This window comes from Microbacterium yannicii (assembly GCF_024055635.1).
Classification (GTDB): Bacteria; Actinomycetota; Actinomycetes; order Actinomycetales; family Microbacteriaceae; genus Microbacterium; species Microbacterium yannicii.
In genome coordinates, this window is the sequence record NZ_JAMXMB010000011.1 from 1 (window position 1) to 57,369 (window position 57,369).

The 57,369-nt window shown below is 68.7% G+C and carries 51 protein-coding genes and 3 tRNA genes (1 of these 54 only partly in view); 23 read left to right on the plus strand and 31 right to left on the minus strand.

Annotation, left to right across the window (positions count from 1 at the left end):
• The first annotated feature begins 186 nt into the window (after nt 1–186).
• From NCG93_RS05695 to NCG93_RS05730, 8 genes are all read left to right on the plus strand, one after another.
• The gene (locus tag NCG93_RS05695; protein ID WP_372495958.1) at nt 187–1,431 is read left to right on the plus strand and encodes a DUF4082 domain-containing protein; all 1,245 of its coding nucleotides are present in this window, start codon (nt 187–189) and stop codon (nt 1,429–1,431) included.
• A 70-nt stretch (nt 1,432–1,501) separates the two neighbouring features.
• Complete coding sequence (locus NCG93_RS05700; RefSeq protein WP_194414890.1) at nt 1,502–2,563, plus strand: Gfo/Idh/MocA family protein; 1,062 nt, start codon at nt 1,502–1,504, stop codon at nt 2,561–2,563.
• Nucleotides 2,560–3,555: an NAD-dependent epimerase/dehydratase family protein gene (locus tag NCG93_RS05705; protein WP_194414889.1), complete on the plus strand. Its 996-nt coding sequence runs from the start codon at nt 2,560–2,562 to the stop codon at nt 3,553–3,555. Before NCG93_RS05700 ends, NCG93_RS05705 begins: the two co-directional genes overlap by 4 nt.
• Nucleotides 3,556–3,572: 17 nt before the next feature.
• Complete coding sequence (locus NCG93_RS05710) at nt 3,573–4,694, plus strand: DegT/DnrJ/EryC1/StrS family aminotransferase (RefSeq protein ID WP_194415020.1); 1,122 nt, start codon at nt 3,573–3,575, stop codon at nt 4,692–4,694.
• On the plus strand, nt 4,694–5,329 hold the full coding sequence (locus tag NCG93_RS05715) for an acetyltransferase (RefSeq protein WP_194414888.1): 636 nt from the start codon (nt 4,694–4,696) through the stop codon (nt 5,327–5,329). The genes NCG93_RS05710 and NCG93_RS05715 overlap by 1 nt, the downstream gene beginning before the upstream one ends.
• The gene (locus tag NCG93_RS05720; RefSeq protein WP_194414887.1) at nt 5,326–6,285 is read left to right on the plus strand and encodes a glycosyltransferase family 2 protein; all 960 of its coding nucleotides are present in this window, start codon (nt 5,326–5,328) and stop codon (nt 6,283–6,285) included. The genes NCG93_RS05715 and NCG93_RS05720 overlap by 4 nt, the downstream gene beginning before the upstream one ends.
• A 6-nt stretch (nt 6,286–6,291) precedes the next feature.
• Nucleotides 6,292–7,401: a DegT/DnrJ/EryC1/StrS family aminotransferase gene (locus NCG93_RS05725; RefSeq protein WP_206687657.1), complete on the plus strand. Its 1,110-nt coding sequence runs from the start codon at nt 6,292–6,294 to the stop codon at nt 7,399–7,401.
• A gap of 16 nt (nt 7,402–7,417) precedes the next feature.
• Nucleotides 7,418–8,890 carry a lipopolysaccharide biosynthesis protein gene (locus NCG93_RS05730; RefSeq protein ID WP_194414886.1) on the plus strand — a complete coding sequence of 491 codons (1,473 nt, stop codon included), beginning with the start codon at nt 7,418–7,420 and terminating at the stop codon, nt 8,888–8,890.
• Nucleotides 8,891–8,892: 2 nt separating this feature from the next.
• On the opposite strand, the gene NCG93_RS05735 is transcribed toward NCG93_RS05730, so the two are convergent.
• The 5 genes from NCG93_RS05735 to NCG93_RS05755 all read right to left on the minus strand — a co-directional run bounded on the left by NCG93_RS05735 (nt 8,893) and on the right by NCG93_RS05755 (nt 14,755).
• Nucleotides 8,893–10,107, minus strand: coding sequence for a rhamnosyltransferase WsaF family glycosyltransferase (locus NCG93_RS05735; RefSeq protein WP_194414885.1), 1,215 nt, complete (start codon nt 10,105–10,107; stop codon nt 8,893–8,895).
• Entirely contained in the window at nt 10,104–10,628 is a 525-nt protein-coding gene (locus tag NCG93_RS05740) for an acyltransferase (protein ID WP_252787463.1), read from the minus strand. Before NCG93_RS05740 ends, NCG93_RS05735 begins: the two co-directional genes overlap by 4 nt.
• Before the next feature lie 94 nt (nt 10,629–10,722).
• Nucleotides 10,723–12,417 (minus strand): DUF4082 domain-containing protein, encoded by a 1,695-nt coding sequence (locus tag NCG93_RS05745; protein WP_194414883.1) that lies wholly within the window; start codon nt 12,415–12,417, stop codon nt 10,723–10,725.
• A 128-nt stretch (nt 12,418–12,545) separates the two neighbouring features.
• Nucleotides 12,546–13,400: a glycosyltransferase gene (locus NCG93_RS05750; RefSeq protein WP_194414882.1), complete on the minus strand. Its 855-nt coding sequence runs from the start codon at nt 13,398–13,400 to the stop codon at nt 12,546–12,548.
• Nucleotides 13,397–14,755, minus strand: coding sequence for a glycosyltransferase family 4 protein (locus tag NCG93_RS05755; protein ID WP_194414881.1), 1,359 nt, complete (start codon nt 14,753–14,755; stop codon nt 13,397–13,399). The genes NCG93_RS05750 and NCG93_RS05755 overlap by 4 nt, the downstream gene beginning before the upstream one ends.
• Before the next feature lie 101 nt (nt 14,756–14,856).
• Between NCG93_RS05755 and asnB the strand changes: the two genes are divergently transcribed.
• Entirely contained in the window at nt 14,857–16,683 is a 1,827-nt protein-coding gene (gene asnB, locus NCG93_RS05760) for an asparagine synthase (glutamine-hydrolyzing) (RefSeq protein WP_252787469.1), read from the plus strand.
• On the opposite strand, the gene NCG93_RS05765 is transcribed toward asnB, so the two are convergent.
• Entirely contained in the window at nt 16,684–17,520 is an 837-nt protein-coding gene (locus NCG93_RS05765; protein WP_194414879.1) for a glycosyltransferase, read from the minus strand.
• Nucleotides 17,517–18,413, minus strand: coding sequence for a glycosyltransferase family 2 protein (locus NCG93_RS05770; RefSeq protein WP_194414878.1), 897 nt, complete (start codon nt 18,411–18,413; stop codon nt 17,517–17,519). The genes NCG93_RS05765 and NCG93_RS05770 overlap by 4 nt, the downstream gene beginning before the upstream one ends.
• A gap of 164 nt (nt 18,414–18,577) precedes the next feature.
• Between NCG93_RS05770 and NCG93_RS05775 the strand changes: the two genes are divergently transcribed.
• From NCG93_RS05775 to NCG93_RS05790, 4 genes are all read left to right on the plus strand, one after another.
• Nucleotides 18,578–19,276 (plus strand): hypothetical protein, encoded by a 699-nt coding sequence (locus tag NCG93_RS05775; RefSeq protein WP_194414877.1) that lies wholly within the window; start codon nt 18,578–18,580, stop codon nt 19,274–19,276.
• Nucleotides 19,273–20,136 carry a YveK family protein gene (locus tag NCG93_RS05780; RefSeq protein WP_194414876.1) on the plus strand — a complete coding sequence of 288 codons (864 nt, stop codon included), beginning with the start codon at nt 19,273–19,275 and terminating at the stop codon, nt 20,134–20,136. The genes NCG93_RS05775 and NCG93_RS05780 overlap by 4 nt, the downstream gene beginning before the upstream one ends.
• A gap of 95 nt (nt 20,137–20,231) precedes the next feature.
• Nucleotides 20,232–21,536, plus strand: coding sequence for an O-antigen ligase family protein (locus NCG93_RS05785; protein ID WP_194414875.1), 1,305 nt, complete (start codon nt 20,232–20,234; stop codon nt 21,534–21,536).
• Nucleotides 21,533–22,018, plus strand: coding sequence for a VanZ family protein (locus tag NCG93_RS05790; RefSeq protein WP_194414874.1), 486 nt, complete (start codon nt 21,533–21,535; stop codon nt 22,016–22,018). Before NCG93_RS05785 ends, NCG93_RS05790 begins: the two co-directional genes overlap by 4 nt.
• Here NCG93_RS05790 and NCG93_RS05795 read toward each other — a convergent pair.
• From NCG93_RS05795 to NCG93_RS05815, 5 genes are all read right to left on the minus strand, one after another.
• Nucleotides 21,995–23,023: a PD40 domain-containing protein gene (locus tag NCG93_RS05795; protein ID WP_194414873.1), complete on the minus strand. Its 1,029-nt coding sequence runs from the start codon at nt 23,021–23,023 to the stop codon at nt 21,995–21,997. The two genes, NCG93_RS05790 and NCG93_RS05795, sit on opposite strands and share 24 nt — an antisense overlap.
• Nucleotides 23,020–24,387, minus strand: coding sequence for an MFS transporter (locus NCG93_RS05800; RefSeq protein WP_372495957.1), 1,368 nt, complete (start codon nt 24,385–24,387; stop codon nt 23,020–23,022). Before NCG93_RS05800 ends, NCG93_RS05795 begins: the two co-directional genes overlap by 4 nt.
• A gap of 6 nt (nt 24,388–24,393) precedes the next feature.
• Complete coding sequence (locus NCG93_RS05805) at nt 24,394–24,735, minus strand: hypothetical protein (RefSeq protein ID WP_194414872.1); 342 nt, start codon at nt 24,733–24,735, stop codon at nt 24,394–24,396.
• 558 nt (nt 24,736–25,293) lie between these two features.
• Entirely contained in the window at nt 25,294–26,835 is a 1,542-nt protein-coding gene (locus tag NCG93_RS05810; protein ID WP_194414871.1) for a sugar transferase, read from the minus strand.
• A 356-nt stretch (nt 26,836–27,191) separates the two neighbouring features.
• Nucleotides 27,192–28,358: a polysaccharide deacetylase family protein gene (locus NCG93_RS05815; RefSeq protein WP_194414870.1), complete on the minus strand. Its 1,167-nt coding sequence runs from the start codon at nt 28,356–28,358 to the stop codon at nt 27,192–27,194.
• Nucleotides 28,359–28,421: 63 nt separating this feature from the next.
• On the opposite strand from NCG93_RS05815, the gene NCG93_RS05820 reads away from it, so the two are divergent.
• Together NCG93_RS05820 and NCG93_RS05825 are read left to right on the plus strand one after the other, a co-directional pair.
• Nucleotides 28,422–28,880, plus strand: coding sequence for a hypothetical protein (locus tag NCG93_RS05820; RefSeq protein ID WP_241741920.1), 459 nt, complete (start codon nt 28,422–28,424; stop codon nt 28,878–28,880).
• A gap of 88 nt (nt 28,881–28,968) precedes the next feature.
• Nucleotides 28,969–29,481, plus strand: coding sequence for a glycine cleavage system transcriptional repressor (locus NCG93_RS05825; RefSeq protein WP_194414869.1), 513 nt, complete (start codon nt 28,969–28,971; stop codon nt 29,479–29,481).
• A 27-nt stretch (nt 29,482–29,508) separates the two neighbouring features.
• On the opposite strand, the gene NCG93_RS05830 is transcribed toward NCG93_RS05825, so the two are convergent.
• From NCG93_RS05830 to NCG93_RS05840, 3 genes are read right to left on the minus strand one after another with little or no spacing between them, the layout of a single operon-like run.
• A complete protein-coding gene (locus NCG93_RS05830) occupies nt 29,509–33,546 on the minus strand; it encodes an SCO7613 C-terminal domain-containing membrane protein (protein WP_194414868.1) in 4,038 nt (1,345 codons plus the stop codon).
• Nucleotides 33,543–33,788 (minus strand): helix-turn-helix domain-containing protein, encoded by a 246-nt coding sequence (locus NCG93_RS05835; protein ID WP_194414867.1) that lies wholly within the window; start codon nt 33,786–33,788, stop codon nt 33,543–33,545. Before NCG93_RS05835 ends, NCG93_RS05830 begins: the two co-directional genes overlap by 4 nt.
• On the minus strand, nt 33,788–34,267 hold the full coding sequence (locus tag NCG93_RS05840) for a DUF2975 domain-containing protein (protein ID WP_194414866.1): 480 nt from the start codon (nt 34,265–34,267) through the stop codon (nt 33,788–33,790). Before NCG93_RS05840 ends, NCG93_RS05835 begins: the two co-directional genes overlap by 1 nt.
• A 151-nt stretch (nt 34,268–34,418) precedes the next feature.
• Between NCG93_RS05840 and NCG93_RS05845 the strand changes: the two genes are divergently transcribed.
• The gene (locus NCG93_RS05845) at nt 34,419–34,988 is read left to right on the plus strand and encodes a dihydrofolate reductase family protein (protein WP_194414865.1); all 570 of its coding nucleotides are present in this window, start codon (nt 34,419–34,421) and stop codon (nt 34,986–34,988) included.
• A 45-nt stretch (nt 34,989–35,033) separates the two neighbouring features.
• On the opposite strand, the gene NCG93_RS05850 is transcribed toward NCG93_RS05845, so the two are convergent.
• The 7 genes from NCG93_RS05850 to NCG93_RS05880 all read right to left on the minus strand — a co-directional run bounded on the left by NCG93_RS05850 (nt 35,034) and on the right by NCG93_RS05880 (nt 42,772).
• Nucleotides 35,034–35,828 carry an NAD-dependent epimerase/dehydratase family protein gene (locus NCG93_RS05850; RefSeq protein WP_194414864.1) on the minus strand — a complete coding sequence of 265 codons (795 nt, stop codon included), beginning with the start codon at nt 35,826–35,828 and terminating at the stop codon, nt 35,034–35,036.
• A gap of 9 nt (nt 35,829–35,837) precedes the next feature.
• Complete coding sequence (locus tag NCG93_RS05855; protein WP_194414863.1) at nt 35,838–37,043, minus strand: hypothetical protein; 1,206 nt, start codon at nt 37,041–37,043, stop codon at nt 35,838–35,840.
• Between the two features lie 61 nt (nt 37,044–37,104).
• Nucleotides 37,105–38,334 carry an enolase C-terminal domain-like protein gene (locus NCG93_RS05860; RefSeq protein ID WP_194414862.1) on the minus strand — a complete coding sequence of 410 codons (1,230 nt, stop codon included), beginning with the start codon at nt 38,332–38,334 and terminating at the stop codon, nt 37,105–37,107.
• A gap of 226 nt (nt 38,335–38,560) precedes the next feature.
• Complete coding sequence (locus NCG93_RS05865) at nt 38,561–39,574, minus strand: LacI family DNA-binding transcriptional regulator (RefSeq protein WP_194414861.1); 1,014 nt, start codon at nt 39,572–39,574, stop codon at nt 38,561–38,563.
• Nucleotides 39,575–39,636: 62 nt separating this feature from the next.
• Nucleotides 39,637–40,800 carry an ABC transporter substrate-binding protein gene (locus NCG93_RS05870; RefSeq protein ID WP_194414860.1) on the minus strand — a complete coding sequence of 388 codons (1,164 nt, stop codon included), beginning with the start codon at nt 40,798–40,800 and terminating at the stop codon, nt 39,637–39,639.
• Between the two features lie 188 nt (nt 40,801–40,988).
• Entirely contained in the window at nt 40,989–41,813 is an 825-nt protein-coding gene (locus NCG93_RS05875) for a carbohydrate ABC transporter permease (protein ID WP_194414859.1), read from the minus strand.
• Nucleotides 41,813–42,772 carry a carbohydrate ABC transporter permease gene (locus tag NCG93_RS05880; protein ID WP_206687655.1) on the minus strand — a complete coding sequence of 320 codons (960 nt, stop codon included), beginning with the start codon at nt 42,770–42,772 and terminating at the stop codon, nt 41,813–41,815. Before NCG93_RS05880 ends, NCG93_RS05875 begins: the two co-directional genes overlap by 1 nt.
• A 152-nt stretch (nt 42,773–42,924) precedes the next feature.
• Between NCG93_RS05880 and NCG93_RS05885 the strand changes: the two genes are divergently transcribed.
• The 3 genes from NCG93_RS05885 (at nt 42,925) to NCG93_RS05895 (ending at nt 46,948) form a co-directional block, all read left to right on the plus strand.
• Nucleotides 42,925–43,824 carry a 5-dehydro-4-deoxyglucarate dehydratase gene (locus NCG93_RS05885; RefSeq protein ID WP_194414858.1) on the plus strand — a complete coding sequence of 300 codons (900 nt, stop codon included), beginning with the start codon at nt 42,925–42,927 and terminating at the stop codon, nt 43,822–43,824.
• A complete protein-coding gene (locus NCG93_RS05890; protein WP_194414857.1) occupies nt 43,821–45,248 on the plus strand; it encodes an aldehyde dehydrogenase (NADP(+)) in 1,428 nt (475 codons plus the stop codon). The genes NCG93_RS05885 and NCG93_RS05890 overlap by 4 nt, the downstream gene beginning before the upstream one ends.
• Nucleotides 45,249–45,559: 311 nt before the next feature.
• Nucleotides 45,560–46,948, plus strand: coding sequence for a sensor domain-containing protein (locus NCG93_RS05895; protein WP_194414856.1), 1,389 nt, complete (start codon nt 45,560–45,562; stop codon nt 46,946–46,948).
• Between the two features lie 40 nt (nt 46,949–46,988).
• Here the strand turns inward: NCG93_RS05895 and NCG93_RS05900 are convergent, their stop codons facing one another.
• From NCG93_RS05900 to NCG93_RS05935, 8 genes are all read right to left on the minus strand, one after another.
• Nucleotides 46,989–47,819, minus strand: a complete 831-nt coding sequence (locus tag NCG93_RS05900; RefSeq protein ID WP_194414855.1) for an alpha/beta hydrolase — start codon at nt 47,817–47,819, stop codon at nt 46,989–46,991.
• A gap of 71 nt (nt 47,820–47,890) precedes the next feature.
• Nucleotides 47,891–48,685, minus strand: coding sequence for an SDR family NAD(P)-dependent oxidoreductase (locus tag NCG93_RS05905; protein ID WP_194414854.1), 795 nt, complete (start codon nt 48,683–48,685; stop codon nt 47,891–47,893).
• A gap of 22 nt (nt 48,686–48,707) precedes the next feature.
• A complete protein-coding gene (locus tag NCG93_RS05910; protein ID WP_194414853.1) occupies nt 48,708–49,574 on the minus strand; it encodes a helix-turn-helix domain-containing protein in 867 nt (288 codons plus the stop codon).
• Between the two features lie 70 nt (nt 49,575–49,644).
• On the minus strand, nt 49,645–50,190 hold the full coding sequence (locus NCG93_RS05915) for an MmyB family transcriptional regulator (RefSeq protein WP_194414852.1): 546 nt from the start codon (nt 50,188–50,190) through the stop codon (nt 49,645–49,647).
• Nucleotides 50,191–50,275: 85 nt separating this feature from the next.
• Complete coding sequence (locus tag NCG93_RS05920) at nt 50,276–51,067, minus strand: helix-turn-helix domain-containing protein (RefSeq protein ID WP_194414851.1); 792 nt, start codon at nt 51,065–51,067, stop codon at nt 50,276–50,278.
• Nucleotides 51,068–51,190: 123 nt separating this feature from the next.
• Nucleotides 51,191–51,263: transfer RNA gene (locus NCG93_RS05925), tRNA-Phe, on the minus strand.
• A gap of 98 nt (nt 51,264–51,361) precedes the next feature.
• Nucleotides 51,362–51,435: transfer RNA gene (locus NCG93_RS05930), tRNA-Asp, on the minus strand.
• A 20-nt stretch (nt 51,436–51,455) separates the two neighbouring features.
• Nucleotides 51,456–51,528 (minus strand) — tRNA-Glu (locus NCG93_RS05935).
• A gap of 217 nt (nt 51,529–51,745) precedes the next feature.
• Between NCG93_RS05935 and NCG93_RS05940 the strand changes: the two genes are divergently transcribed.
• Entirely contained in the window at nt 51,746–53,146 is a 1,401-nt protein-coding gene (locus tag NCG93_RS05940; protein WP_194414850.1) for a peptidoglycan DD-metalloendopeptidase family protein, read from the plus strand.
• Nucleotides 53,147–53,268: 122 nt separating this feature from the next.
• Here the strand turns inward: NCG93_RS05940 and NCG93_RS05945 are convergent, their stop codons facing one another.
• On the minus strand, nt 53,269–53,802 hold the full coding sequence (locus tag NCG93_RS05945; protein ID WP_194414849.1) for an inorganic diphosphatase: 534 nt from the start codon (nt 53,800–53,802) through the stop codon (nt 53,269–53,271).
• A 184-nt stretch (nt 53,803–53,986) separates the two neighbouring features.
• On the opposite strand from NCG93_RS05945, the gene tilS reads away from it, so the two are divergent.
• The 3 genes from tilS to ftsH all read left to right on the plus strand — a co-directional run.
• Complete coding sequence (gene tilS, locus NCG93_RS05950; RefSeq protein WP_194415015.1) at nt 53,987–55,003, plus strand: tRNA lysidine(34) synthetase TilS; 1,017 nt, start codon at nt 53,987–53,989, stop codon at nt 55,001–55,003.
• Between the two features lie 52 nt (nt 55,004–55,055).
• Nucleotides 55,056–55,607 carry a hypoxanthine phosphoribosyltransferase gene (gene hpt / locus NCG93_RS05955; RefSeq protein WP_194414848.1) on the plus strand — a complete coding sequence of 184 codons (552 nt, stop codon included), beginning with the start codon at nt 55,056–55,058 and terminating at the stop codon, nt 55,605–55,607.
• Nucleotides 55,608–55,794: 187 nt separating this feature from the next.
• Nucleotides 55,795–57,369, plus strand: the 5' portion of a protein-coding gene (ftsH, locus tag NCG93_RS05960; protein ID WP_194414847.1) for an ATP-dependent zinc metalloprotease FtsH. It continues 432 nt past the right edge of the window; only the first 1,575 of its 2,007 coding nucleotides appear in the window; it begins with the start codon at nt 55,795–55,797; its stop codon lies off the right edge, out of view.

The following is a 57,369-nucleotide window of genomic DNA, read 5'->3' on the forward strand; positions in this document are numbered from 1 at the left end:
TCGACGGGCGTGGTGACGTTCAGTCCTACGTCGGCGCTGCAGCGTGCGAAGACGTATGCGGTGACCGCGACGGCGAACGGTGCCGCGGTCTCGGGTGGGGCGTGGTCGTTCACGACTCTTCCGAACCCGTCGGTGACGGCGAAGTCGCCGGCTGCGGACGCGACGAATGTGGATCCGGCGACGGCGGTGATCTCGGTGACGCTGGCCAACGCGTCGGCGGGTGCGATCACGGTGACCTCGGGTGGTGCCGCGGTGGCGGGTACGTCGAGCTTCAACGCGTCGACGGGCGTGGTGACGTTCAGTCCTACGTCGGCGCTGCAGCGTGCGAAGACGTATGCGGTGACCGCGACGGCGAACGGTGCCGCGGTCTCGGGCGGGGCGTGGTCGTTCACGACTCTTCCGAACCCGGCCATCATGGCGAGGACGCCAGCCTCGTCGGCGACCGGAGTGCTCGTAAACGCCCCGATCACCGCGACGATCTCGAACGCGTCGGGCGCCGCGATCACTGTGACCACGGGCGGTGCCGCAGTGGCGGGCACCTCCAGCTTCAACGCCTCGACCGGAGTCGTGACCTTCACGCCGACGGCGGCTCTCGGCTTCTCGCGTAGCTACTCGGTCACGGCGACCGCCAACGGCGCCGCGCTCACCGGCGGGACCTGGTCGTTCACCACTATCGCGCAGGCGACTCGGTCGTCGAGCGCCCCGGCGGCCAACGCGACCAACGTCAACCCGACCGGGCTGACCATCACCGCAACGCTCAGCAGCGGCGCACAGGCTGGCGCCATCACCCTGGCGCAGGGCACGACGAACGTCGCGGGAACGTCGACCTACAACGCCAGCACACGCGTGGTGAGCTTCGTGCCGACGGTCACGCTCGACTGGACGAAGAACTACACCGCGACCGTCACGGCCAACGGCGGGGCGGTGACGAGCGGCACGTGGTCCTTTACGACGATGGCCAAACCCGACCAGGTGAGCCTGTTCACGACCGGCACGCCGACGAACCCGAACACGACGACCGTGCAGAACATGAACGCCGGCACACGGTTCAAGACCAGCGCTGCGGGTGTGGTGACGGCCATCAAGTTCTACAAGGGGACGCTGAACATCGGCACCCACACGGGTTATCTCTGGAACTCGGCCGGCCAGCAGCTGGCCACGGTGACATTCACCGGTGAGTCGTCTTCCGGGTGGCAGACGGCCACGCTCTCGACACCGGTTCGGCTCACCGTTGGTGCGGAATACCGCGTGAGCGTGTACAGCACGGCCCGGGTGTACGCGGCGACGACGGGGGGACTCAGCTCGGTCGTCACCAACGGACCGATCTCGACCATCGCTACCGGTGGCGCTTACTCTTACAGCACGGGGTATCCGAGCACGACGACGACCACCAAGCTCTGGGTCGACGTCATCTTCGATCCCGACAACTAATCGACTGGGTTCGGTAGCAACGATCACTCCGGTTTGGGGACCGGAGCGAAGGAAATGGGGGTAATCCGACGTGTCTTCTCGACTGAACGTTGCCGTGATCGGTGCGGGGTACTGGGGGCCGAACCTGGCCCGCAACTTCCGCGCTTCGGCGGACTGGAATCTGGCGGCAATCTGCGATCTCGACCTGGCTCGCGCGCAGCGCGTCGCCGACAGCGTCGGGGGGGTGCCGATCACGCCGAGTCTCGACGACGTGCTCACCGACCCGGCGATCGATGCCGTCGCGATCGCGACTCCGGCACGCACGCATCATCCGATCGTGCTGGCCGCGCTCGACGCCGGAAAGCACGTCATCGTCGAAAAGCCGCTGGCCGACACCCGCGAACGCGGAGTCGAGATGGTCGATCGCGCGCGGCAGAACGGTCTCGTCCTGATGGCGGACCACACCTACTGCTACACGCCCGCGGTCCTGAAGATCCGCGAGCTTATCGAGGAGGGCGCGCTCGGCGACATCCTCTTCGTCGACAGCGTGCGCATCAACCTCGGGCTCATCCAGCCTGATGTCGACGTCTTCTGGGACCTCGCGCCCCACGACCTGTCGATCATGGACTTCATCCTGCCCGGCGGGCTCGACGTCACCTCGGTGTCGGCTCACGGCTCGGATCCCCTCAACACCGGAAAGGCGTGCATCGGCTATCTCGCCATGCCGCTGAACGCCGGCGGAATCGCTCACGTGCACGTCAACTGGCTGAGCCCGACGAAGATCCGTCAGATGGTCATCGGCGGCACCAAGCGCACACTCGTGTGGGACGACCTCAATCCGCAGCAGCGCGTCAGCGTCTACGACCGCGGGGTCGATCTCGCTCTGCAGTCAAAGGAGACCGCCGACACGCGCGCCGCCAACATCTCGTATCGGCTCGGCGACACCTGGGCCCCCGCTCTGCCCGAGCGCGAGGCGCTCGCGAACGTCGCGGGCGAGTTCGCCGCTGCCATCCGCGAAGCGCGTCCCGCGCGCACCAGCGGCGAATCCGGGCTGCGTGTGCTCTCGGTCCTCGAAGCAGCAACCACCAGCCTCGGTGCACTCGGTGCGCCTCACCCCGTCACGTCCTACGTCAAGGAAGTTCAGGAAGCATGACCACCCTCGAAGGCACCCGCGTTCTCGTCACCGGCGGAGCGGGCACGATCGGATCCACCCTCGTCGACCAGCTGCTAGACGCCGGGGTCGCCCACGTCGATGTGCTCGACAACCTGGTGCGCGGGCGCCGCGCCAACCTCGACGGAGCCTTGGCGTCCGGACGACTCGAACTTGTCGACGGCGACATCCGCGACGCGACGCTCGTCGACGACCTCACCGCCGACAAGGACTTTGTCTTCCACCAGGCGGCGATCCGCATCACCCAGTGCGCGGAGGAGCCGCGCCTCGCGCTGGAGGTGCTCGTCGACGGCACGTTCAACGTCGTGGAGTCGGCGGCCAGGCACGGCGTCAAGAAGCTGATCGCGGCGTCCAGCGCGTCGGTCTACGGCATGGCCGAGGAGTTCCCGACGACCGAGCGCCACCACCATGAGAACAACGACACGATCTACGGCGCGGCGAAGACCTTCAACGAGGGACTCGTCCGCAGCTTCCGGGCGATGCAGGGATTGGACTACGTCCTGTTGCGCTACTTCAACGTGTACGGCCCGCGCATGGACGTGCACGGCCTGTACACCGAGGTGCTCGTGCGCTGGATGGAGCGCATCGCCGACGGCAAGCCGCCGCTGATCTTCGGCGACGGGCAGCAGACCATGGACTTCGTGTGCGTGCCCGATATCGCCCGCGCCAACGTCCTCGCGGCGCAGAGCGACGTCGTCGAGGGAACCTACAACATCGCCAGCGGCACCGAGACGAGCCTGCTGGAGCTCGCCGAAGCCCTGCTGCGAGTGATGGGCTCCGATCTGGGCGTCGAGCACGGGCCCGAGCGGGCGGTGAACGGCGTGGCGCGCCGTCTCGCCGACACGTCCGCGGCGAAGCGGGACCTCGGTTTCGAGGCGACGATCGGCATCGACGAAGGACTGCGTCAGCTCGTCGAGTGGTGGCAGCCGCTGCGCGAGGAGATCGCGTCCGGCCGGTCGGTGACCGTCTCGTGAGCGACCGCATAAATGTGATGGTCCCCTGGCTCGGCCAGGAGGAGGCGGATGCCGTCGCCGAAGCCATCGCCAGCGGATGGGTCGCTCAGGGCCCGCGCGTCGCGCGCTTCGAGAATGAGTTCGCGAGTGCGATGCAGGCGCGGTACGCGGTCGCGACCAGCAGCTGCACGACCGCCCTGCACCTCGCTCTGATCGTGGCGGGTGTCGGACCGGGCGACGACGTCGTGGTGCCGTCGTTCTCGTTCATCGCGACCACGAACGCGGTCAAGTACGTCGGAGCGAACCCCGTGTTCGCCGAGGTCGACCCGGTCACCGGCAACGTCACCGGTCACACTGTCGCAGAAGCGCTGACCCCGCAGACGCGCGCCGTGATTGCCGTGGATCAGGGCGGCGTGCCCGTCGACATCGACGACATCCGTTCGTTCACCGATCAGCTCAACATTGTCGTCGTCGAAGATGCGGCGTGCGGCGCCGGCTCGACGTACCGGGGTCGTCCGGTCGGTGCAGGCGCCGAGATCGCCGCGTGGTCCTTCCACCCGCGCAAGCTCCTCACCACGGGCGAGGGCGGCATGATCACGACGTCCAACCCTGACTGGGCGGACCGCGCGCGACACCTGCGCGAGCACGCGATGAGCGTCTCGGCGGCCGACCGCCACACGTCGGTGCTTCCGCCCGCGGAGGAGTACACCGAGATCGGCTTCAACTTCCGCATGACCGACCTACAGGCGGCCGTCGGCCTCGTGCAGCTCGGGCGCCTGCCCGCGATCGTCGCACGACGCCGCGAGATCGCCGAACGGTATCAGCAGGCGATCGGCGACATTGCCGGCCTGCGCGCGGTGGCTGACCCCGACTACGGCACGGGCAACTTCCAGTCGTTCTGGGTCGAAGTAAAAGACGAGTACCCGACGGATCGCGAGGGACTGCTCGAGGCGCTCGCGAACGCCGACATCTCGGCCCGTCGCGGAATCATGGCGTCGCACCGTCAGCCCCCGTACCGCGACCTCACGCCGGAGAGCGGTCTGCCGGTCACCGAGCACCTCAACGACAACACGCTCATCCTTCCGGTCTTTCATCAGCTGACGCAGGACGACCAGGAGCGTGTGATCGCGGTCCTTCGCTCGACGAGCGGGTCGGCGTAGTGGCGCGGGGGCTCCTCATCGTCGGCGCGAGCGGTCTCGCGCGCGAGGTGCTCGCCGCGGGGATCACGGGCGTCGTCGGCATCCTCGACGACAATGTGGGGCTCCACGAGACCGAGATCGCCGGCATCCCCGTCCTCGGCGCTGTCGTCGATGCCGTCTCCCGGGCTGAATCGCTGCTTGTCTGCGTGGGGCCGAGCCAGAGCCGTCGCAACATCGTGAGGCGATTCCGCAAGTTCGGGGTCGCCGAGGAACGGTACGCGACGTTCGTGGCCCGATCGGCACGGATCGGCCGTTCGAGTGACATCGGGCACGGCAGCATCCTCCTCGACAACGTGGTCGTGACGGCGGATGCCGCGCTCGGCCGCCACGTCGTGGCGATGCCGAACTGCACTATCACGCACGACGACGTGCTGGAGGACTACGTGACCCTGGCGGCCGGGGTCGCGCTGGGCGGCAGCGTCCGAGTGGGCGAAGCGGCGTACGTCGGAATGAATGCATCCGTGCGTCAAGGGCTCACGATAGGCTCCGAGTCCACAGTGGGAATGGGGGCCGTCGTGCTGAAGGACGTCCCCGCTGAAGCGACGTGGGCCGGCGTGCCGGCGAAGGACATCCGGGCGGACGAGGGGCGTCGATGAAGCACATCGTCCTGCCGCGCCGGGTGCGACGCACCCCGACGGTCACGGTGGTCATGCCGTGCTACAAGTACGGCCGGTTCCTGCGTTCGGCGGTGCGCAGCGCGCTGGATCAGTCGAGGGTCGACGTTCGCGTGCTGATCGTCGACGACGCATCACCCGACGATTCGGCGGAGGTCGCACAGCGTCTCGCGGCCGAGGACCCGAGAGTCCGGGTGCTCGTGCACGAGGTGAATCGCGGTCACATCCAGACGTACAACGACGGATTCGCGCTGGTCGACACGGACTACGTCACACTCGTGTCGGCAGACGACATCGTCGCTCCCGGGTCGCTGGATCGCGCCATCTCGCTGATGGAGCGCTACCCCCGCGTCGGCCTCGTCTACGGCGCGATCGCCACCTTCGCCGACGACGCGGACCAGCGACCGAAGCGCTCGCGCTGGTATCACCTCTGGCGCGTCTGGGGGCAGGACGAATGGATCGATGCCGTCGCCCGTTCCGGCTACAACCCGATCGCATCGCCCGAGGCTGTGGTTCGAACGGCAGCGCTGCGAGAGGTTGGCGGCTACAACCCCGCGCTCCCGCACACCGGAGACCTCGAGTACTGGCTTCGGATCGCCGCGCACTGGCAGGTCGGCGAGGTGCACGGCCCGGTCCAGGCGTACTACCGCGTTCACGGCGCCAACATGCATCTGAAGGATTTCGGAACACGGGAGGTCGATCTGCGGGAGCGCTTCGCCGCGTTCTGCGTGCTCCGAGATGCGGCGGTGCAGTCGGGACTGCCTCGTGCAAGCCAGCATCTCGACACCGCCCGCCAGGCGATCCTCGCGCAGGTCGATGCCCTGATCGCCGAAGAGCGCGCCGCCGGCACTTCGACCGCGTCGCTCGAGGCGTTCCAGCGGGAACTCGCCGACGGCCGCGCCCCGCGCCCCACCAACCCCGTCTCATCGGAGTCTTGATCACCTATGCCCACGAACAACGTCCCCATGCTGGATCTCCAGTATCAGCACCGGCTCGTCGCGGCTGAGGTCGCGGAAGGATTCACTCGCGTGCTCGATGCGTCGAGTTACGTGCTCGGGCCCGAGGCCGCCGCGTTCGAGCGCGCCTATGCGGAGTACCTCGGTGTCGCACACGTCCTGGGCGTCGGCAACGGCACGGACGCACTAGTGCTGGCCTTGCGGGCCGCGGGGATCGGCGAGGGCGACGAGGTCATCCTGCCGGCGAACACGTTCGTGGCGACCGCCGAGGCGGTTGCGCTCGTCGGCGCGAAGCCCGTTCTCGTCGACTCCGGCGAAGACTTCCTGATCGAGGCGGATGCCGTCGCCGTTGCACTCACTCCGCTCACGCGCGCGGTGCTCCCGGTGCACCTCTACGGCCAGGTCGCCGATGTCCAGGCAATCCGAGGTGTGGTGGGATCGGACGTCGTCGTCATCGAGGACGCGGCGCAGAGCCAGGGCGCGGTCCGCGACGGACGTGCCGCCGGAAGCCTCGGCGACATCGCCGCCACGAGCTTCTACCCCGGCAAGAACCTCGGTGCGTACGGCGACGCCGGCGGCGTATCGACCGACTCCGATCGACTCGCCGATGCCGTCCGGGCACTGCGCAACCATGGTGGTGTCGAGCGCTACCAGCACGATGTGATCGGCACCAACTCGCGACTGGACGGCCTCCAGGCGGTCGTGCTGAGCGCGAAGCTTCGGCGGCTCGATGAGTGGAACGAGCAACGCCGCACGATCGCCGATCGGTATCGTCTGCTGCTCGGCGACGTTGCGGCAGTCGCCCTCCCGATCGTGGGCGAGCGCTCCGCGCACGTGTATCACCAGTTTGTGATCCAGGTCGACGATCGGGATCGCGTCTTCGACGAGATGGCTGCGGCCGGCATCGGAGTAGGCATCCACTATCCCAAGCCCATCCACCTGCTCGGAGCCTTCGCAGATCGCGGACTGGGCGCCGCGGGAGCGTTCCCCCGGGCGGAGCGCCAGGCCGGCCGCATCCTGTCGCTGCCGATCTACCCCGGTCTCACGGAGCAGATGCAGGACCGCGTCGTCGAGGAGCTGATTCGATCCGTCGCATAGGCGGTGAGAGTGCAGGATGAGCGACCAGGGTCAGGAGCAGCTCGGCTCACGTGCCGCAGGCAGCGTGGCTTGGCTGACCGCGCAGACGTGGATCGTCAAGGCGGGCGGATTCGTTACCGTCATCATTCTGGCGCGCCTCCTCACGCCCCAGGATTTCGGGCTAGTGGCGGTGGCGATGACCATCGTGCCCTTGGTGTATCTGCTCGCGGAACTCGGGTTCGGGACCTACCTCGTGCAGGCGAAGGTCGCCGGCCGCCGGGCGATCGGCACCGCGTTCTGGTATGCCGTGGGTGCCGGCGTGATCCTGACGGCGGCATTGATCCTCTGCGCGCCCTGGCTGGAGGACCTCTTCGGCGTTCCCGGGGTCGCGGGCGTGATCGTTGGGATCAGCCCCGCCGTCATGTTCGTGAGCCTGGCGGCCGTACCGGTCGCGCTGATGCGCCGCGAGATGCGGTTCCGCGCGCTGGCGATCCAGTCCGCGGTCGCCGCGGTGCTCGCGCAGATCGTGGCGATCCTGCTGGCGCTCTCCGGGGCAGGGGTGTGGGCGCTGGTCGCACAGGTCGGCGTCAGCCAGGCCGTCACCTGGATCGCGGCCTGGATCTCGACCCGCTGGCGTCCGCCCGCGGTCTTCGACTGGCAAGAGTTCCGCACCATGTTCAGCTTCGGCGCCAAGGTCGTCGGCATCAACGGCATCGCCACCGTGCGACAGTGGGCGGAGAGCCTGATCATCACGAATGTGCTGGGCGCGAACGCGCTCGGCCAGTTGGCGATCGCACAGCGACTGATCCTGACCAGCCAGGAGATCGCCGGGGCAGCGATCGCTCCGGTGTCGACCGTGGTGTTCGCCCAGGTGCGTGACGATCCGGAGCGGCTCAAGCGCGGGTACGACCGCGCGCTGGCGCTCGCCTACTACGTGATCACGCCGGCGATGACGGCCATCCTGGTGACCGCTCCGGTGCTCGTGCCGTTGCTGTTCGGCGACCAGTGGACGGCGAGCGTGGTCCCCACCCAGTGGCTTGCCGTCGCGGCCCTGTTCACGATGGCTGCCGCACTGGATCACGGATTCTTCTACGGACTCGGCCGCCCCGGCCTCTGGCTGGTCTACGGGCTCGCCGTCGATGCCCTGACGGTCCTGGTCACGTTCCTGACGGCCGCCTACGGCCTCAACGCGATCACCGCAGGGTTCGCCGGCGTGGCCGCGCTGGCTGCCGTGGTGCGCTGGGTGATGATCTCGCGGATGCTCTCCACGTCACTGTGGACGGTCGCCCGGCGCGGCCTCGCGGCCGTCGTCCTCATGGCCGTGACGGGCGGACTCGGCTGGCTCGCCTTCACGCTGACGGGGAGCTGGCCCGGCCTGCTGCAGATCGTGCTCGCTTCGGTGGTCGTTCTCGCGGCGCACATGGCTCTCGCGCGGCTGCTGCTCGCACGCGGCTCGCAAGACTTCTTCGCCGAGGTGCGCAGGAGGCTGCGACCCCGCGCCCGCAGCTGAGGTCACCCCTCGGGAGCGACCGACTCGCGGCCCAGCTCGTCCGAGAGGATCTGGACGACGGCGCGCTCTGTCGGCTCCCACGAGCGACCCTGAACGCTCGCGGCCACTTCCTCGGCGTACGCGTCGGGATCGGCACGCGACACGGCGCGCGACAGAGCCTCGGCGAGCGCGCCAGGGGTCGCCTGAGCCCACTGGACGTGCTCATTGTCGAGAACGGCGCGCGCGTCCGGATGCTCGTTGACAACCGGGATGGCCCCGCAGGCGAGCAGTTCCTCGGGAACGAGCGACACATTCGTGAACGACAGCGAGATGCCCGCGATCGCGGAGTTGTAAAGCGTGGCGAGGACGGCTGGGGCGACGGTTCCGTGGTTGACGAACGGGAAGGGCAGAACCGGATCGGAGGTGCCATAGACATGGATCGGCTGGTCCGGATGCTTGCGGTGGAATCGCTCGATAGCGAGCACGGCGAGCCGGTATCCCCGGCGCTCGTTTCCGGGTCGCGCGTAGAACACGACGCCCGATCTCGGCCGTTGCGATCGCTGAAGGTGAAACGTCGAGGTGTCGGCACCGTACGGCACGAGGTCAGTCAAGACGCCGAGTTCGCGCAGGATGGTCGCATGGACCATCTCGCCCAACGAGATTGTGCGGAACCCGAAGCGATACGTGTCCTCCGCGAAGGCATAGTTCTCCCCGCGAGGAAAGAAGAACGGCTCGTAGTCCTGAACGAAGTAGAGCTTCCGCGCGTCTCGGGCTCCGCGTGTCGCGACCACGTGAGCCGTCGCCCACGATGAGGCCACCAAGGCGTCGTAGCCGTCGATGCGATCGCCCACTGGGGCGACCTCGCACGTGAGCCACGGCCAGGCCGTGCGGACGACCTCCGTGTAGTGGTCGATGTCTGCCTGGAACCGGTTGTAGAACAGCAGAGTGTTCTCAAACCCGGCCTCTTGCGCCGCACGGACCATCCGGAAGAGCGTCGTGTGACCGCCCGAGCCGGCTCCTGCGGGCACGACCACCCATCCGATGCGCGGAGGGTCGGACACCGGGCGAGGAGTCGCCGCAGGCTGTTGAGCGAGCGCGAAGGAATCGGCGAGATCGCGAAGATCGAGTGGCACATCGAGTTCAGCGATGCCGAATCGCTGTGCGAGTCGCTGAACACCGAGCTGCATCACGAGGCGCGGAGACTTGCGCAGTTTGCGGAGGAGGCTGCGGCTCGTCATGACGCTGCCGCCGGGGCGTCGGCGGTGTCGAGGGTGTCGAGCGCCCGCACGACACGTGCCGGGTTTCCCGCAACCAGCGTGTGGGCCGCGACATCCTTGGTCACCAGGGATCCTGCGCCCACGACTGCTCCGGCGCCGATGGTGACACCCGGAAGTACTGTCGCGCCTGCGCCAACCCATGCGCCGTCACCTATGACGACCGCACGGTTCTGGAGGTCGCCGGCGCGCTTCTTGGGTCCCGCAATCTGGTGCGAGCCGGTGATGACGGTGACGTTCATCCCGAACGATACCGATCGTCCGACGATGACGGGGGCGGACGCGTCGAAGAAGGTCCCGCGGTTGATGTAACAGCCTTGCCCGATCGCGATCGACCGGCCGCCGTAGTAGCCGCCTGCCTCTATGATCGACCGATGCACCTCGAGGCCTGACGCTCTGAGCAGAATCCAGCGCAGGTGCTCCGGAACGAAATCCGAAGCGACCACGGTGTTGAGCCAGACGTTCCGCAGCCAGCGGGAGATCACACTCCCCAGCCTTCCGATGACCCTCATCAATGACCTCCCCGCATCACTATAGGGCGGGGAGGTCATCGATGCTTCGGCGGCGGTGGGCGCCCGATCAGGGCTTGCGGACAGCGGCTCCGCGCCCGTCGGTGCCACCCGAGCTGTAGATGTAATTATCGGTCCACTGGTCCCAGCCCTTGCCACCCTGAACGTACGCCGCGCCCCAGCCGGTGCCGGTGAAGCGGTTGTCGACCGCCCGCATGTTCGAGTACGGCTCGTAGAACTCATTGAGGCCGAGCTGGTAGCCCTGGCCCTCGAGCAGGTTGCCCTGGACCAGGACGTTGTCGATTCGACCGGCGTACGTCTGGATGAAGAGGGCTCCGGTGTCGTTTCCTGAATTCGAGTTGAATCTGTTGTTCAGGACGACCAGCTGGCGGTCGGAGCGCTGGGCGTCGGTGAAGTCACGAATCGTGAAGGCATCCGAGTGGGTCCCGTTTGTCGCTCCGTCGCCCCACGCCACCAGGCCCGTGACGTAGTTGCGCTCGACGCGGGCATCCAGGCTCGAGCCTGCGTTCATGATCGCCAGTCCGCTGCCGAAGCCGTGGACGTAGTTGCTCACGAGATCCGCGATTCCGATGAACGCGGTCGCCCAGGCGGCATCCTCCTTGCTCAGGAGGGAGCCGTCGAACTCGCTGTTGCTGATGGTCACCTTCGCCGGTGCGATCTGGAAGTTCGACGTGTTCTGTGTGCTCAGCACCGGCATACCGCGCGCGGCGCTCACGGGCTGGATGCAGCTCTTGTCGATCGTGATGTTGCCCGCCGACAGGTCGAGGCCGCCGGTGATCCGCACGCCCGACAGCACGCTGCCGGCCGGCACCTTGCTGCTACCGGTGTAAACCGGCAGGCTCGCGCACTTCAGTCCGAGCGGAGCCAGCCCCACTGTGTTGGAGTTGACGGTCCAGCCTGCTCCCGACGTCGAGCCCGCGGGGGGCGCTGGGGGAGTGGTCGGGGAGGGCGTCGGGGTCGGGGTCGCGGTCGGCGTCGGGGTCGGCTTGGGGGTCGGGGTCGGGGTCGGGGTCGGCGTCGGCGTCGGCGTTGGCGTCGCGGTGGGGCGCGGGCTCGCCGTCGGCGTGGGCCTCGGCTGAGTCGGCGCGGTCTGGGTGGGCGTCGGGCTGGGCGCCGGGATTGCCGACGTCGACGGCGCGTACACGACGTCGACCAGGTAGTTCGAGCCCTTGTACGTGTTCTTTGGCAGCGCGCTCGCGCCGTACGTGTAGACGCCGGCGCCACGGCCAAGCGAGAAGCCGTTCTGGCTGCGCGCGGTGACCAGGTCGTTCTCGGTCACCGGGTACCCGCCGGAGGGGGCGAAGTACGACACGACGTAGGTCTGGCCCGCCGTCAATGCGACCGGCTTGGTGAGCGAGACGGTCCGCCAGCCCTCCTTGGTGCTGGCAGCGAAGCTGACCTTCGCCAGGGCGGCGCCCGAGGCTGACCAGAGCGTCGCGGTCGTCACGCCGCGGGCCTTGCTGCCCTGGTAGTACTGCAGAGCGGTGACGGTTCCGTTCGAGTCGGGAGCGAACTTCACGCCGAGCTCGACGGCTTCGCGATCGGTGTCGGCCGCGATGCTCGGCGCGAGCGTGTCGGAGAAGATTCCACGTGTCGATGCGGCCGCCACGGCGGGGATCGCGGTCAGCAGACCGAGGCCGAGCGCGATGCTCGCGACTGTGGCGACGCCGGCGCGGACGAGACGAACCCGTGCGCGCTCGCGGCGGCGCGCAGTCGCACGGGATCCAGCAGAATGAGAAGGCATAGGGGATGCTCCGGGGGTCGGGGTCCCAAGAAGGCTAAGCGGCGTTGCGTCGTCATTCCGACTATATGAGAAACGCCTCATGGCGGAAAAGCACATTCTCATCCTCGCGCATGCTTCGGCGGGGTCTCTCATCGGCCGAGGCGAGCCTTCGCACGCTGCATCCCGTCCTTGCCGAGGATCGCGATCGCGACCCGCCTAGCGGCGCTGCGCCCCTCGTCGCGGAACGTGCGCGCCGGTGCCGATATCAGCCTGTCGCGCAGCAGCGCGGTCCGTCGCGGAGGCGTCACATCTTCGAGCGCTCCGGGGAACAGGTCCCGCCAGGGCTGCGGTGTGGTGAGAGTGCCGCGCACGCGGTTGCTGACGTTCTCACCGTGCACGACCTGCAACCATCCGGGCGATCCGCCGACCTCGACGACGGGCATGTTGCGCCGCAGCATCAGATGCCAGTCCGACCAGCACATCACCGGGTCGTCCCACGGTTCCGCCACCGAGCAGAAGGCGTTGTCGGGATCGCGGCGACGGTAGACGCCGGCATTCGACTTGATGATGCCGTTGACCAGGAAGACCGCTCGGCGGTCAGCGAAGTCGACGGCGCGCTGCACGCGTTCGGCGAAGTCGGCGGCGAGGCCGTCGTCGTTGTCGAGGTTCGTCGTCACGAGCATCCGGCCGTGACCCGAGGCAACGGTGCACACATCGAGGAGCAGTTCCTCCCGCGACACCTCCGCCCGGTACATCGGGGTGAACAGCCCAGACTCGACGTACGGTGCGATGGCGGCCCGGAGCCACTCGGGGCTTTCGGGGTCGAAGTAGATGATCCATTCAGGAGACGTGGTCTGTGCGGCGACCGACGGGGCGCAGTATCGCTCGAACAGAGACCAGCGGTTCGCGAGCCAGGTCTCGCTCGCTCGGATACGAGCTTCGCTGCCGCCAGACGGGAGATTGAAGCGCGTCAGGAGGACGTGGTCGATCGCCGGAGCCGTCATGCGGTTCCGCCGGGCGTATCGCGATCCCGGAGGAATCGTCTCAGCTCGCCCTCGTCGTCCAGGTCGACGACCTGCACGACGTCGTCGGATCGGGCCGCCTCGTGCGCGGTGTGGGGCCACGCCGCGCGACGAGCCGTATCGACCGGTATGCCGAGCAGTTTGTCGAACACCGACACGTAGGCCTGCGCCTGCGGTCGCCAGTCGAGCACCTCGGCGACGCGAGCGCGCGCCGCCAGGCCAAGTTCGACACGTCGTTCGTCATCGTCCAGCAGCGCTTCGACCGCATCGGCGAATGCGCCGATGTCGCCCGACGGGACCATCACCCCGGTGTCGCCCGCCGAGACTCTGGTCTCGGCGAGATCGAACGACACCGACGGCAGACCGTAGGCCATGTACTCCATTGTCTTGTTCATGGTCGACACGTTGTTGAGGGGAGTGTTCAGATCGGGGCCCAGCCCCAAGTCCGCCGAGCTGAGGTACTGAGCGATCTCGGCCGGTCCTACCCGTCCTGTGAAGACGATGTTGTCGGTCAGCCTGCGCTCGACCGTTTCGCGCTTGAGGTCCTCGAGACAGTCGCCGAACCCCAGCAGCACCGCCCGCACGCCGGTGCGCCCGCGGCGATGCACGAGCTCGTCCATCACCGCGACGATGTTCTCGACGCCGTCCTGCGGCCCCATGATCCCGATGTAGGCGAGCAGGTGCTCCGCGCCGGACCGAATCGACGGGTCGGGGTAGATCGGACGCATCACGGCGGTGTCGGGTCCGCTGCGAACGACCGTGACGTGGTCCGGATCCAGGTTGCCTCTCGTCTCGGCGACGCGCTTGTACGACCCGTTGGTCGAGATCACGCGGTCCGCGATGCGGTAGGTATTGCGTTCGAGCAGCACCAAGCCGCCCAGCTGGAGGCGCCCGCCGATGCCGGTCGGCTTTCCGAAGCGCGACAGGAAGAGTTCCGGATTCAAGTCGTGCTGATCGAACACGAACCGCACTCCGCGCACGCGCCACAGCAGCGCGAGGAGCCAGTAGGTGTCGGGTGGGTTGCACGCCTGGATCACGTCGAACCCGTGGCGCCGCCGAACGCGCAGCGACAGCGCCGCAGTGCGCACCCAGGAGTACGCGAACTCGATCGCGAAGCCGAGAAGGCCCTTCGCCTCGGGTGCGGGCGCGTACTTGTAGATCTGCACGCCGTCGAGCTCCTGGTAGGAGGGATCGCCCGGCCCCTTCGGGCAGATGACGGCAACCGAATAGCCCTGGGCGGTCAGCGCCTGGCACTCCAGCCAGACACGCCGATCGAGCGGCACGGGCAGGTTCTGCACGATGATCAGGACCCGTCGGCCCGCTCCAACCTTTGCCATTACGCGTTTCCCCCAGTCCGCGTCGAAGATTGATGACCACAATCTAGCAACCGAGCGGGTCTCGGGCGATCCTTCGCTACGATCATCCTGTGTGCGGAATCGTGGGGGAGATCCGCCTCGATGGTGCTGGGGCGTCGCGCGGCAGGCTCGAGGCGATGGCAGGGGCGATCCATCATCGCGGCCCCGATGACGAGGGCTTCTGGGTCGACCAGGCGATAGGCCTCGGGCACCGCCGTCTCTCGATCATCGATTTGAGCGGCTCCCACCAGCCCATGCAGGGCGTCGACGGTCGCTGGACCATCGTTTTCAACGGCGAGATCCTCAATTATCGCGAGTTGCGTGCCGCGCTCGATTACCCGTTCCGCACCGACGGCGACACCGAGACGATCCTCGCCGGCCTCACGGTGCACGGCATCTCCTTCATCGAGAAGATGGTCGGACAGTTCGCGTTCGCCGCGTACGACAGCGCAACCGGCACGACGCACCTGGTGCGTGACCGCCTTGGCATCCTGCCTCTCTATTACCGCCAGACGGCGGACTCCTTCCTCTTCGGGTCCGAGATCAAAGCGATCCTCGCCGGGATGGAGCAGAAGCCCGATGTCGACGTCGAGAGCCTCGACGCCTACCTCTTCGGCCGCTCCGTGCCAGCGCCGTACACGCTGTTCGCCGGCATCCGCAAGCTACCTGCCGCCCATCTTGCCGAGCTGCGCGCAGACGGTCGGTTCGTCACGCACCGCTACTGGTCGCCGCCGACGGAAGAGGCGCGCACCTGGTCTGCCGGCGACGCCGTAGACGCCGTCGACGAGGCCGTGACCCGGGCCGTGCGCTCCGCGCTCGTTGCCGACGTGCCCGTCGGCGCGTACCTGAGCGGAGGCGTGGACAGCAGCCTGATCGTGCAGAAAGCTGCGGCCCTGCACTCCGGCGGCCGGCTCAAGACGTTCGCGGCGGGCTTCGGCGATCCGCGCTACGACGAGCTCCCGTTCGCACGCCAGGTCAGCAAGCACGTCGGGTCCGACCACCATGAGGTGCACGTCGACGCCCGGGACTTCGAAGCGCTCTGGCCGACTCTGACCTGGCATCGGGATGCTCCGATGTCGCAGCCCGCCGACTTCGCGGTGTATCGATTGGCCCAGGCCGCGCGCGAGCACGTCACTGTCGTGCTCTCCGGCGAGGGCGGCGACGAGCTGTTCGCGGGTTATCCGAAGTACGAGGCCGCCAACGCGATGGCCCTCGCCTCGATCATTCCGGGAGGGCTTCGCCGTGGGCTCGCCGGCGCGGTGGACGGCGTGCTCCCCTCGAAGCTGTCACGCGCGCGCATCGGGCTCAGGGTCTGGGGCGCCGGCGACCGCGACGCGCAGTTCCGGACGTGGTTCGCCCCGTTCACCGAACGGGAGCGGTCGCAGCTCCTCAACGGGGTGGCCACCAGATCGACGTCACTCGCCGACGCGTCCGACGGGAAGGACCCGATCCGCGCCATGCTGCTGGCCGATCTGCGCAACTGGCTTCCCGACAACCTCCTTGAGCGTGGCGACCGGATGTCGATGGCGACGTCGCTCGAACTGCGACCGCCGTTGCTGGATCACCGGCTGGTCGAACTCGCCTTCCGGCTGCCGTCAGACGTAAAGGTGCGGTCCGGTCAGACGAAGTGGGTGCTCAAGGAGGTCGCCCGACGGAACCTGCCACCCGAGATCGTGGATCGCAAGAAGGTCGGCTTCCGCGTGCCGCTGGATGCGTGGTTCCGATCGTCGCTGCGTGACTCGGTCCGCGATCGACTCACAGGGTCCGGCTCCTTCGTCGCGGAGACGATGGACCGCAAGGCCGTCCGCGAGCTGCTCGACCGTCACGACAGCGGACGGTTCAACGAAGAGGCGAGCATCTGGACGCTGATGTCGCTCGAGGTATGGCACGAGACGTTCTTCTCGGGTTGATCAGCTGCTCTCGCGCGAGCTCGCGTCGCGCTCCCACCGCGCCGACGATCGCGAGAACTTCGCACGCAGCCGTGCGACGACGACGATCGTGAGGTAGACGACGACGTCGCCCGCACGCCGAGGCTGTTGGCGAACGATCGCCGCGAGATCGGCGAGCTGACTCTGCTGGCCGCTGGAGAGCCCGCTGCTGTGCGCCGCCACCTCGGACTGCGTGCGGTAGCTGCGGCGGAGGATGCGCTGCAGATCCGCCAGACGCCGGGGAGTGGTCACGACCACGGGATCCGTCGGCACGATCACCGCTTCGTCCGCCGCGAACAGGCTGTCGATGAACAGGTCGTCGGACACCAGATCGGGGAACTCCTCGAATCTCGCCCTCCCCGACTCGGACAGGGCATAGCAACCCGCCCCCCAGAGCGCAGACGAGATGCTCGGAAGGTCCGCGCGCGTCCGGTACCAGGCGCGGACCGGCCACGACGCGCGGCTGCTGTCGAAGACGTGTGGCGGTCGACCCGCGACAGCGCCCTGCGTGAGCGCGTCGACGACGGCGAACGCCGCGCGGCTCGTGAGGACGACGTCCGCATCGAGATAGATCCTGGGACCGGCGCCGGCGAGTCGATCTCCTTCGCGCAGCGCACCGATCTTGGATGGTGCCGCCAGTTCGACGACGTCCACGCCACGGTAGCCGAGCGCGATCTGCGCCGTCGCGTCGGTGCATCCGTTGCACACCACGATGAGGCGGATCCCGCTGTCGGCGCGGGCGTCCGCGAGCGCGTCGAGCGTCCGCCCGATCACCATCGCTTCGTTGTGGGCGGCGATGATGATCGTGCCCGCGGTCATCTGTTCCCTCCTGGCAGATGTGCGCGGTCCCTGCGCAGCAGCAGTGCGCGCAGAGCAGCACGAGCTCCTGCGCGGTGCGGTCGTATAGCGTTGCGCAGGACCAGGATGAGACCGAACATCGCTGAGGCGGCCGGCCGGTGCCACTTGCGGTAGTAGCGCAGCTTGTTCACCTCGAGGAGCGCATCGAGCTGGGGCGATGATCCGGAGCCGCCGCCGCGATGGGTGACGACCGAGGTCGGCGTGAAATCGATGCGCCCGCCCGACTCTCGGATACGGCGCGCGAAGTCCGTCTCCTCCGAATACATGAAGAAGCGGGTGCTGTCCCAGTCGCCCACGGCGTCGTACACTTCTGAACGGATCGAGAGTGCGGCTCCCGTCGCCCAATCGATCGAGTGCGGACGCTCATACGCACCCGCGTCGCGCACGGTTTCCGACAGCGCCGCGGGTCGCTGGGGCCATCCGTCGCCGAAGAGCGCGTCGCCGAGCGCCCGAAGGAGCGTGGGCTCCCGTCGCAGCGAATTCATCCGGTCGCCGCGCTCGTCATGGATGAGCGGCACGGCGGCGGCCGCGCCCGAGTCGAGCTGTGCGCCGAGGGCGCTCAGCGCCCCGGCGTGCAGACGCAGGTCTGGGTTCAAGACCACGACCCAGCGCGACGGCGGTGATGACCTGCGCCCGACGTTGATCCCGCCCGAGTACCCGAGGTTTGCGCCGGCTTCCACGACGGTGACCTGGTCGTGTGGCTCCAGAAGAGCCGCCAATGGGTCGTCGACGGCGTTGTTGACGACTGTCACATGCCAGGTTCGGCCGCCCGCCGCCTGATCGACGGAGGCGAGTAGCTCGCGCAGATCACCTGCGCTGCGAAATGACACGATGACGATCGCGAAGTCGATCATCCCCCCCGCCTTCCCCGGGCGACCCCACTCGCCCGTCACCTAACGTAGTGGCTCGCCGGCGGTGGCCGCAGACGTTTCGGAGAGGTTGCCCAGACTGTGTCCAGGCGCGGGTGGGTACACTCGGGATGCGTTCGGAGTGCGCGCTCCAGGGGGGAGGAGTCGGTGTGACTGTACGCGAAGTCCTTCGCGCGATCACGCGGCGATGGTATGTCCTCGCGATCGCTCTGTTGTGCGCTCTCCTGCTCGGCATCCTGTTCACGCGTGGCTCTGGAACGTTCACCACCAAGACCTTGGTGAGCTTCACGCTGCCAGCGCGGTCTACCCTTCAGGCAGAGAGCGGAAACAGCGACACCAGTGTGATCGCCTTCGCCAGCGCTGTCGCCGCGGAGATCAACAACGGTAAACCCACACCGACCTACTCGTCCGCGGATGCACCCTACTATGGGGCGGGCGTGCGAGAAGGCGTCCTCGTCGGGCTCCGAAACGAAGGGGGACAGTGGATCGCCAGCTTCCCTTCCGCCACCATTGAGATCCAGATCGTGGGCCGCACGTACGAGTGGGTGGAGAACAAGCAGAAGGACCTGCTTGAAGATGTAGAGAACACTGCGATCGCGCAGCAATCGGCCGCGCTGACGACGCCGGAGCAGAGGATCACCATGACGGTCGAACCCTTGACGACGAAGATCGATGAGATCCTCGTCAGTCGGACCAGCCAGATCGCGGCCTGGATCGCGCTTGTGCTCGCCGCGCTGATCGCGGGTACCAGCGCCTGCGTCGGCTGGGATGGAATCATGGCCGCCCGACGACATGGCCGACAGGCGAAGGTGCGACCGCTGCCCCGACTGGATCGCGTCACGGCATGACGCTCGCGGATACTCTTCGTGGCCTCCTTCGCAGGTGGTACATCGTCCTGCCGGGCATCATCCTTGCGCTCGCTGTGGCGCTCGGCACATTCTTCGTCGTGAAGCCCGGATACGAGCGGACCGCGACGCAGCTGCTCCTGCCTGGCGCGGGCACGATCCCCGAGGGCGCGACCAACCCTTATCTGTTCCTGGGCAGCCTCGCCCAGGCCGCCGACATCGTCGTTCGGGCGATGGGGTCGGATGAGGTCGCCGGCGAAGTCGTCGAGCGCTACCCAGGTATCGATATCCAGGTCGCTCGCGATCCGCTCGTCTCCGGTCCCGTGATCCAGTTCACGGTCACCGCTGACAGCGACGAGGAGGCCGCCGGGGCCATCGACCTGCTCTTGGAGCGATCGGCAACGACCCTGGAGGGGATGCAGGCCGACCAGGGTGTTCGACCTGACGACCAGATCACGTCCTCGGTGCTGACGAAAGACACCGAGAGCACCCTGGAGCAGAAGAGCCGGCTGATGCTCACGGCAGTTGCAGGCGGAGTGCTTATTCTCATCACGCTCGTGGTCGCCAGTCTCGTCGATGGTCTGTCGCGACGGCAGCGGACGAATGGCCGCAGTCGGAGCATGGCCTCCTCCTCAGACGACGCCTCGGCGGCGACCGCGGAGGATGCGAGCCGTCAGCTGGATGAGTGGGAGGCGCCGGATGCCGCCCCCGCGGCCGAGGAGCCTCTCCCGGCCGAGCCGGCGGAGCTATCGGACACGCAGGAGATCCTGGCCATCATCATGGACGAGCCGGCGGACGCCGAAGCCGCCCCCGTCAGGAGGCCGGGGGTCCGCGCGAAGCGCGGCGGTACGGTCGAACGGTAGCCCGCCGGATGACGGAACCCCGTGGTGACCTCAGGCCGGTGGCCGCGGTGCTTCACAGCGCCTCCGGACGAAGCCGTGGCGTCACCGCTGCGACGATGCTCACGATCTACATCGTGCTGCTCTTCGCGATCCCTTCGGCGGCCACGATCTCGGCCCTCGGCGGCCTGGGGCGGCCATCGGTGCTGTGGGGCCTGGTTCTGTTGTTCTGGTGGCTGCTCTCGCGCCTGCAGGTGCGTGTCCACGATGCCCGGCCGGTCTCGCAGCCGATTCGCTACGCCTTCGGTGCACTCATCGTCGTCATCCTGGTGAGCTTCGCGGCCGCAATGTTCCGCGGGCAGCCGGTCGACCAGATCAGTCCCGCGATCACCGCGCTGCTTCGCACCGCGTCGTGGAGTGGCGTCCTGCTCGTCGCAATGGACGGCATTCGCACGCACGACGACCTGGCGCGACTTGTGCGGCGCCTAGCCATCGCCGGCGGCGCCATGGCGGGCCTGGGGATGCTTCAGTTCATCATGGGAGTCTCGTTCATCGACTGGGTCGGTACACTGCCCGGCGTCACCATGGACACCGAGGGCACGAGCGTCCGTGGCGCGTTCGTCCGGGCATCCGGCACCGCGATTCATCCTCTCGAGTACGGCACCGTCGTCGTCGCGACCATCCCACTCGCGCTCACCGTGGCGGTCACACGCGGCTTCCGCGGCGCTGCGTCACGAGTGGGCGCGCTCTGGTGGACGCCGGTCGTGGTCAGCTTCATCGCGGCGATCGTGGCGGTCTCGCGCTCGGCGATCGTCGGTCTCGCGGTCGCCGTCATCGCGTCGCTCCCCGCGCTTCCCAAAGCAATGCGGTCATGGTTCATCGTCGGAGGGGGAATCCTCGCCGTTGGTGTCTTCATAGCCGTTCCACGCTTGTGGGGAACGATCGTCGGACTCTTCGCGGGGGCGTCCGACGACCCGAGCACGCAGTCGCGCACCAACGCACTTGCGCGGGTGCCGGAGTTCATCGGGTCGTCGCCGTTGCTGGGGCAGGGATTCGGAACGTTCCTGCCGCGCTACTACATCTTCGACAACGGATGGGTGCTGGTGCTGGTCGAGCTGGGCATCTTCGGACTTCTGGCACTCGCCGGAATCGTCGTGACCGCGCTGTGGAGCGTGCTGAACGGAAGCCGCCGATCCGACTTCCAGGACACGAAGGCGATCGGAAAGGCCATCGCCGCGAGCATCCTGACCTGCGTCGTCCTGTTCGCGTTCTTCGACGGCTTCTCCTTCCCCATGTCGGCCGGCTACTTCTTCCTCCTGATGGGGCTCAGCGGGGCGCTTCGCACGATCGCGGCCGCCGATGTCGACGTCAGCGCGGGGACTGCCCGAGCGGTCGCTTCGATAGTGGGAACCGAGGACGAATGACCGAGCGCTGGACACCGTTGCGCCGTGCCGCGGCTGTGGGTCTCCTCGTGTACGGGGCAGGCGCGGCGGTGATCCTGCTCTCACCCGTGAGCTATGCGGGAATCGTCGAGGCGATCGGCCGGGGGCTCACAGACGCCACGGGCGTCGGCTTCGGCTCTGGGTGGGTCGAGTTCGTCGCGAACATCGCGCTCTTCGTGCCCTTGGGGCTTCTGCTCACGATCTTCTTCCGTCACCCCTGGGTCGGCGCTGCGATCGCCGTGGTGGGATCTGCGCTGGTGGAGCTCGTCCAGATCGTCATCCCGTCTCGGCAGCCCAGCCTCCGCGACATCCTCGCCAATGTGATCGGTGCGGTGATCGGAGCCGCTGCGGCTTCATTGATCCTGCGCCGCAGTGAGCGCCGCCGGCGCGTCGCCGCCGACGATACCGCGGCCGACCCCCTGACGGGACCCATCCCCCCGTCACCCTCGCACGGCGGACGGTGACCAGGCATGCGGGATGAACAGCTCGGGCTCGCCCGAGCCGTCGGCCGCGAGGCTCCAGACGTCTGAGTCTCCGACCGTGGCGTTGGTCAGCCCGTAAAGCAGGGTCGCATCGTCCAGCCAGGCGATCTGGTCGTCGACGCTGCGGGTCTCGGCATCGAGAACCCGGAAATCGCCGCTGGCGACATCCATGACGGCGGGCGTCCAGTGCACGGTCGCGCCGGAGCCTCGTGTGACCCGCTTGAATGCGATCCGCGTGCCGTCGGGGGACAGGGAGGGGCACTCGACCGACTCCGCGACGGTGCGCATCGTCTTCGACGGGATGTCGCCCTTCACGAGGTATGTCGCGCCCGCAGTCGTCATGCCGACGGTGGCGTAGAACGTCGTGTCGTCGATGAAGGTGATGCCCCAGTAGTTCCGGTCGACCGGAGCGCTGACCTCTCCGTCGACGTAGAGCGTCCATTCCTCGAGATTGCCGCTGACGTCCGACCCGTCCGCAGCACGATGGATCGTGGTGCCGGTGGAGAACCCGATGGTGGCATAAGTGTGGCCGGTTACGAACGAGGTGGTCGCGACCAGGGTGCCGTCAGGGGAATACCGCGTACGGCTCGGGATGCCGGGAAGCGGCCACTGCTGCAGCTGCGATTCGTTGTTGTCGTAGAGCGTGGCGGTGTAGGTCGGAGTGATCCCACGCTCCGAGCGGAGGCAGGAGAACTCGTCTTCGATGGCGGCGACACGGTCGCACGCCGTGGAGGTGACCGCGCGCGCGCCCGCGGGATCTCCCAGCGGCACGCTCGACACCAAGCCGTATCCCTGACCCGTCGCGGTGTTGCGGAAGACGATGCGGTCGCCCTCGGCCCAGCCGGAGGGTGAGATGGTGTCGACGTCGCTCGGCGCGGCCAGGCGCGCCTGGTACTGCGCCCAGGCGAAGACGCCCATCGCGATCGTCGCGCCCACGGCGATGACCGAGATGGCGATGATGATCGTCCACCGCAGGCGTGCCGTCACGAGCTCGCTCCCTGCCCGCGGGCGGACAGATACGGCCGCAGCAGCAGTGCGACGAGGGGGATGGCCACCGCGAGGAGCCCGGAGACGATCCACATGGCGTTCTCACTGCCGACGCCGTACCAGAGCAGGCCGAACCCAGCAGCGGACAGGAACCTGGTCACGGCCACCACCGTCTGTGCGGCGGCGATCCCCGTGCCATGCGTGTCGGGAGTCGTCAGCTGCGCAGCGAGGGCGGCGAGCACGCCGTCGGTCGATGCATAGAACGCGCCGAGGAACACGAGACACAGCAGGGTGGCGGCGATGTCTGCGATCGGCAGAGCCGCGATCACGTACGCGGCCAGGAGCGCGAAGTGGCCGAACACGAACACCCGCGCGCGCCCGACGCGATCGGCCAGTTTGCCGAGCGGGATCGCGAACGCCAGGAACGCGACGTTGGTGCCGACGTACATGAGCGGGAACCACAGCGCGGCGAAGTCGCTGCGTGACTGCAGGACGAGGTAGATGAATCCATCCCCGATGGTGAGAAGGCCGAGGATGCCCGCCGCTGCCAGCACTCTGCGCATGGGGCCGGCAGTGACGATCTTCCAGTCGAATCTGGGTCGTGGAGCCGGCGCTGGCGCGGGAGCGCTCTGCGAATCGACTTCGGTCGACGCTGTGGACGTCTCAGCCTGACGGTCGCGACGCGGGCGGACGTTCGGGACGAAAAGCCCGAGGATCGCGACGCCGACCACGGCGAACCCCAGCGACGCGACGAAGATCGTGCTGTAGCCATCAGGGATCAGCAGGAGTATCACGAACGCGAGGAGCGGTCCGATCGCGGCGCCGACGTTGTCCAGCGTGCGATGCACGCCGAACGAGGTGCCCAGGTTATCGGGACGGGAAGCAGCCGTGATGACCGCGTCGCGCGGCGCGGTGCGGATCCCCTTGCCGATGCGATCGGCCGAGATGACCGCGGTGATCGCGGCGAAACCTGACGCGAACAGCAGTCCCAAGCGAGCGACTGCGGCGAGGGCGTAGCCGACGAATGCCACCCACTTGGGCTGGTCCAGTCGATCGGATGTGTAGCCCGCTGCAATCCGTGTGATCGCGCTGACTCCCTGGTATATGCCGTCGATGAAACCGAAAGCGACCGTCGACAGGCCCAACACGCCTGTGATGTACAGCGGCAGGATGGCGGTCACGGACTCGGATGAGATGTCGGTCAGCATCGAGACAATGCCGAAGGTGACGACCGTGGAAGAGACCGTACGCACGCCGCGAGCTGGCCGGGAGGAGGTCGGCTGCCCGGGCGCCTCCGTGGCCTCGTCAAGGAGCGGGCCGGCTTCGTCCTCAGGCTTCGGCTTGTTCGAGAAGGATATGTACACAAGCGCTCATTTCGTCCGGAAGACGCCGTAGATCGAGTATTGGATGCCGGTACCCGATGTGGACACCGCGAGGGTGAGCGACTCGTACGGGCCGACGTATCCGAGGTTCCCGTCCGACATCGTGGCTTCACTGAGGCCGAGCGATGTCCACAGTTCGGTGTAGTGGGAGCGGATGCTCTCCGGCGTCGCGTCGGTGCGTGCGACCAGCGTGACCTGCATCGTGTCGCCCGCGGCGGCGATCGAGCTGGACAGGACTTCGGATCCTTCGATCTCGCCCATGACCTCAGAGGGGAAGCCCTCGACGAGGGCGCCTTCGCTCGTGCCCGACTCCGGCAGCGGACCGGACACCAACGGCGTCGTGGACTCCAGCGATGGCAGTCTGCCCGTCGTGGTTGCGGTCGGTGGCAGGACCTCAGATCCCGATGTCGGCGTTGCACCGGGGACAGGGCCCGCGGTGGACGCAGGGGATGAAGATGCCGACGCATCCGGGCTGCCGCTGCTGCGCGCGCTGGTTCCGGCCGATGCGAACAGCCAGATTGCGACCATGATCCCCACCGCGACCAGCGCTCCCGCGGCTGTGAGCACGACCTTCATAGCCGGAGTCAATGGTGTGCGCGCCGGTGCGCCCGTGCGCGCCGTCGTCGGTTCGACTGGCTCTTCCATGCGCGGCCCCCAAGCCGTGATCTCGACCCACCCCCCAAGGCGAGTCCTGCTTCCACGTTACCGCGCGAACTCGCGCAGACGGTCCTAGGGATCCGCGGCCATGGCCCTGCTTGGGGGAAGGGCTGCCGTCGCCTGCCTGGACCGCCAGTGTGCACCTGACGGGATGCGACGGGCACATGGCCGCGGATCCGGTTCAGTCCGGCCGACGACGTCGTTGTCGTCGGCCGAATGCCCTGCGCGCCATCAGTAGGCGCCCTCGGGCGCGATCATCACCTTGGCGGTGCGCCACATGATCATGAGGTCGCTGGTCACCGACCAGTTCTCGACGTAGCGGAGGTCGAGACGCACGCTCTCCTCCCATGACAGGTCGCTGCGGCCGCTGACCTGCCACAGGCCGGTGATGCCGGGCTTGATGAAGAGGCGGCGGTAGACCTTGCCGTCGTACTCGCGCACTTCCTTCGGCAGCGGCGGGCGCGGGCCGACGACGCTCATGTCGCCGATCAGCACGTTCCAGAACTGCGGCAGCTCGTCGATCGAGTACTTCCGCAGGATCGCCCCGATCCGGGTGATCCTCGGGTCGTTCTTCATCTTGAAGAGCACGCCGTTGCCCTCGCTCTGCGCTTCGAGGGCGGCGAGCTGGGCCTCGGCATCCGTCCGCATCGTGCGGAACTTCAGGATGCCGAACTCCTGGCCGTCGCGACCGATGCGGGTCTGCCGGAAGAACACGGGGCCGCCGTCGTCGAGCTTGATGATCAGGGCGATCAGCGGCATGACGATCAGCGAGAGCGGAATCATCACGAGGAACGAGAAGGCGACGTCGACGGCCCGCTTGAGCGCGTGCTTGCCGCCCTCGAACTCGGGGATCTTCACGTGGATGAGCGGCAGCCCGTCGACCGGACGCAGCGAGATCCGCGGGCCGGCCACGTCGACGACACGGCTCGAGATGATGAGCTCGGATGCCGTGCCTTCCAGCTCCCAGCTCAAGCGCTTGATGAAGTCGGGGTCGTCCTGGGGCTGGGTGGCGACGATGATCGTGTCGGCCTCCAGCATGCGGGCGTGCAGGGCGACCGATCCCATCGGCCCGACCACGTCATGCGTGCGGCCGTCCACGACGATCGGCTCGAGACTCTGATCGGATGGCGCCGTACCGATGGTGACGTATCCGGAACCGCGCTCGTCGAGGGTGCGCAGCACGTACTCGATGTCGTCGCGGCTGCCCGCGACGATCGCGCGCGAGGAGTAATGGCCGAAACGCCGCTGGCGCAGCAGCCACTTGCGCCACATCCACCGTCCGACCAGGAGGGCGAACAGTCCCGCGGGCAGCGCTGCGACGAGCTGCAGTCGGACGCCCTCCCACTGGAACAGGACGAAGATCATCGCGATGACGCCGAAGGCGAAACCGGTCGCGTGGATCACACGCTTGTACTCCGTGGCGCCTGATCCACTGACGGATGCGGCGCGGCTCTGCACCAGCGACAGCACGAGCAGCCAGACGGCAGCGGTCAGGACGGCGACGCGGGCGACCGTGAAGACGCCCGTCGACGATACCGACGTGTCGATCAGTGCGGTGAGCGCGGTCGCGCTCACGACGACCACGGTGTCGGTCGCCCGCTGTCGACGCGCGTAGCGTCGCTCCCACAGGCGCCGGCGCTCGATCGCCGGTTCCGTCCGCGGTACGAGCGTCGTGATCGGCTTCGTCGCGATTGCGCGCGGTGTCAGTATCGGCTGGAACGCGGGTGCGTCCAGCCCGGTCGCGGTGCGTGCGCCGGCGTCGATGGCCGTCATCGTGCTACCCCCACGCACGACAAGCGCACGGCATGTGAAAATGCCATTGCGAAATATCCCCAGTGTTCTCGCGGTGGCCGGGTAACCAACCGCTTTTCCCCAGTGCGCCCACCGAGTCCCCACTCGGTGCGGGCGTCGGATCCCAAATCCGTCGCCCCTACAGGCCCGAAGGGCCTCACGCGATTGTCACTTTACAACCGGTGCTCGGACTACGGAAGCGCCGTTACCTCAGGCTTCCCTCTGTTTCCGTCCACCCGCTCGATTACAGACGAGACGGCATTGTGTCGTCTGATACAGCGCCGTGGATAGCGGCTCCGGTCCAACGGGAACCGAGGTCATCGGCCCCGCCTGTCCGTCTATCCGATGAGTCCCACCAGCGCGTCGAGCCCCATGCCGTAGTTGATGCGCACCGTGGGCAGGGCGAGCTTGTCGGTGCCGATCGTGACGTAGCCGGGCTCGATCGTGCGGGCCATCTCCCAGCCGGCCTGCCGGAGCCCTTCCTTGGCGGTGTCGTTGTAGTGCCCGAACGGGTAGGCCATGACCTCCTTCGCGCCGAGCACGCCGGCGGACGCCTGCATGTCGGCGACGATCTCGGGCACGCCGAGGTTCGTGATGAGGCCATCGCCGTTGGCGCCGGCGCGGTGCATGTCGTGGGTATGCGAGCGGCGCAGCACGTACATGTTGGGCGGCGGATCTTGCCGGTAGGCGGTGATCAGGAACGACGTCGTCAGCACCTGGTGCGCATCGACGACCGGCGCAGCGAGGTCGAACCATGTCTGGTCGGCGTCGTCGTCGGTCACGATCACCGAGTGGTTCGGCAGGAACAGCCGTCCGTCGATGAAGGCCGACAGCTCATCCCACGTCGGCAGGTAGAAGCCGGTCGTCGCGATGTGGTTCATGTGCGCGTCGAAGTCGCCGATGTAGGCGTAGTTTCCGCGCAGCCAGCCGCTCTCGCCCTCGGGGTTCGCAGTGAACTGGTGATACATGAGGATCGGGATGCGGGCGTCCTCGGCCGCGTTCTGCTCGGGGCTCATCCACGCGCCGTGGAGCGTGACGCGGCGGTCGGTGCACGCCACCGGCTCGGAGCCGTTCACGCGTGCCGGCACCGCAAGGGCGGTGGCATCCGCCGGCGTCGCGTACCACCCGGCGAACACCAGCCCGTCGCGCGAGGGGATCGGCAGCCCCACGTAGAGCGCGCCCTGGGTCTGCAGCATGGGCGCGTCGACGATGCCGTCACCCGCGAAGCTCACCGCACAGGCGGCGGGGTCTGCAGTGGTCGCCAGGAGCTGTTCCTCGGGTGTGAGCGGCGTGGGTGTCGGCGTGGGCGTGGACGCCGGCGTCGGTGCGGTGCTGGGTGCGGCATCCGTCTCCCGGCCTGCCGCGCCGGCGTGTGCGAACCCGATCGCGGCGACCGTTCCGCCGACGACGGCGAGTACCACCACGGCGCCTGCGATGCCCGCGAAGAGGCGGCGCCCACGTCGCCGCTTGTGCGGCCTCGCGGGACCCGTGCCGAAAGTCGCCATGCGAGACTCCCCGAGTCCGGACCGCGCATCCCCACGTGCGATCTCTGTTCGGATGCTACTCGGATGCCGCGACCCATCGCCGGACCCACCACGCCGGTTGTGGATGACCGCGTGGCGGGCCCGGCCCTGGGCTCGCTACGCTCGGGTGCCATGCTGCCTCAGGACTGGATCGAGCACCGCCGCGGCGACGGAGAGGTGCTGGGCTGGATGTACGCCGACGGCGAGGGGTTCCGCGTGTTCGATCTGCTGGGCCGCGAGCGCACGCCGGGTGGCCCCGACGGCGAGCCGCTCGAGTGGCTCGCCGCCGAGGAGCTGCTCGACGAGCTGGGCATCGGCTACCTCGCCGATCGCTGGACGCTGCGCCTGCCGGACGGCGCCGAGCGCCCGGTGCGCATCGCCGAGGCCAGCGCGCGCGGCGTCACCGTCGTCGCCGACGAGTTCGGCGCGGCCTCCGCGGTCGGCGCCGACCCCGAGCGGTTCCGGCTGCCGTTCCCCGTGACCGGCGAGCTCTCGCCGCGCTGACAGGGCCGGGCCACCGCGGTCCCGTGATCACCCGAAGCGCGTGCGGCAGCGCACTCACGGCCGCCCGACACGTGGGTACAGTGGCGGCATGACGACGCTCGTGCTCACCGTGGTCGGCGACGACCGGTCCGGACTCGTGGCGGCGGTCGCCGACGTCGTCGGGACCCATGGCGGCAACTGGGAGAACAGCCAGCTGGCCGAACTGTCGGGCGCCTTCGCCGGCATCATCGAGGTCTCGGTGCCGGCGGAGCGCGCCGACGAGCTGAGCGAGGCGCTCTCGGTACTCGACGGACTGCTGAAGGTCACGGTGCACACCGGTACCGGGGAGCCGCCGCCCCCGACGGCGCGACCGCTGACGATGCAGGTGATCGGCAACGACCGTCCCGGCATCGTGCGCGACATCTCCACCGCGCTCCGCAACCATGGCGTGAGCATCGACAATCTGACCACGCGGACGGCGGATGCCCCCATGTACGGCGGACGACTCTTCGAGGCCACGATCGTGGCCCGGGTTCCGGCATCCGTCGATGTCGACGCGCTCACCGCGGACCTCGAGCGCCTCGCGACCGAGATCCAGGTCGACGTCACGCTCGCCCCCTGAGCGTACGAGAGCACCCCCCTACACGCGTCAGACGAGGTCCCGCAGCCGTGCGCTCAGCCCGCTGCCGTCGCCTGCGCGCCGCTCGTAGCCCACGGCGATGATGAGCAGCACCGCGCCGACGACCGACAGCGTGATCCACCAGGGCATGGCCTCGATGCCGCGACCGATCTGCACCATGAACGCGAGCACGTTCTCGATGGGCAGCACCACGATGCCGATGACGAACGGCGCGGCGAGCCGCTGCCTGGCGCCGACGAGGATGGCGACGAGGGCGATCGCCATGACGAGGATCGCCCGCCATGTCCGCGGATCGGTGTAGGTCGCGGCGACCGAGGCGCTCAGCATCGTCACGAGCCCCGGCCCGAGCAGCGGCCACGACCCGGTCCAGCCGGCGGGCCACGTGCCGAGACTTCGCAGCGCCGCGTCGACGGCGGGCCGCCGGAGCGCCAGCGCGCCGGCGGCGAGCAGGAACAGGCCGAGCGGCAGCGAGAACCACTCGACCCGCAGGTCGCGGGGACTCCACGCGACCACCGCCGTCACGAACGACACCGCGAACAGGAACCACACCGGCGGCAGGCCCGTGGGCCCGCGCACTCCGCGAGCGGCGACGGCAAGCATGAACGTGAGGAAACCGAGCAGCAGCGCCCACATCGTCCAGATCACGAACCAGTCGCGCTCGATCGCGGGCCAGGTCGCCGCCGCCAGAATCACGACGGCGGGGGCGCCCAGCCACCGAGTGCCGGCGAGCCTCGAGCCGGCCGGTGCGAGTCGATGCAGGCTCCGTGCCGCGCTCGCCGCAGCGCCGCAGCCCACCAGCCCGAACGCGAGTGCGGCGACGATCACCGGGTCGGTGGGCGCCGGGTCGAGGCCGGCGCCCCACCGCACGCCCTGCACCGCCGCAGCCGCCGCTGCGACGATGGCGACGGCCAGGGTGGGCGTGCGCAGCACCCGTAGCCGGCGCATGCGGGGGCGGGATGCGCGGGTGACGACGACGGATGCCGCTCCCAGCGCCCACGCCGCCGCGACGAGGGCGAGCGCCCGGCCCGGGAAGCCGGCGGCGGCCGCCACCGTCAGGATGGCGGCATCCGTCCCCCTCAGCACTGTTCCGCCCAGCGCCGTCCCGCTCAAGGCGAGGGCGAGGAGCACGGGGACCACCGCCACGGTGAGGCCGACCGTGTACAGGCCGACGGCGCGGCGGCCGCGGGCGGTGAGCACCGCGCCGACGACCGCGGCGCCGAGCGCAGGAGGCAGCAGGTACGGTTCGAGCCCTGTGACACCCGCGAGGCCCCAGGCGCTCCACAGGGCGCCCGTGAACGCGGCGCCGGCGAGCGGCCACGCGTAGCGGCGAGGCGCGACGAGGGCGGTCGCGGCGAATCCGGCGCCGAGGATCACGAGCACGAGAAGCGTCGTGGGAAGCCCCGCCGACGTCCGCACGAGTGAGAGCGCGACGGCGATCGCCGCAGTGAGGAGAGCGGATGCCTCGACCGCACGTCCTGCCGCTCGCGCCTGGGCCTGCGGCAGCCGGCGGTCGAGCGCGTCGGCGATCAGGTCGGCCGAGGCCAGCACGCCGGCGACGACCGCAGCGATCACGGGGAGCACGACGGGCGACCCGCTCATCGGCAGGAGCTGAGCGCCGAGGCACACGACGACCACCGCGATGGACGGGACGAGCGTCACGGCGGCGAGGGTCCGCACGACCACCCCGAGGCCGCGGCGCGTGGTGCTGACCAGGGTCAGTGCGAGGCCGAAGATGACCGCGGTCGACAGCGCCGTCCAGCCGCTGCGCTCGAAGACCACCTGCAGCACGCCGACCGCGAACGGCACCGCCGTCACGACGAGCACCGCGTACCACTCGCGCGATGGGACGCGACGGGCGAACGTCACCGCGATGGCGACGATGCCCGCGGCGCAGGTGGTGAGACACACGACGACGAGGGGGTCCGCGCCGGCCCGGCCGACTGCCGTGGCGAGCACCACCAGCGCGTACGCGAAGCCCACGCCAACGTGCACGAATCGCCCCGCGCGTGGCACGGTGAGCGCAAGCACGCCGATCGACGCGACGACCGCGGCACCGGCCCACAGCGTGAGGTCCACGGCGAGAGCGCTGTCGCGCCACGACAGCACGGCCGCGAACACGACTGCCGCGTGCGCGCCGGCGACGAGCGGCATGCGCACGGCGGCGGAGGCGTCGCGCATCCGCGTGGCGACGATCGCGCCGGCGACCACGGCGGCGACGAGGCCGATCGCCACGCGCGCCCACACCTCCACGCCCGGCAGTGACAGCACCGTGAGGAACGCGAGCATCGCGTACCAGGCACCGAGGAAGCCGAGCCATCGCGTGCCGAGCGGCTGCGGCATCCACTCTCCGTCGGGCTCCGCGGTTGGCGTGGTCCCTCCCGGGGCGGCGCCGACGGGTTCGGCAGTCGCGTGGCCCGACGCCACGGGGGTGTGGGGCGCGTCCGGTGCATTCGGGGCGTGCGCCGCACGCCCCAGGTGCACGGTGTTCGCCCCAAACCCGTGCGGGGTGATGGATACCGCGACCCCAGCTGCGTCGACAGGCTCTCGGGTGCGCGTGAGGGCGGCGAACGACGCGAGCGACAGGGCGAGGGCCGCGAGTCCCGCCGTCAGGCCGGTCGCGCCGCCGGGCAGCAGGAACATGCGGTCCGCGGTCGGGCTGAGCAGAGCGCCGGCGAGCGACAGCAACGCCGTGAGCGTCGGGATCGCGGCGATGATCGCCACCACCGTGACAGCCCCGACGAAAAGCGCCCCGCGCGCGACGACGCGATGCAGTGGGGTGAGCGCGCCGACGGCGACGAGTCCCACCCCTGCGGCGACGGGGAACGCCGCGAACCACGTCGCGATGCCGAGCGGGGGCATCTCGAGCGGCAGCATCGACGTCGCACCGACGATCGCCGCGCCGGCGACGCCGCTCCACAGCCGGCCGGCGGGGTGGTGCGCCGAGGCGACCGCGATCGCTGCGATCGACACCATCGTCGCGCCGGCGAGGTACGCGGTCGGCACGGTGGTGGCGGCATCCGTTCCCCAGACAACGACCAGCGCGACGGCCGCGAAGCCGAACTGGGTCACCGTCAGGGCCGTGCGCTCCGCGCGGAGCGGGCGGCCGAAGCGGGTGACCACGCGGCCCGCGAGCGCCACCAGGGCTCCCGCGGCGGCCGCCGAAGCGAGGCAGCCCGCGGTCGTCGCGAGCGCCGAGCCCGCACCCAAGGCGAGCAGGAGCGGCACGAAGGCGAGCGACAGCATGCCGATCCAGAGCCAGGCACGGATGCCGGCACGCGGCGCGAGTGCCGCCAGCGCGCCGCCCGCGACCAGCGTGGCGAGCGCGGTGAAGACCCAGCCGTTCGCGTCCGGCGGCAGGAGTGGCAGGGCCGCCGTGACGGTGAGCGCGACGAAGACGACGCCGAGTGTTCCGATCGCCTCGGCCGAGAACCGCAGCCGCCGCCGGGCGAGGAGCGCCGCGCCGGCGAGGAACGCTGCCGCGATCGTTGCGATGATCGCCGCGCGCGGCCAGGGATCGGCGAGGTCGGGGTTGAAGAACGTGAACACCACGGCGGCGACGGCCACGAGCGCGGCGCCGGCGACCGCCAGCACCGACTGCACCGTTGCGGACGCCCGCGCGCTGGCACCGGCTCCTGCGTGCGCGGCGGCGTCCCCGTCCCCGTCGCCAACGCTCGCCGCGCGCGCCGCGAGGTCCTCCGGGCGCTGCACCGACGCACCGGCCGCGCTCCCGCCGGCCGCGCTCGCGCCGGCCGCGCTCGCGCCGGCCGCGCTCCCGCCGGCCGCGCTCCCGCCGGCCGCAGCGACAGGCAGGAGCGGCACCTGCCCGAGGAGAACCTGGCGTGCCCGCAGCGCGTCGGCGGCGTGCCGCGACGCGAGCCAGAGGTCACTGCCGATGCTGCCAGAGAAGTCCGCCCCGCAGGTGGGGCACCGCTGCGCGTCGACGATCCCCGCGGCGCAGACCGGGCAGCGCACGACGTCCAGCAGCTCCGCGATCGCGGTGTCGCTCCAGGCATGCGTCCGCCGCTCGCTCGCCGTCGCGGGACTCACGCGTCGTCCTCTCTGGCGGCGATCGCCGCCGGATGGTCGTCGGGCACCCATTCGAGGATGTCGCCGGGCTGGCACTCCAGCACGCGGCAGATCGCGTCGAGGGTCGTGAAGCGCACCGCCTTCGCGCGCCCGTTCTTGAGCACCGACACGTTGGCCGGCGTGATGTCGATCGCCGCGGCGAAATCGCTGACCGACATCTTCTTCTTCGCCAGCTGCACGTCGAGGTTGATGATGATCGGCATCACACCACCTCCGAGAGATCGTGCTCGAGCTGCGACGCCTTGCGCAGCAGTCCCCGGAGCACGACCAGCAGGAGCGACAGCCCGGCGCCGACCACGATGCCGAGCAGGCACAGCAGCACGATGGACGGCGATCCTGCCGGCGCAGTGAGGAGGAAGCCGAGGGTGGCGACGACGAGGACGGTCGCGAAGACGACGGCGCCGAGGCTGACGTCCACCCACACGAACGCGCGCGGCGTGAAGATGCTGTCGGCGCGCACGAGGGTGAGCAGTCGCCAGACGCAGACGAGCACCACCTGAGCGCAGAGGGTGAAGATCACGCCGATGACGATTCCGGGCACCTCGAGGTAGGCGAGGTACGGGTACATTCCTGCGAGCGACCGGGCCATGCCGGGAAGCACGACGACCTGGCAGAGCAGCAGCAGGCCGATCAGGACGGCGATGATCGCCTTGAGAACCACGATCGTTGTCGGGCGCATCATGAACCTATCGATAAACGGCAAGGACCTATCGAAAAACAATAGCCTCAGCATCCGTCCCTCACGCAAGAGGCAATCCTGGGAAGCGTCTGGCAACCGGCATGCGCGGCCGAGGGCTGGTCTGCGACGACCGCGCCGAGTAGCGTGCCGACGCATGGGCTCACTGATGTACTTCAACTCCGCGTCGCTCGACGGCTACATCGCCGGCCCCGACGGACGATGGGAGTGGGCGACCCCCGACGACGAGGTGCACTCGTTCGTGAACGACCTCATGGCTCCCGCGGCCACCCATCTGCTCGGGCGTCGCGCCTACGAGGTCATGAAGGTGTGGGACGACCTCCCGCTCGACGACCTTGCCCCCGCCGAGCGCGAGTTCGCGTTGCAGTGGCGCGAGGTCGACAAGGTCGTCTACTCGCAGACCCTCGAGGCTGTGTCGACCGGTCGGACGGAGCTGCGCCCGGCTTTCGACCCCGATGAGGTGAGGGCGATGACGGATGCCTCGGCCACCCCGCTCGCCATCGGCGGCGGCCGTCTCGCCTCGGCGGCGGCGCGCGCAGGAGTTCTCGATGAGGTGCACGTCGTCGTGGCGCCCGCGGTCGTCGGTGGCGGCATCCGCTTCCTCGACGAAGGGCTGCGGCTGGATCTGGAGCTCTTCGCCGAGCGCCGGTTCGGAAACGGCTCGGTGTATCTCGGGTACCGCGTGCGGCGGGAAGATGACGCCTAGATCTCCCTAGCCAGGGATCCGCGAAGCGGCCGATTGTGCCGGCTCTCAGCTCCGACGCGCGATCGGCACTCCGAGCGGTAGGTGGACGAAGGACCCGCCAAGAAGTTCGCCGGGATCGGGTTCGGGTGGCCGCTCCCCGGTCGCCTGCGTGAGTCGTTTCACGGCGTCGTCCGCGGGCTCGTAGCCGATGGCTCGCCCAGGTTCGAGCGGGAACCATCCCGGCTCGTTGTTCGAAACGCCCCACACGATGTGGTGTCCCGGGCCGTCGAAGGCGATCGCAGCCTCGAACAGCCGCGCGGTGTCATCGACCGACAACCACGTGGCTGCAGTGCGCCCTGCGGACGGGGCCTCTCCGAACGTGCAGAGGCGGGCAGAGACCACGCTCATCCCGTAGCGGTCGGCGAACAGGGCTCCCAGCGCCTCGATCGCCACCTTCGTCACGCCGTAATAGGTGTCCGGGCGGGCAGCATCCTCGTCCGCACGTGACCCGGGCAGATAGCCGACGGCGTGGATCGAGCCGGCGAGCATCACTCGCCGCACCCCGGCGGCCCGCGCGCTCTCCAGGGCGACCCGGGTTCCGTCCACGTTCGCGGCCAGGAGATCCGCCCACGCCGCTTCGGAGGAGATCCCCGCAAGGTGGACCAGCGCATCGGCGCCCGTCAGCACAGCTGTCAGCGCTGCCGCGTCGGCGACAGAGCAGGTGGTCCAGGTGCCTGGCCACTGCGCGGCATCCGAGGGCGGCGCGATGTCCACCAGCCGCAGTTCATGTCGGCGCGCCAGCAGGGGGACGACGGCGCGGCCGATGGTGCCGGCTGCTCCGGTGAGAACGACGGTGGACATCCGCGCTCCCTACACGCTCAGCAGCCGACGGGTCTCTTCGAGCCGCGCCTGCGGCACGAACTGCCCGAAGGTGTCGTTGGCGAAGAAGGTCACGCCGTCGGTGAGGTCGCGGTGCGTGCGCAGGACTTCGCGCTGGTACTCGTAACTGCGGATGTCGTCCAGGTGCGTTCGGTACGCGTACCACGGATCGACGAAGTCCACCGCGTACAGCGTGCGGGCCCGCATGTCAGCCTTGCTCCGAAGATTCGGGATGATCTCCGTCCGTTCGACCAGCACGGCGAAGGTCGACACGATGATGGCGTCGAGGGCGTCGTAGCACTCGTCGGTCATGCCCCAGACCTCCCGCTCCACTTCCGCTCGCCAGTAGCTGTCCATCCAGTAGATCTGACGATCGCCCATCGCCGTGCGCAACCCCGTGAAGAACGCCTGGATGCCCGCGCGACGCTCCGCCGTGAGTTCGGGAGCGTTGTCGGGGTGCCAGATCCCCAGCAAACCGAACTGGTTGCCCAGGAGCACGCCGTCCACCTCGAAATCGGCGACGAATGCGGCAGTCTGGCGGGCGACGAACTCACCTGCGAGCGTCCCGGCCGGGATCCCGTCCGGCCAACCGGCGTACGCGCGCGGATCGTGGCGGAGCGGAAGAGTGACGTCGATGAGCCCGGGGATCTCATGACCGCCTGCGTCGGCGCGTGCGGCGGCGACCTCGGGATGGCGGACGGTCTTCCACTCGCTGCGACAGAACTCGGGACCCGGCTCGAGATACTCCAGCAGTCGGAGACGGATGCCGCGGCGCGACGCCTCCGCGCGCAACGCCGCGTAGATGCCCGCGAGGGTCCGGTAGTCCATCGTCTGCTCGGAGAGCACCATCATCGGGCCCGCGGAGTAGGGGTTCGAGGAGCGCTCGCCACCCTCCCGGACGCGCTCCAGCCAGTTCGCGTTGTGGTCGCGCACCGACTTCTCGAAGGTCCTGCCCCCTTCGGGATCCCAGGCATAGGCGTTGTACCGCGCCCAGTCGAAGGTCTCGTCGGCGCCGTGAGGTCCCCGCCAGTCGAGGACATGATCCCCGTTGCCGGCGCAGAACACCACGGTCAGGTCATTGCCGGCGATCCAGTCCGCGTGGTGGTCGAAGAACGCCTCCACGCCCGCGGCCGGAGCACGCAGGTCGTCGAAGATCTTGGGGGTCACCCAGAGGCAGACTTCGTGGGGCATGGTCATGCTGTTCCTTTCAGTGCGGACAGTGCCGCAGGTCAGACGGGGGAGGGGGCTGCCACCCTCGTCAGAATCGCGGCAGTCGGGGGTCGAAGCCGGGGTCGACGGTGCGGGCGTACGACGTGTCGTCACGGACGGTCCGACCCGATGCGATGTACGCACGATGCAGGCGCTGCACGACGTCACGCCGCAGCTCCACGCCGAGTCCCGGTCCGGTGGGCACGGCGATGGCTCCGCCGGTGAAGTCGGCCGCTTCGCGCTCCACGATGTCGTCGCGTGCGTTCCAGGGGTAGTGCGTGTCACTCGCGTAGGTGAGCGCCCGGGATGCCGCAGCCACATGGGTCATCGCGGCCAGCGACACCCCGAGGTGGGAGTTGGAGTGCATGGAGACGCCGAGTCCGGCATCCGCACACTCCTCGGCCAGATCCAATGCCGGGCGTAACCCGCCCCAGTAGTGGTGGTCCGCCAGCACGATGTCCAGTGCGGATGCCGCGACCACCGACTCCAGGTCCTGCGGTGTGTTGATGATCATGTTGCTCGCGAGGGGGAGTGCGGTGGCGGCACGCACGCGCGCCATGGCGTCGATGCCCAGAACGGGGTCCTCGAGGTAGTCCAGGACGCCTTCGAGTTTCGTCGCCGCAGCGAGCGCTGTCGCCTCACTCCACGCGCCGTTGGGATCGATGCGCAGCAGTGTGTCGGGCAGCTCGGCGGCCAAGGAGTGGATCGTCGCGATCTCGGTGTCCGGAGCGAAGACCCCGGCCTTGAGCTTGAGCGAGCGGAATCCGAAACGCTCGACGAACATCCGGCCGAGGCGGACGATGCCGTCCGGGTCGAGCGCGGAACCCCATTCGTCGTCGTCTCCTGCCGCGGGATGGCCGCCCCACTTGTAGAACAGATATCCGCTGTAGTCCACGCGCGCGCGCACCGCCCCGCCGAGCAGCTCCACGACGGGCACCCCCTCCAGCCGTGCCCACGCGTCGGTGAAGGCGACATCGAAGGGCGATCGGGCGAGGTTGCGCTGCACCAGCGGCAGTTCAGGACCCAGCACCGCCGCGACCGCCGCATCGAGCGCGCCCGGGTCGTCCACACGCGACCCGAGCAGGCGGGGACCGATGGCGCGGATGCGTTCGAGCAACGGGAGATCACCCGCCGCTTCGCCCAGCCCCACCGTGCCGTCCTCGAGGGTGAGCACGACGAGCGTCCGCAGCGCGAGTGGTTCGTGGACTCCCCAGGCGTTGAGGAGGGGCGGGTCTGCGAAGGCGAGCGGGATGACCTCCACCGTGCGTAAACGGCTCATCGTGCGACCCGCTCGTAAGGTCCGGGAGAGGCAGGAAGGCGGCGCGCCCCCTCCCTCTCCCGGACGGCGGTTCCCGTCGACGCGCGGGCGGATGCCGCGTCCGGCGGATGATCCAGGTTTCGCCTGCGTCGGACGGACCGGTCAGCGAGCGCCTTGCCGGTGGGAGTCTGCAGTCGGTTCCCGCCACCGTCGACATCGCGGGCGGAGGATGCGTCGAGAGGAGCGGTCACGTCAGGCGCAGGGACGTCTGGCGGACCATCAGCTGAGGCGCGAACTCGGCCTCTTCCGGCTGGCCCGATGAATCGGCATCCAACAGCTTGAGCACGGCCGCCGCTCCCATCTTGTCTCCGGCGTGACGGACGCTGGTGAGCGGGACGATGGCGAGCTCAGCGAACTCGATGTCGTCGTAGCCGACCAGGGACAGCGTCTGCGGGATGCTGACGCCCGCCGCGATGAGCCGGTGCATGAGCCCCAGAGCGAGCAGGTCGTTCCCCGCGAAGATGCCGTCGGGGAGCTCCCCGCGCCGCAAGAGCTGCTCGGCGATCTCCTCTCCCGCTCGGGCCGTCTGAAGCGGCACCGTGATGGTCTCGAGGGTGATGCCCGAAGCTGCCGCGTCCACGGCATCCGTCGCCCCATCTCGGCGGTCGACCACCTGAGGGTGGGGTCCGCCGACGAACAGCAGGCGACGCCGGCCCTGGCTGATGAGGTGCTCCGTCGCCAGCCGTCCGCCGCTGCGGCCGTCACCGCTGACCGACGGGTAGATGGTGTCACCCTCGGGCTTGCCGAGAAGGACGAAGGGCGTCCCCTTCTTGCGCAGCTCCACCAGCTCCTCGGGGACAGCTCCGACGGGTGCGATGAGCACGCCATTGACCTGCTGCGATTCGAAGAATCGCAGGTACTGCCGCTCGCGTTCCGGATTGTCGTCCGCGTTGGCGAGGAGGATGAAGAGGCCGTGACGTGCGGCCTCGGTCTCCACCCCCGATGCGAGCTCGGCGAAGAAGGGGTTGCGACTGTTCGCGACGACGAGGCCCAGCGCCTGACTGCGTCCGACGCGGAGCCGGCGGGCGGCGTCGTTGCGCACGTATCCGAGTTCGGCGATGGATGCCTGCACGCGTGCGAGCATCTCGTCCGAGAGCCTGCTGGGCTGGGTGAGCGCGTACGACACGGTTGCCCGGGACACTCCGGCATGCGCAGCGACATCGCTGACAGTGACCGTCTGTCGAGTGCTTTCCGTCGTCATGGTGTATCTCCGTCGTAGTGGTGGGCGGACCGGCCGCGTACCGCCGGCCCGCCCGATGCGGACTACCCTTCGCTGAACGCGAGGTCCATCCGCTCCAGCACCTGAGCAGGTGTGATGGTGGCGTTGAACAGCTCCTGGATGGCCGCGAGGTGCTCCGCCTGGACCTTCGGGTTCGGCCAGAACACGTCCGGGAACGGGGTGTCACGACCTTCCGCCTGGTACTCGCCGACTGCCGCGAGGACCGGACCGGTCTCGAAGTCCTCGGAGGGCAGTGCCGGAGCAGCGCCCGACTCGGTCGCATAGATGGCCTGGCCCTCGCTGGAGGCGAGGAACTCCATGAACGTGCGCGCGAGCTCCGGGTTCTCGGCATCCGCGTTGATGGCGTATTCGATCCCCACGGAAACGGGCAGGTAGGTGTCGGCCGGGTCGTCGGTCGCGGGGAGCGGGGTCATCGAGAAGGTGGTGCCATCGGCCGCGTACTGCTCCGCGTTCGCGGCGGCTGAAGTGACCTGGATCGCCCCGAGCGCCGTGCCCTCGCCGAGACTGGTCATCTGCTCGTCGTAGCCGACACCATTGGGGTTCTCGTTGAAGCACCCGGCGCTCTGCATCTCGGCGTACTGGTCCATGGCGGTCTGCCATTCGGACTCGCCGAAGGTGGTCTCGCCGTCGAGCTGCTGGTCAGTGAACTGGGGGTCCGGTCCGTAGACGAGAGTGGAGGTGAGGGCGTAGGGCACGAGCTGCGTCGTCCACGCCGACTTCAGACCCAGAGCGAACGCGACCGTCCCCTTCTCGGTCGCCGCCTCGCAGAAGTCGAGCACCTCGCTCCACGTCTCAGGCGGGGTGAGCCCGGCCTCCTCGAGCGCCTGGTCGTTCCAGACCGCGCCGATGCCGACGACGGTGACGGGGAGGCCCACAAGCGTTCCCTCGCTGTTCTCAGAGACGGCTCGCTGGGCGTCGCTGAGGTCGTCGACCCACGCCTCGTCCTCCAGCGACATGAGCAGGTCGTCGTCGCCGAGAGTGCGAACGGCGGTGGCGTTGCCGCCGCCCGGCCAGATCCGGAAGACGTCCGGCGCCGTGCCGGCGGACAGCTGGGTGCGCAGCGTCTGCTGGTACGAGGCATCGTCGTTGGCGAATGTCGCCTCGACGGTAACGCCGGGGTTCGCCTCCTCGAAGGCATCGATGACGGCCTGCGCCGGAGCTTCGCCCGCAGCGGAGAAGGTGAGCACGGTTCCCTCTCCCTCCGCTGTGTCGCCTGTGGCGGTCGAGCAGCCGGCCAGCGCCAACGCCACGACTGCGGCTGACCCTAGCGCCACCGTGCGTCGGCGTCCTGATGTGAGATTCACTTTTCCTCCTTTGGAATAGGGCAGATGCCCGTAGTGCATGTGTTGCGCGCCGCTGGGAGAGTGCCGGGACACTACCCTTTGAGCCCTCCCGCAAAACCCTTGATCACGTACTTCTGCAGGGAGAAATACACGATCAGGATCGGGATGACAGTGATGACGAGCCCCGCGAAGATCAGTGGCCAGACCGTGACGTACTGACTGACGAAGCTGTAGATCGCGACAGGGGCCGTGGTGTTGTCGCTGCCCGACAGATAGAGCAGGGGGACGAAGAACTCGTTCCAGATCCCGACCAGATTCAGGATGATCACGGTGCCCGTGACGGGACGCACCAGAGGGAAGACGATGCTCACGAACGCGCGCACGGGGCCGCAGCCGTCGAGCAGGGCTGCCTCCTCGTAGTCCATCGGCAGCTCGCGCAGGAACGTCGTGTACAGGAAGATCGAGAACGGCATGCCGGTGCCGACATTGATGAAGATCACAGCCGCCAGTGACCCGATGAGGTGGATGTCCCGCATTGTCGTATATAGCGGCAGGAGCGCGAGCTGGGCGGGGACGATGAGACCGCCGATGAACAGGTAGAACGTCCACCGCGACCAGCCGCGGGTCACCCGGGCGAGCGGATATGCGGCAAGGGCGGAGATGATCACGATGAGTGCCACGCTCACGACCGCGATGACGGCGCTGTTGACCAGCGCGGCTCCGAGCTCGGCCTGCTCCCATGCCTGGACATAGTTGTCGAGCGTCGGAGGCCATGCGAAGGTGAGGGCTCCCGTGCCGCTGTTGACGGGCTTCAGAGAGACGTTGACCAGTGCGACAAGCGGAATCGCGAAGACGATGGCTGCGAGGATCAGGACGATCTCGCGGATGAGAGTGGTCGCGGTGTAGCGGCGGTACATCAGCTGGCCTTCCGCGAGGTGAGGCGGTACTGCACGGCGGCCAGTCCGGCGATGAGCACCGTCATGACCACGGCGAGAGCCACCGAGAAGGGGTACTCGCCGAGCGCGAACGCGTTCTTGAAGATGAGGGTGGAGATGGTCTCGGTCGCCGTCCCCGGCCCTCCTCCCGTCATCGCGACCACCTGGTCGAACTGCTTGAGCCCTCCGATGAGCGACAGCATGACGTTGATGACGACGGCGCCATTGAGCAAGGGGAGGATGACGCTCCAGAAGCGGCGCCACGGTCCCGCGCCGTCGATGATGGAGGCCTCCATGATCTCGTCGGGGATCGCCTGCAGCCCCGCGAGGAAGATCACCATCGAATAGCCGGAGAACTGCCACACGATCGCCACGATGATGGAGCCGAGCGCGAAACGCGGATCGCCGAGCCAGTCCTGTGCGAGCCCTCCGAGGCCGATGGCTCGCAGCGCCTCGTTGACCGCCCCGTTCGGCGAGAGAAGGTAACTCCAGACGTACCCGGCGACGAGGGGCGTGAGCACGACCGGCGCGAAGAAGACGACGCGGAGGACGTATCGCGACTTGACGACGGAGTTGAGTCCGAGCGCCAAGGCGAGACCGATGGCGTTCTGCACCACGGTTGCGACGACGGCCAGGACGATGGTGTTCAGCAGCGCGGCGCGAGCGGCACGGTCGTTGAAGACGTCGGCGAAATTCTGAAGCCCGACGAAGCTCCAGTCATCACCGAGACCGTTCCAGTCGGTGAAGGAGAAGAAACCGCCGCGCACACTGGGCACGACCACGATGAACAGGTAGATCGCAATCGCTGGCGCGATGAACCACCAGGGCACCTGCACGCCCGCGCGGCGTGAGGGTCGCGGATTCGGGGCGGACCGCCGCGTCCGCTGAGGGGGGCGCGGCAGTTCGGCTGCGGGCGCCGCCTCGCTTGTCGTCCAGACCACTTCGTCTACTTCCCCTCGCGATCCGTATTGACATGTGGATCGATTCACAAGACACTTTACACACACCTGGCGGATGATGCGCAAGCTCGATTCTCGCCGCAGGTGAATCGATCCACATGCTAGTGGTCAATGTCCTTGAGCGAGGTTTTCCTGTGCACATGAACGGCGTGCTGTTCTTCCCTGTGACGCCTTTCGATGCGTCCGACCAACTGAACGTGGAGGTGTTCGAGGAACACCTCTCCCGGGCGCTGGCCCACTCACCGGGTGCCGTCTTCCCCGCGTGCGGAACGGGCGAGCTCCACGCGCTGGACGAGCGGGAGTACGACACCCTCGTCAGCGTCGCAGTGGCCGCAGTAGGCGGCTCGGCACCCGTCATCGCCGGCACGGGAGGCAGTGTGGCGCAGGCGAGATCCATGGCGCGGGCCGCCGCGAAGAGGGGCGCCGATGCACTCCTCGTCCTTCCCCCGTACCTGGTCTCCGGTCCGCAGCGCGGGATGGTCTCATACGTCCAGGCAGTGGCCAGCGCGTCCGACCTTCCGGTCATCGTGTACAACCGTGGACTGGCGACATTCACGCCCGCGTCGATCGCCGAACTGCTCGAGGATCCTCGGATCATCGGCGTGAAGGACGGGGTCGGAAACATCGCCGCGGTCCAGCAGTTCACGCTCGCGGCGTCGCGCACCGGCCGGGATGTCCTGTTCTTCAACGGACTGCTCACCGCCGAGCTCAGCCAGCGCGCGTACGCGTCGATCGGTGTCCCGCTGTATTCGTCGGCCGTCTTCGCGATGGTCCCTGAGGTCGCGAGCTCGTTCTTCGAGGCCTACGTGAACGGCGACACCGCACGTCAAGCTGATCTATTGACGCACTTCTACGAGCCGCTCGTCCGTCTTCGCGACCGCGTGCCCGGGTACGGCGTCTCGCTCATCAAAGCCGGATTGCGGCTTCGAGGTTTGGACGTCGGGTCGGTTCGACCCCCGCTCGTTGACCCGTCTCCCGACGACCTGCGTGAACTGGAGCGGCTGCTGTCCGTGGGAGTGGAGCTCGCGGGATGAGCGTCATCGAGGACATCGATCCGGTCATGGCTGCGGCGGCCGCGGCGGCACCCGCAGCCGGTGCCGCGACCCCTGCCACCCGAGCGGGCTGGCTCGACGCGGTCGCGAAGGCGCTCGACGCGTGTGCCGACGAGCTCGTCGGAATCGCGGATCGGGAGACGCGCCTCGGCGGTGCCCGGCTCTCTGGGGAACTCGTGCGCACCACGAACCAGCTGCGCTTCTTCGGGCGGATCGCCGTCGAAGGTTCGTACCTCGAGGTCTGCATCGACCACGCCGATCCGGCAGCTGTGCCACCGAGGCCGGATCTGCGGCGCATGCTCCGACCGCTGGGGCCCGTTGCGGTCTTCGCCGCGTCGAACTTTCCTTTCGCATTCTCCGTCGCCGGCGGAGACACCGCATCGGCTCTGGCTGTGGGCTGTCCCGTGGTGGTGAAGGCCCACCCGGGACACCCGGAGCTCTCCCGGCGGGTGGCCGGCATCATGGCCGCCGCACTCGCAGACGCCGGGGCGCCTGACGGTGTCTTCGGGATGGTCGAAGGGTTCGAATCGGGACCGGCGCTCGTGACACATCCCACGACCTCGGCTGTCGCGTTCACCGGCTCGACCGCGGGGGGTCGCGCGCTGTTCGACCTGGCCGTGGGGCGGCCGGACCCCATCCCCTTCCACGGCGAACTGGGAAGCATCAACCCCGTCGTCGTTCTGTCCGCCGCTGACGCGGCTCGTGGAGGCGAGCTCGCCGACGGCCTCGCGGCGTCCATGCTCTCGGGCGTGGGTCAGTTCTGCACCAAACCGGGGGTGGTGTTCGTTCCGCGACGCTCCAAGGTCGAGTCCTCCATCCGCGTCACAGGCCCACTCCCGACGATGTTGACTCCCGCCATCCAGGCGGCGTTCGAGCGCGGGATCGCGGATCTCATCTCCACCCCGGGAGTCGAGGTGATCTGCGGCGACCCAGGGGGCCCGGTCGTGCTGGCGGCGGACGATGTGGCGGTCATACGTCACCCGGCCCTGCTGCGCACGGAGGTGTTCGGACCCGTCACCTTGCTCGTGAGGTACTCGGGTGAAGGACTGAGCGAGGCGCTGCGCCTCCTCGAGGGCAGCCTCACCGCAACCGTGCACGCAGAACCCTCCGACCCTGTGGAGGCTGTGAGCGCGCAACTGGAACCGCTGGTAGGTCGCCTGCTGTTCGACGGGTGGCCCACCGGAGTGGCCGTCGCGTGGTCCCAGCACCACGGCGGACCGTGGCCGGCGTCCACGTCGCAGTTCACCTCGGTCGGCGCCACCGCCGTGCGGCGCTTTCTGCGACCGGTGGTTTATCAGAGCGCTCCGGACGCGCTCCTTCCCCCGGCGCTGCGAGAGCACAACCCGTGGGGGATCCCGAGGCGGGTGGACGGGCGCATCGATCTCCCCCCGCGAATGGCCGGCTGACGGCATCCGTCTCGCCGGTCGGCAGCTCCAGCCTCTCCCCGATCACCCGGGAGCTTGCGCCGCATCCGCTTCCTCGACGAAGGGCTGCGGCTGGATCTGGAGCTCTCCGCCGAGCGCCGGTTCGGCAACGGCTCGGTGTACCTCGGGTACCGCGTGCGGCGGGGGTGAGGGGTGCGGCGAGGGGGACCGGCCGCGGACGCCGGATAATAACTGCTCGCGAGGACGCGGATCAAGGGGTTTGACATCGCGGAGGTGCGCCATGATCATGCGGGCATGAGCGAATCCCTGGCCCCGACGTCGATCCGTGCAGCGTGCTGCAGCTGACCGGATGCGGGTCGATCACCATCGACCGGCACGGGGTCATCCTGAACGTCAATGACAACATCCTCCAGTGGCTGAACTGCGAACGGGCTGAGGTGGTCGGGCGGCAGCTCGACGCGTTTCTGACGTTGCGGATGCCGCTGACCGGGTCGGCCGGGATGCTCCCGACCGACGCGACCCTGCGTGGCGTCTCCGGGGTCGTGAGGCCGGTCGTCGTCGGCTCGCTGGAAGAGTCCGGCTCCGGGACGCAGCAGATCGCGGTGTACGACGTCTCCACGCGATCCGCGTTCACCCTGGGCTTCCGCGGCGCGGAGGCCAAGACCGAGCGGGGCCGGCAGCGGCTGCAGATCCTGCTCAACTCCGCCGTCGGGTTCGGGAACGTGCGCTCCGAGGCGGATGCGGCCGAGCTGCTGGCGGATGTGGCCCAGCGCTCCTTCGCCGCGAGCTTCGTCAGTGTGCACCTTCTCCGGCCGGAAGGTCTCGTCCAGGTCGCGGGGGTGAACCCGCTCGCGGCGCACTGGCCGCCAGGATTCCGGCCGACCGGTGCGGTGACCCTGCTCAGCGGGGAAGTGCTGGTCGTGCGCACTCCCGCGGACGCGGACGGGTACCTGCCCGGTGTCGGCATGAGCGACGTCTACCGAGCAGGCGGCATCCACGCGGCGATCTCGTCGCCGTTGCGATCGCACGGCGAGGCGATCGGCTCGATGATCTGCTACTTCGACCACCCGCGCGAGTTCGATGAGGAGGCCGTGCCCCTCGCCGAGGCACTCACGAACCAGGCTGCGCAGGCGGTCGCCCGCATCCGCCTCGAAGACACCCTGCGCCGTGCCGCGATGCACGACGAGGTCACCGGCCTGCCCAACCGGCGCCTGGTCGAGGAGGATGTCACCCGGACGATGCGCGACTGCACCGCGCTCAGCGTGCTGTTCGTCGACTTGGACGGCTTCAAGGCGGTCAACGACCACCTCGGCCACGCCGCCGGAGATGCGCTGCTGCGGGAGGTCGGGCAGCGACTGCGCAGCAGCATCCGTGAGAGCGACGTGCTCGGGCGGTTCGGCGGGGACGAATTCATCGCGGTCGCCGCGGTGGACAGCGACGGCGACGCGGCGATGCTCGCCGACAGGATCCGAGCCGCGATCGCCCAGCCGTACGACGACCTGCCACCCGGGATCGCGATCACTGCGAGCGTCGGCGTCGTCACGGTCGGCAACGACGGAGCCCCTGTCATGGATCGGCTCATCCGCGCAGCCGATCACGCGATGTACGACGCGAAGATGGCGGGCGGCGACCGGGTCGCGGTGGGCGAGTTCTCGGACCACCAGCCTCGTGAGGTGGCGGGACTGGCGACGGACGACGGCGACGGGACCACGATCGGGTAGCGCGGGCCGGTATCACCGGCCCGCGCTCGACCGACGCACCTCAGTCCGCGGTCTCCTCAATCGGCGCCGTCGCGGCCGCGAGGCCCTGTTGAGCCAGCCACGCCAGCACGTCCTCGGCGACGGCCTGCCAGCCGGCATCCAGAGTCAGGGAGTGCCCCTTGCCTTCGTACTCGTGATAATCCGTCACCGACGAGGTGTTGTCGGCGTAGAGCTTCGACACGGCGACCGTCACCGACCGGGGAACGGTGTGGTCCTCGGTGCCGGAGGTGAGAAGCAGCGGGCCGCGCGCGGCGGTGTGGGTATCGACCGCGGCCGGCGAGTTCCGGACGAAGTTGGCGGTCGCATCCTCGAAGAGGGGGCGCCCGGGACCCGGGATCGTCCACGCGGCATGCAGAGCATCCGACTCCTCGTCGCTGATCGCGTTGCCGAAGGCGTACTTGAACTGCTTCTCATTCAGGGAGACGGTCCGAGACTTGTTCGCGGGGTTGCCGAGAACAGGGAACCCCGACTTCAGCTGCGAGAACGGAAGGATCTTCACGCCCTTGATCGGAGCGGGATCGATCGCCACAGCGGCCGCTACCAGGTCGTTCGCGAGCAGTTCCTGGGCGATCAGCCCTCCGAAGGAGTGGCCCACCACGATGGGCTTCTCTCCGAGCTGGTCGATGATGTCGGCATAGTGATGGCAGATCTCGGAGATGCCTTGGTTGTCGAGCCCGGCCGGGTTCCCGCGCGTGGCTTCGACCGAGTCCAGGTCGCCGGGCCAGCCGGGGGCCGATGTGGTGTAGCCGCGCTCCTCGAAGAGATCCTGCCAGGGCTTCCAGGCGGTGGCGTGGATCCAGAGTCCGTGGATGAAGACGACGTGCGTGGGCATGGATGCTCCTCGGGTGTGGGTGGGTTGGGTCGGGGCGCGTGGGCTGGGCATGCCACGGGGAGGGCGACGGCTCAGAGCGTCTTGATGAGACCGCCGTCGATGAGGAAATCGGAGCCGGTGACGTTCCCCGCGCGCTCGCTCGCGAGCAGAAGCACGAGATCGGCGACTTCACGGGGTTCGGTGAACCGCCCCGTGGAGAATCCGCCCTGTCCCGCGACGACCCGCTCTCGGGCCGTGGCGAAGTCGACGCCCATCTGCGCCGCAGCGGTGGCGGCGACGCCGTGCTCGCCGAGCCAGAGATCGGTTGCGACCGGCCCGGGACTGATGCTGTTGAAGCGGAGGTTGTTCGGCCCGTACTCCTTCGACAGCGACTTGGAGAGGTTCCAGACGGCCGCTTTGGCGGCTGAATAGTCGATGACTCCGGGATCGGGAAGGAAGGCGTTGACCGAGCCGATGGTGACGACGTTGCCCCGGCCGCGTGCGATCAGTTCGGGGATGGCGGCGCGGGTCATGCGGACCATGGTCAGGAAGCAGAGGTCGATCGTTCGTCGCCAGGAAGCGTCATCGATCGAGAGGAAGCCGTCGAAACGCAGACTGACGGCCCCCACGTTGTTGACGAGGACGTCGAGCCCGCCGCGTGATCGTGCCGCATCGACCAATGCCTTGGGAGCTTCGTCGGCGGTCAGGTCCACCGGAACGAACGTCACCGCTCCCGTGTCGATGAGCGTGCCGAGAGCAGCGGAACTCGACCGAGATCCCGCGACGACATGTACGCCCTCGCCGGTGAGGGCCGTCGTCACTGCGAGCCCGATGCCCTTGCTCGCGCCGGTGACGATGGCGATCTTTCCGTCAAGTCCGAGGTCCATGGCTGCGACGATAGAAGTGCCGTCAGGCGGAGGTCGTGCCCCCGGTCTTCCTAGGTGTGCCACGGTCACCCTCGCCGGGTCTCTGCGCGGCGAGCAGCGACAGCATCTGGATCTTCTCCGCCGACGGACTGCCGGGGGCCGCGACGTACATGCCGAGCGCTTGGCCGCCCGTTCCGGGGAGATTGAACGTCTGGTAGCGCAACTCGATCGATCCGACCTCGGGATGCTGGAATGTCGACGGGTGCCCGCCGGGCATCCGCGTCTCGTGGCGCTGCCACATCCCCTCGAACTCGGGGTCCATGGCACGGAGATCGTTGAGCAGCGACGCCATCGCGGGGCCGTCGTCGTGTGGATCGACCGATGCCCGCAGGTACGCCACCGCCCGCGGAGCGGTCAGCCGCCAGTACGCGTCACGTGGCAGTCCCGGGTCGAAGGTCAATTTCACGAGGTTGTTCCCCACCCGGAATCCGGGGCTGAGCATCTGCCCGAGAGGATTGACGTAGATGATGTCCAGGCGCCGATTCACGACGTGCGCGGGTATCGAGGCCATCGAGGTGATGAGACCGACGAGACTCTCGCTGACGGTCTCAGGCGGCGCGGCACGCCCGACAGCGGGGCGAGCGAGCCGGTGCAGGTGCGCAGCACCGTCGGCGTCGAGGGCGAGCGCGCCGATCAACCCCGCCAGTACAGCGGTGGAGGGGTTGTGCTCTCGTCCCTGCTCGAGCTTGAGGTAGTAGTCGGCACTGATGCCGGCGAGCATCGCGACTTCCTCGCGTCGCAGCCCGGCGACCCGTCGTGGCGAGTGGCTGCGGGGAAGTCCGACGTCTCCCGGCTCGAGCACGCTCCGACGTGCGCGAAGGAACTGCGCGAGCGGATTCACACCGTCCATGCGCACGCCCCTTCCCTACGGCACAGGATAGGAGGTCGGCGTGTACGGAGCGTGTCCCTCTCGCTCCTCCTCACATGGGCCGGCGCGGTACCGTCTCGCTGTGGGCGGCCAGCCAGAAGAGCCGCTGCTCGGACTCGCTTCCCGGCACGGTGTGGCCCATGACGACGAGCTGCCGGCTGTCGGGCAGGCGCAGCAGCTCGTAGGTGATCTCCAGCCGGCCGACGTGGGGGTGGTCCATGCTCACGTCGAGGGCATACGAGCTGGGCAGGGTGCCATTGCGCCACGCGATCTCGAAGGCGGTGCTCCGCAGAGTCAGCTCTGCGCGCAACTCCGCGAACCGCTCGGCGTCGGGACCCACCGGGTCCGGGTCCGCCACCGCCTCCTTCAGCAGCTCGATCATGCGGACCGACACCTCGCTCCATCGGGGGAGCGTTTCGCGCGCGCTCAGGTTCACGAAGGTGGCCTCGGCGAGATTCACGCCGGCGGTCAAGCTGGGAGACACCGCGCGGGCCAGTGCGTTCGAGGCGATGACGTCGAAGCGTTCGTTGGTGACGACGGCCGGCGTGGTGGGGAGCGAATCGATCAGTTCAGCAACGAGCGGATCGACGTGCTGCATGGCGACGAGCGTAACCGGACCCTGGGGATGCGGTGATGTCCCTCCTGCTCCTAGGCGGGCCGGGGTCAGCGTGGCCGAGCCGCTGTCATCCGAGCGACCGGAGAGCCTCCGCTGCGGGTGTACCCGGCTCGGCGTAGTGCGCGACGAGGGTCAGCTGTGCGTCTCCCGGCACGGCGAGACTCTGCCACTGGAGCGTGAGCAGACCGACGCCGTCGACATAGGTCGTACCGACCCCGCTCGATTGCACGGTGACATCGTGCCGGCCCCAGAGCCGGGCGAAATCCGGCTCGGTGACGAGCAGCCGCCCCACGAGCTCGTGCAGCCGAGGATCGTCTGGATCGCTGCGTTGCCGCAGAGCGGCCAATCCCAACAGGACGTGATCATCCCAGTCGGGCAGGTTCTCGCGGGCGGCTTCGGAGAACAGCGTGTCGAACATGTTCGACCCCACGGTCCCGAAGGTGAACACACGGCTCGCCCGTTCGTTCACAGCAAGGACGTCCTGGCAGGAGTTGATCACGTACGCCGCGGTCTCCTCGAATCCGTCCAGGAACGCGAACACGTCGTCGCCGAGCGAACCCGGCAGCGGAGCGAATGAACGCTGCGGCGGTGGGTCGGCGATCCTCGAGAGGTAGGAGGTCGCCGCCTCATCGAGATTCAGGGCTTTCGCGAGCGACGCGAGCACCTGATCGGACGGATGCGTGTCGCGACCCTGCTCCAGGCGCAGGTAATACTCCCGGCTGATGCCGGCGAGCAGCGCCACCTCTTCGCGACGGAGCCCGTCCACCCGCCGGCCGGCAACCGTCGGCAGTCCGACGTCGGCCGGCCTGACGGTCTGCCGGCGCGCACGCAGATAGTTGCCGAGCTCATTGATCGCCACGGACCTCAGCGTAGGGTGCGGCCTCCGGGAGCGACTCACGCTGCAACCAGAATGCCTCGGTGCGGTGGCGGGGCAGAGGAAATGAAGAAACCCCCTCCTGTAGAAGCCAGAAGAGGGTTTCAGTGGCTCCGACGGGCGTCGATCCCGTGACCTCACGATTTTCAGTCGTGCGCTCTACCAACTGAGCTACAGAGCCGCGCGGCATCTCTGCGTGGAGGATTACTCCTCTATATACAAGACCTGCCGCGTCCTAGACGAAAGGCCCTCTTCGAAAAAAGGGCCCGTCGCTCGGAGCGACCCTGACGGGACTTGAACCCGCGACCTCCGCCGTGACAGGGCGGCACGCTAACCAACTGCGCTACAGGGCCATGCTTTTGAATTGTGGGAGTGACCCCAACGGGATTCGAACCCGTGCTACCGCCGTGAAAGGGCGGCGTCCTAGGCCGCTAAACGATGGGGCCGGGTGAACCCTGGGGCTCACTGCCGAGGACCAAGCATACGTAATCACCAACCAAAACGCGAATCGAGGGCGTGGCGTCCTTGTGGATCATGCCGGCCGGGCGCACACTGGCCGAGCGACCGCTGCCCGGGCGGCGGATGCCATGCGTCCCTGGGGGGTTGCGCATGTTGCTGATGTTGCTAGTGTGAAACGAGTTGACGCCGCGAGGGGAGAACTCGGTGCAGCCCGATAACGTCACCGCGAAGACCCTGACCGATGCCGCCGACGAATGCGGGTGCGCCCCGTCTGCGGCGGAGCAGCGGCGCCTCTGGCCCGCGATGAACCGGCGCAGCGCGCTGGGGCTGGGCGTTCTGGGCTTCGCCGCGCTGAGCGCGGTGGGGGGCACGATCGGGCCGCTCGTCAGCCCGGCATACGCCGCCGACTACCCGTCGTGGGACGACGTCGTCGCCGCGAAGAACAACGAACAGGCGAAGGCCGCCGAGGTCACGAGGATCCAAGGCCTCATCGCCGGGCTCGAGGCCGATGTCGCGGCCAAGAATCAGATCGCCCAGCAGTTGGGCGACGAGTTCTACGTCGCCCAGCAGGCGTACTTCGACGCCGCGCTGCGCGCGGACCAGCTGCAGCAGCAGGCAGACGCGCAGGCCGCGGCCGCGGTGGATGCCGCCAACAAGGCCGGCAGAGTCGCGGCGCAGCTGTACCGCAACGGCGGCGACGACACGTCGCTCGAGCTCTTCTTCGCAGGCTCCGCCACCTCGGCGGACGATCTGCTTGCCCGCCTGGGTACCATGGACAAGCTCGTCCAGCGCAACCAGGACGTCTACGCGCAGGCGGTGACCGCACGCGACTCGGCGCAGAGCCTCAGCGATCAGGCCGCCGTGCAGCGGACCGAGCGCGACCGGCTGCAGAAGGTCGCCGAAGAGAAGATGATCGCCGCGCAGAAAGCCGCTGACGAGGCGCAGGCCGCGCTCGACGCGCAGAACGCGAAGCGCGGCGAGCTCGAGGCGCAGCTCGCCGCCCTGCAGGACACGGTCGCCAAGACCGTCGCCGACTACGAAGAGGGCGAGCGCGTCCGCAAGGCGGCCGAAGAAGCGGCTCGCGCCGCGGCCGCGGCGGCGGCGAAGGCTGAAGCCGATCGCCTCGCCCAGCAGAACAACGGCGGTGGTGGCGGCGGCGGTGGCGGCGGTGGCGGTGGCGTCGTGGGCTCCGGCTGGGCTCGCCCGTCGTCGGGCTGGCGCAGCTCGGGCTATGGTCCGCGCACGGTGCAGTGCGGCAACAGCTACTGCTCGAGCGGCTTCCACCACGGGGTCGACCTCGCGGCGGGCTGCAGTTCGGGCATCTACGCGGCATCCGCTGGTCGCGTCGTGTATGCCGGCCCGAATGGCGGCTACGGCAACTACATCAAGATCGACCACGGCGGCGGCATCGGCAGCGGCTACGGTCACATCCGCAACGGCGGCATCTTCGTCGGCGTCGGCCAATGGGTCGGTGCGGGCCAGCTGATCGCGAGTGAAGGAAACACCGGCAACTCGTTCGGCTGCCACCTGCACTTCGAGACCTACGTCAATGGTCGCGACGTCAACCCGATCTACTTCATGGCCGACCGCGGCATCTCGGTCTGACCCAGACGCCCGAGACGACGAAGAGCGGTCCCCGCTCCCCCTCCAGGCGCCGCTGGCGCGTCGCCCGGAGCCTCTGGGGGCGGGGGCCCAGCCGACGGCATCCGCTCTTCGTATGACAGCTGTCAGAGCGTGTTCGGCGCGACGCCCTCACCCTGGGTCGCGGTCTGGCCCTCGTGCTCCTTGAAGCGGTCGAAAGCCTCGCCGACGAGACGCTCGGCCTCGGCCGCGCTCGCCCACTCGTCGACCTTGACCCACTTGTTGGGCTCGAGGTCCTTGTAGTGCTCGAAGAAGTGCTCGATCTCCTTGCGGGTGAACTCCGGGATGTCGTTCACGTCCTGGATGTGCGCCCAGCGGGGGTCCTTGCCGAGCACCGCGACGACCTTGTCGTCGCCGCCGGCCTCGTCGCTCATCTTGAGCACGCCGACGGGGCGGACGCTGGCGAGCACTCCGGGCGCGAGCTCGAAATCGAGCAGCACCAGCACGTCGAGCGGGTCGCCGTCCTCGCCGAGCGTGTTCTCGAAGAACCCGTAGTTGGTCGGGTAGCCGAACGCGGTGTAGAGGATGCGGTCGAGGAACACCCGGCCGGTGCCGTGGTCGACCTCGTACTTCACGCGGCTGCCGCGCGGGATCTCGATGACGGCGTCGTACGCGCCCATAGTGAAGCTCCTTCGGAAAGACGGTGGGATGCCGCGACAAGCCTAGTCGCGCGACTCTTTGCGGCGTGCCCCGGGGTTCTTCCGGAGACGTGCCGGGTCGCTCGGTGAAAGAACCGGGCGGAATCGGCTCCAGAGGCCGCTTCGCACGCGCGTATTGCGGATCGAGCCCGCGTTCTTCACGCAGATGGCGGGATACCGTGGAGCCGTGGAGGAGCGCAGGCCCGGACTGGACCCCGCCGTCGCCGAGGTGCGGCTCGCGGTGCGGCGTGCGCTCGCGGGGCTCGAACCCGGAGCGACGGTGATCGTGGCGCTGTCCGGCGGCGCCGATTCGCTCGCGCTCGCGGCGGCGACGGCGTTCGAGGCTCCGAAGCTCGGCCTGCGCGCCGCGTCGGTGACCGTCGACCACGGACTGCAGGACGGATCGAGGGATGCCGCAGCCGCCGCGGCGGCGAAGGCCCAGGCCCTCGGGCTCGAGGCGGTCGTGACGCGCGTCGAGGTCGGCGCCTCGGGCGGGCCCGAGGCAGCGGCACGCGACGCGCGCTACCGCGCGCTGCGCGAGGCGGCCAGCGACGCCGGCGCAGCGGCGATCCTCCTCGGCCACACCCTCGACGACCAGGCCGAGACGGTGCTGCTCGGCCTCGCCCGGGGAGCGGGCGCGGCCAGCCTGCAGGGCATGGCCGACGTCGCGGAGCTCGACCACGTCGCTCTCCTGCGGCCTCTGCTGGGGGTGCGGCGGTCCACGACCCGCGCGGCGTGTGCCGCCGAGGGCCTCGAGCCGTGGGACGACCCGCAGAACGCCGACCACCGGTTCGCGCGGGTGCGCGTGCGCGAGAGGGTGCTGCCCGTCCTCGAGGCCGAGCTCGGGCCGGGCGTCGCCGACGCCCTCGCCCGCACGGCGGCCCAGCTGCGCGAGGACGCCGAGGCCTTCGACGAGATGATCGACGAGACCATCGAGGACATCGTCGAGCACGCGGAGGCAGGGATCTCGGTCTCGGCGCCTGCTCTCGCCGCGAACCCGGCGGCGCTTCGCCACCGCATCATCCGACACGTCGTCGCGAGCGAGTTCCACGAGAGCCTCACGCGGTCGCAGACCCTCGAGGTGGCGCGGTTGGTGACGGACTGGTCGGGTCAGGGACCCATCGACCTCCCGGGATGCCGCGCCCGCCGCGTCGGCGGACGCATCGAGTTCACGGCGCGCTGAGTCGCAGCAGGCGCCGGACGGGTGTACAGCGGCACCCCTCTAGACTCTTCCCATGCGCGCGGCCGACGTCTCTAGCGACCTCAACGAAGTCCTCGTCACCGAGGAGGAGATCCGAGCCAAGCTCGATGAGATCGCAGCGCGGGTCGCCGACGACTACGCCGACGAGGATCTCCTCCTGGTCGGCGTGCTCAAGGGCGCGGTCATGGTCATGGCCGACTTCTCCCGGGCGCTGAAGAAGCACATCACGATGGACTGGATGGCGGTCTCCTCGTACGGGGCCGGCACGAAATCCAGCGGCGTGGTCCAGATCCGCAAGGACCTCGACACCGACATCCTCGGCAAGCACGTGCTCATCGTCGAGGACATCATCGACTCCGGCCTGACCCTCAGCTGGCTGCTGGAGAACTTCGCGGCCCGCGGCGCGGCATCCGTCGAAGTCTTCGCACTGCTGCGCAAGCCCGAGGCCGCCAAGGTCGAGGTGCACTGCAAGTACGTGGGCTTCGACATCCCGACGGAGTTCGTCGTCGGCTACGGCCTCGACTACGCCGAGAAGTACCGCAACCTGCGCGACGTCGCCGTCCTCGCCCCGCACGTCTACTCGTAGTCAGCGCGTTTCGTCTCGCTCGCTCGCTCGACGACCGAGACGGAACGTCGTGAACGAGGCGATTACGCCCGGGGCGAATGCACAGTCGACGCCTAGGAAGCGCGCGATACCCTGATTCAACCGTCGACGGGCGCTCTCCTGTCCGCGATGGCACGTCGACGAAAGGGGTCGGGCTCTCGCCCGCGCCATGGACTTCAAGAAGATCACCCGCAACCCGCTCTTCTACGTCCTGCTGATCGGGGTCTTCCTCATCGTGGGGTTCTCGCTCATCTCGAGCCTGAACGGTGCGAAGCAGATCTCCACGCAGGAGGGTCTCGAGCTGCTCTCCGGCGAGACCGTCACCGAGGTGGTCAACACCGACGGCGATCAGCGTGTCGACATGAAGCTCTCGAAGGAGTACGAGGGCGCGACGGACGTCCAGTTCTACTACGTCACCGCACGTGCCGCCGAGGTCGTCGACGCGGTGAACGCGGCCGACCCGAAGGACGGCTTCAACGACGCCGTGCCGCGTGCGACCTGGTTCGACGGCTTCCTCTCGCTCCTCCTGCCGATCCTGCTGCTGGGCCTGCTGTTCTGGTTCCTGATGTCGAGCGCGCAGGGCGGCGGCAGCAAGGTCATGCAGTTCGGCAAGTCGCGGGCGAAGCTCGTGACCAAGGAGATGCCGCAGGTCACGTTCCAGGATGTCGCGGGCTCCGACGAGGCGATCGAAGAGCTCGAAGAGATCAAGGACTTCCTGAAGGACCCGTCGAAGTTCCAGGCGGTCGGCGCCCGCATCCCGAAGGGCGTGCTGCTGTACGGCCCTCCCGGAACCGGCAAGACCCTTCTCGCACGCGCCGTCGCCGGCGAGGCGGGCGTGCCGTTCTACTCGATCTCGGGCTCGGACTTCGTCGAGATGTTCGTGGGTGTCGGCGCCAGCCGCGTGCGCGACCTCTTCAACACCGCCAAGGACAACTCCCCGGCCATCATCTTCATCGACGAGATCGATGCGGTCGGCCGTCACCGCGGCGCCGGCATGGGCGGCGGCCACGACGAGCGCGAGCAGACGCTCAACCAGATGCTCGTCGAGATGGACGGCTTCGACCCGAAGGTCAACGTCATCGTGATCGCGGCCACCAACCGCCCCGACATCCTCGACCCGGCACTGCTGCGCCCGGGACGCTTCGACCGCCAGATCGGTGTCGACGCGCCCGACTTCCGCGGTCGCACCAAGATCCTCGAGGTGCACGGCCGCGGCAAGCCGCTGGCGGACGGCGTCGACCTCGAGGTCGTCGCCCGCAAGACGCCCGGCTTCACCGGCGCCGACCTCGCCAACGTGCTGAACGAGGCCGCCCTTCTCACCGCGCGCTCGAACGCGCAGCTGATCGACAACCGCGCGCTCGATGAGGCCATCGACCGCGTGATCGCCGGCCCGCAGCGCCGCACCCGCGTGATGAAGGACAAGGAGAAGCTCATCACCGCGTACCACGAGGGCGGTCACGCGCTCGCGGCTGCGGCGATGAACCACACCGACCCGGTCACGAAGGTCACGATCCTCCCGCGTGGCAAGGCGCTCGGCTACACGATGGTGCTGCCGCTGGACGACAAGTACTCCGTCACGCGCAATGAGCTGCAGGATCAGCTCACCTACGCCATGGGCGGCCGTGTCGCGGAGGAGATCGTGTTCCACGACCCGACCACGGGGGCGTCGAACGACATCGAGAAGGCGACCAGCATCGCCCGCAAGATGGTCACCGAGTACGGCATGACCGGCGACATCGGCCCG

Coding starts and splice junctions, on each gene's coding strand:
- NCG93_RS05705 (WP_194414889.1), top strand. CDS start 2,560: ATGACCACCCTCGAAGGCACCCGCGTTCTCGTCACCGGCGGAGCGGGC.
- tilS (WP_194415015.1), top strand. CDS start 53,987: ATGGCGGGATACCGTGGAGCCGTGGAGGAGCGCAGGCCCGGACTGGAC.
- NCG93_RS05915 (WP_194414852.1), bottom strand. CDS start 50,190: ATGCAGCACGTCGATCCGCTCGTTGCTGAACTGATCGATTCGCTCCCC.
- NCG93_RS05855 (WP_194414863.1), bottom strand. CDS start 37,043: ATGACCATGCCCCACGAAGTCTGCCTCTGGGTGACCCCCAAGATCTTC.
- NCG93_RS05825 (WP_194414869.1), top strand. CDS start 28,969: ATGACGACGCTCGTGCTCACCGTGGTCGGCGACGACCGGTCCGGACTC.
- NCG93_RS05840 (WP_194414866.1), bottom strand. CDS start 34,267: ATGATGCGCCCGACAACGATCGTGGTTCTCAAGGCGATCATCGCCGTC.
- NCG93_RS05875 (WP_194414859.1), bottom strand. CDS start 41,813: ATGTACCGCCGCTACACCGCGACCACTCTCATCCGCGAGATCGTCCTG.
- NCG93_RS05945 (WP_194414849.1), bottom strand. CDS start 53,802: ATGGGCGCGTACGACGCCGTCATCGAGATCCCGCGCGGCAGCCGCGTG.
- NCG93_RS05900 (WP_194414855.1), bottom strand. CDS start 47,819: ATGCCCACGCACGTCGTCTTCATCCACGGACTCTGGATCCACGCCACC.
- NCG93_RS05865 (WP_194414861.1), bottom strand. CDS start 39,574: ATGACGACGGAAAGCACTCGACAGACGGTCACTGTCAGCGATGTCGCT.
- NCG93_RS05765 (WP_194414879.1), bottom strand. CDS start 17,520: ATGACCGCGGGCACGATCATCATCGCCGCCCACAACGAAGCGATGGTG.
- NCG93_RS05735 (WP_194414885.1), bottom strand. CDS start 10,107: ATGACGAGCCGCAGCCTCCTCCGCAAACTGCGCAAGTCTCCGCGCCTC.
- NCG93_RS05790 (WP_194414874.1), top strand. CDS start 21,533: ATGACCGAGCGCTGGACACCGTTGCGCCGTGCCGCGGCTGTGGGTCTC.
- NCG93_RS05750 (WP_194414882.1), bottom strand. CDS start 13,400: ATGACGGCTCCGGCGATCGACCACGTCCTCCTGACGCGCTTCAATCTC.
- NCG93_RS05815 (WP_194414870.1), bottom strand. CDS start 28,358: ATGGCGACTTTCGGCACGGGTCCCGCGAGGCCGCACAAGCGGCGACGT.
- NCG93_RS05770 (WP_194414878.1), bottom strand. CDS start 18,413: ATGATCGACTTCGCGATCGTCATCGTGTCATTTCGCAGCGCAGGTGAT.
- NCG93_RS05860 (WP_194414862.1), bottom strand. CDS start 38,334: ATGAGCCGTTTACGCACGGTGGAGGTCATCCCGCTCGCCTTCGCAGAC.
- NCG93_RS05745 (WP_194414883.1), bottom strand. CDS start 12,417: ATGCCTTCTCATTCTGCTGGATCCCGTGCGACTGCGCGCCGCCGCGAG.
- NCG93_RS05910 (WP_194414853.1), bottom strand. CDS start 49,574: ATGGACGGTGTGAATCCGCTCGCGCAGTTCCTTCGCGCACGTCGGAGC.
- NCG93_RS05820 (WP_241741920.1), top strand. CDS start 28,422: ATGCCGCGACCCATCGCCGGACCCACCACGCCGGTTGTGGATGACCGC.
- NCG93_RS05730 (WP_194414886.1), top strand. CDS start 7,418: ATGAGCGACCAGGGTCAGGAGCAGCTCGGCTCACGTGCCGCAGGCAGC.
- NCG93_RS05710 (WP_194415020.1), top strand. CDS start 3,573: ATGGTCCCCTGGCTCGGCCAGGAGGAGGCGGATGCCGTCGCCGAAGCC.
- NCG93_RS05835 (WP_194414867.1), bottom strand. CDS start 33,788: ATGCCGATCATCATCAACCTCGACGTGCAGCTGGCGAAGAAGAAGATG.
- NCG93_RS05845 (WP_194414865.1), top strand. CDS start 34,419: ATGGGCTCACTGATGTACTTCAACTCCGCGTCGCTCGACGGCTACATC.
- NCG93_RS05780 (WP_194414876.1), top strand. CDS start 19,273: ATGACGCTCGCGGATACTCTTCGTGGCCTCCTTCGCAGGTGGTACATC.
- NCG93_RS05725 (WP_206687657.1), top strand. CDS start 6,292: ATGCCCACGAACAACGTCCCCATGCTGGATCTCCAGTATCAGCACCGG.
- NCG93_RS05905 (WP_194414854.1), bottom strand. CDS start 48,685: ATGGACCTCGGACTTGACGGAAAGATCGCCATCGTCACCGGCGCGAGC.
- NCG93_RS05810 (WP_194414871.1), bottom strand. CDS start 26,835: ATGACGGCCATCGACGCCGGCGCACGCACCGCGACCGGGCTGGACGCA.
- NCG93_RS05850 (WP_194414864.1), bottom strand. CDS start 35,828: ATGTCCACCGTCGTTCTCACCGGAGCAGCCGGCACCATCGGCCGCGCC.
- NCG93_RS05890 (WP_194414857.1), top strand. CDS start 43,821: ATGAGCGTCATCGAGGACATCGATCCGGTCATGGCTGCGGCGGCCGCG.
- NCG93_RS05755 (WP_194414881.1), bottom strand. CDS start 14,755: ATGGCAAAGGTTGGAGCGGGCCGACGGGTCCTGATCATCGTGCAGAAC.
- NCG93_RS05785 (WP_194414875.1), top strand. CDS start 20,232: ATGCTCACGATCTACATCGTGCTGCTCTTCGCGATCCCTTCGGCGGCC.
- NCG93_RS05720 (WP_194414887.1), top strand. CDS start 5,326: ATGAAGCACATCGTCCTGCCGCGCCGGGTGCGACGCACCCCGACGGTC.
- hpt (WP_194414848.1), top strand. CDS start 55,056: ATGCGCGCGGCCGACGTCTCTAGCGACCTCAACGAAGTCCTCGTCACC.